We start from the raw sequence: 57671 nt of genomic DNA, 5'->3' as shown, positions 1-57671 counted from the left end.
TGTTCCCCCTGACCAGTCATCTATTTGTTGTCCGACCGCGGCGAGGGCTTCATCGACGTCCTTATATTTCATCTGTCTGGTGATGTTGTGTAATTCAGTACCAAAGGTGAAGCTATGGATACGGTCGCGAGCAGAACTAAGGCTGTGAATGAAATGGAGCAACATTCTGCTGTATTCACTCATAGAGCCAGAGATATCACAGAGAATGACCAGTGGTGCTCGCTGTACCTTTTTTGCTTTATATTTCAGCTCAATAATATCTGCCCCACGTCTCATTGATGCCTGCATCGTTTTGCGGGTATCAATACGTTGCTTCTGTACGGATGGAGAAAAGCGTCGAGTGGTGATTAGTTCAGCAGGTAGTTGCAAACGTTTAATGAGCTCCAATGCTTTTTGCTGTTCTTCGGTACTCATTTGTTCAAAATCTTTATGGCGAAGCACTTTCTCGCCAGAGCTGGTGAGTCTGGCGTCAAACTCGACCTCTAGTTCTTCATCCTCCTTTTCTTTTGGGGGCTGGTTCTTTTGTTCTGGCGCGAATGCCTGACTCACCCGCTTGAGAGCTTTGTCTTTTTCGTCTTGTGGCGCGTTTTCAAGAAATGTCGTTGGCAACAACAACGACATTGCCCGTTCCAAAAACTCGGGGTTGCGCCAAAAGATATGAAAGCATTGATCAAAAATCTCTTGTTGATCTCTGCAGGTAATAAAAAGGCATCGGAAGGTGTCATAGATATCGTCACGCCTTGTTAGCCCTGAAAACCGGATGGCCTCTATTGCTTCCAAAACACGCGTTGGCGGAAGGGAAATCCCTGCCTTTCTCAAGGTTCGGGCAAAATGGAGAATATTCTCTGCCAGATAACCTTTGTCATGGGGCGTGTTGCGTTGTGAGCTTTGTTGAACCATAAGGAGTTACCCTATCTAATCCATCTCTGTTTGTACTTTCCTTAAAATTTCAGCGGCTTCACTTCCTTGAACACGGTTTATATCATCTTGATATTTTAAGAGAACGCCTAAGGTATCACTGACGATTTCTGGTGCCAGAGAGACACGATCCAGTTGTGTTAATGCATTGGTCCAGTCAATGGTTTCTGCAATACCGGGCTGTTTGAAAATTTGAGGGTTTTTGCGTAACTCCTGAACGAAAAGAACAACTTCATTACTGAGCTGTTCGGCTGCATCCGGTGCTTTGAGTTTGAGGATCTCAAGCTCTCGTAGGGCATCAGGATAATCAACCCAATGATAAAGGCACCGACGTTTTAAGGCGTCGTGAATTTCCCGGGTTCTATTCGATGTGATGATGACAATTGGTGGCTCTTCTGCCTTGATTGTTCCAAGCTCTGGAATAGTAATCTGATAGTCAGAGAGAACTTCCAATAAATAAGCTTCAAAAGCTTCGTCTGCACGATCCAGCTCATCTATAAGCAAAACGGGACTTTTGCCATTGTGGCTTTCCAAAGCTTCCAGCAATGGACGCTTTATTAAAAACTCTGGACCAAAGATATCTTTGGACAGCCCGGATCGGTCGGTATCCCCTGCGGCTTCAGCAATGCGGATTTCAACCATTTGCCGGGTATAGTTCCATTCATAAACGGCAGTGTTTATATCAAGGCCTTCATAACATTGAAGACGTAACAAAGGCCGCTCCAGAGTTGCAGCGAGTACTTTTGCGATTTCAGTCTTTCCAACCCCGGCTTCGCCTTCGAGAAACAGCGGGCGTTGCATGTTCAAGGCAAGGTGAATCACCGTGGCAAGAGAACGGTCGGCTACGTATTTTCCGTTGGTTAGGTTTTGAAGGACGTCATCAATTGAAGCAGAGATTTGAGACGAATTAGGCATGACGTGCTCCGCAGGAAGATTATTAAAACGTAAAAAGGCCGCAGTTGATTAATGCAAAGCAACTGCGGCCAGATAGATTAGCCGTTTATTTGAGCAACGGCGCGTTTGGCAAGAACCTTAATCAGGTTGGCACGATATTCTGCAGATGCATGTATATCGCTATTCAGGCCATCTGCAGATACAGAAATTTTATCCAATGATTGTGGGGTGAAGCTTGCTGAAAGGGCAGCCTCCATTTCTGTTTGACGGAAGACGCAAGGACCAGCACCTGTAACTGCTACTCTGATGCCAGAGCTGGTTTTTGCGACCATCACGCCGACGATGGCATACCGTGACGCCGGGTTATCGAACTTTATGTAAGCAGCTGCTTCTGGTCTCGGAAAGGTCACATTGGTAATGATCTCGCCTTCTTCCAAAGCTGTTTCAAAAAGGTCGGTAAAGAAATCATCTGCGGCAATTGTCCGCCGATTGGTACTGACCACTGCGTTCAGTCCGACAACCGCAGCAGGATAGTCTGCTGCTGGGTCATTGTTGGCAATTGAGCCCCCAATGGTTCCTCTGTTGCGAACCTGGGCATCACCAATCCCGCTGGCAAGAGATGCTAGTACAGGGATTGTTGCTTTGGTTGCCACTTCGGCATGGGTTGTCATAGCCCCGATAGCCAGTTGATCACCATCGGGGCAAACCCCGCGAAGTGATTCAATGGCACTGAGGTCAACCAAAGCTTCCGGTTGGGCCAGACGTTGTTTGAGTGTCGGGATTAAGGTTTGTCCCCCGGCAAGCAAAACGGTGTCATCGTTCAGGAGGTTAGTAGCTTCGTCTATGGTACCCGGACGTTTGTAATCAAAATTATACATGATGCATTCCTCCCTTATAGTCCCTGTGCCGCACGCCATACCTTTTCAGGTGTGGCTGGCATGTCGATTTCCTTGCCCAGTGCGTTGGTGATGGCATTCATCAATGCCGCTGGTGCAGAGATCGCACCTGCTTCACCACAGCCCTTTACGCCAAGGGGATTTGTCGTACATGGGGTGTTGATGGTTTCGACCCGGAAGGTCGGTAAGTCATCAGCACGAGGCATGCAGTAGTCCATGTAAGAACCGGTCAAAAGCTGACCGCTTTCCTTGTCATAGACACAGTTTTCCAGAAGAGCCTGCCCGATACCTTGCGCAAGCCCACCGTGAACTTGTCCTTCGACAATCATGGGGTTAATCACATTACCAAAATCATCCACAGCAACCCAATCCAAGATTTCTGTTGTACCTGTCTCTGGATCAATCTCGACCTCGGCGATGTGAGTGCCAGCAGGGAAGGTAAAGTTTAGCGGATCATAGAACGCCGTTTCGTCCATGCCCGGTTCAACATCCGCCGGATAGTTATGGGGTACATAGGCAGAAAATGCGATCTCTGCCATTGTCATTTTTTTATCCGTACCCGCAACAGAGAAAACACCACCGGAATGTTCAATGTCCTCGACAGAAGCTTCCAGTGTATGGGCTGCAATTTTTTTACTTTTTTCGACAACTTTATCGATGGCTTTCATAATTGCAGACCCCCCGACAGCAAGGGACCGGGACCCATAGGTACCCATTCCAAAAGGTACCTTACCGGTATCGCCGTGGGATATTTCCACCTGATCAATCGGCACGCCGAGTTGGTCGGAGACGATCTGGGCAAAGGTTGTCTCGTGACCTTGGCCGTGTGAGTGGCTGCCTGTAAAGACAGTCACGCTGCCGGTTGGGTTGAAGCGAACCTGTGCAGATTCCCATAGTCCCACACCAGCACCAAGAGAACCAACCGCCGCTGACGGTGCAATGCCGCAAGCTTCGATAAAGGCGGAATAGCCAATACCGCGAAGCTTGCCGCGTTTTGCCGATTCAGCTTTTCGGGCTTCGAAACCACTGTAATCAATGGCGGCCTGCGCCTTATCCATGGCGAGGGCATAGTTGCCGCTATCGTAGGTCATAATAACGGGTGTCTCATAAGGATAAGCATCCGGTGAGATGAAGTTCCGTTTGCGCATTTCACCCGGATCTATACCCATTTCACGGGCCCCGATTTCGATCATCCGTTCGACAACATATGTTGCTTCCGGCCGACCGGCACCACGATAGGCATCGACGGGGGCTGTGTTTGTAAACCCAGCCTGAACCTCACAATAGATGGCTGGCATTGTATACTGACCATTAAGCAAGGTGCCGTAGAGATAGGTTGGCACGGCAGAGGCAAAGGTTGATAGATAACAGCCAACATTTGCTTTGGTCGATACCTTGAAACCAAGGATTTTACCATCAGCATCAAAGGCCATTTCTGCATGGGTTTCATGATCACGGCCATGAGCATCAGACAGGAATGATTCAGATCTTTCCGCTGTCCATTTGATGGGGCGATCAAGTTTCTTTGTTGCCCAGGCACAGACTGTTTCTTCGGAATAGATAAAGATCTTTGATCCAAATCCACCCCCGACATCCGGGGCGATAACCCGCAATTTATGTTCTGGTGCGACCGCATTAAAAGCCGATAGGACAAGTCTGTGTACATGAGGATTCTGACTGGTGGTATAGAGTGTTATTTCGTCTGTACCTGCATCATATTCCCCCAGTGCTGCACGGGGTTCCATTGCATTTGGAATCAGTCGATTATTCCGTAAGTCCATGCGCGTGACGTGGTGCGCTGTTGCGATGGCTTGCTCTGTGGCAGAACGGTCACCAAGCTCCCAATCAAAAGACAGGTTGCCGGGGATGTCGTCGTGGATTTGTGGTGCACCACTTGCTAATGCATCACCAACTTCGATGACATGGGGTAGTTCTTCGTAATCAATCTCTACAAGTTCGGATGCATCCCTCGCTTCTTGCAGTGTTTCTGCAACAACAAGTGCAACCTGATGTCCAACGTATTTAACATGACTTACGGCCAATGCGGGGTGGGCAGGGGCTTTGTGTGGAGTGCCGTCTTTAGAAGTAATTCCCCAACCGCAGATAATAGGGCCAATGCCATCCGCTTCCATATCTGGACCCGTTAAAATGTCAACAACACCGGGGGCTTTCAGGGCTTCGCTTGTGTCGATGCTGTTAATTTTTGCGTGGGCATAGGGTGATCGAATGAAGTATCCATAGGTCTGGCCGGACTTTGTGATATCGTCGAGATATCGCCCCTTGCCGATGATGAAACGCTTGTCTTCTTTGCGACGTACAGAGGCGCCGATTCCAGTTTCAGTAGTCATGATTTTACGCCTCCATTTCTTTTGCAGCGGCCTGAATAGATTTAATGATGTTCTGGTAGCCTGTGCAGCGACAAATGTTGCCTTCTAGTCCTTCGCGAATTGATGCGTCATCCAGATTGTCAGATTTATTAACCAGATCAACAGCACTCATTATCATACCTGTTGTACAAAATCCGCACTGCAGACCGTGATTTTCCTGAAAGGATTTTTGCATAGGATGAAGGTCATTTCCCTTCGCAAGGCCTTCAATTGTTGTCACGTTTGCTCCTTCAGCTTGAACAGCAAGCATGGTACAGGATTTTGCGCTATTACCATTGACGTGAACAACACAGGCACCACATTGGCTGGTATCACAGCCAACATGAGTGCCCGTAAGTTTTAGATTTTCGCGAATAAAAGTCACAAGCAGAGTATTCGACGATACATCCGCCGAAACTTGCTTGCCATTAACTGTCATAGATACCGTTGGCATCGGGTTTCTCCTGTTCGTGGTGTGACAGTCCAGATTATTTTTTTGTTCGTTAAGGGTTCTGGATCTGTTGCCCTAGGGGCGAATGGTGCACTGCATAGGCCTATTGAATCCGTGCAACGCGATCTGGAATTGATGGGTTCTTTGTCGAACTCTTTTGTGTTTAGAACGTGCTTAATCTCATTTCTATGCCCAAGAAGATTAACTTAGGGCATAGATCACAATGGCGGCTAATATGACGCCTGCAATGCCGAAGTAGAGGGCATTGTTGTTGGATGTACTTTTTGACGTTTCGGTGTCTAAATTTATTTGGGATGGTGTTTCATCTGGTAACTCATCGGTGGTTTCGCCGACAGGTGAGCCGATATTTTGGGAAAAGGCCTGAAAAAAATCATCCGCCATTTTTTTTGCGGCTGAATCAACTAAGCGAGACCCTATTTGGGCAAGTTTACCACCAACCTTTGCATTTACTGAATAGTTCAACAGAGTTTGCTCGTTTTGGCTTTCCAGCCAAACTTTAGCTTCTCCCTTTCCGAAACCAGCTGCGCCGCCCTTACCTTCGCCAGTTAAAGTGTAGCTATTAGGCGGATTAAGATCTGAAAGGGTTACTTGTCCATTGAATTTAGCTTTCACAGGGCCAAATTTTGCGGTCAAGCTTGCTTTAAATTCATTGTCAGATGTTTTTTCAACGGTCTCACATCCTGGAATTGAGAGCTTTAATATCTCTGGGTCATTCAAGGCTTCCCACACCTTATCCTGAGGGGCCGGGATCAGTTGTTGCCCTTCCATTTTCATAGCAATTTACCTTGTGCGATTTACCCTGTTCGTATCCGCCTTATTTTTTAGCGGTTCATTTCTTGGTGTTTGTTCTAATAACTATTGGTCCTTTAACTATCAGCTATGCGTGAGCAGCTTTCTAGTCCTCTTTTGTCATTACCCAAGTGAAGTGTTTCAACTTTGCGACAAACCAGATGTGATAACATAAAATGCTACTTTTCGGAGTCTCGTGAAGTAACCTTGCTACTTTTTAGTATGGGCGAGCCCTGGGGGGATATCAAGCTGCGTGAAGTGTTTCATCATGGCGAAAATGGGGAGGGAATATTGAAACCCCTTGGCCATATTTCGTTCAATTCGAACAAAACGGGATCTAGATCGCCCAAATGGGGCGACGGATATGTTCTTTCGTATAAGATGAAATTACAAAAAAAAGCCAATCGGCGGGGGACCGATTGGCGAAGTGTAGATACGAAGACATTTGGGGAGGGTGTGAAACGTCACATCGCTAATGTCTCGGCATCAGAGCATCGGGGTAGGATGCATCTTGCTAAAATCTGTTTATACAAGGATATATCCTTGTATAAGGGTCTGAATAAAACTGATACTGGGGTACGGTACTGACGCTAAAGGTACAGACTGGTTGTTCGGATTTAATTTATCTACGAATCAATTCATGATTGTAGTAGGCCTGATAAAAATTAAATAATAATTAAAATTATTCCGTAAGACGCAATAGTGTACGTCTTACGGTTGTTTTTTTGGAAGCTTACAAATATCTCGTTAAGCGGTTCTGGACAGGGCTAGAACATAACGGGTTTTCCAGCTGCTTACGGGTGAAGTCAACGTTTCCAATAATGTTCTGAAAAGTTTATGGGCTTCTGCAGATCTCATTTTGCGGGCATTCTGAAAGTGAACGCTCATATCAGCAGCGGTTAGATCAAAATCGTTCGTAGATTCGATTGTATTTCTCATCTTTCAGGTCCTTCATCTATCTATTTCTTAATCATAAGATATGCCTTTTTTAGGTAAATGATAATAGGTCTTGTTGGATAAGGATTATATAGTTTATTTTGATAATACTATGGATGTGATTAGCGATATGACAGTATTTGTCGAGGTTGTTGCTGCTGGCGGAATGACCGCGGCGGGACGAAACCTCAATTTATCCGCTGCTGTTGTCAGTAAGCGCATTGCTAACCTGGAAGAGCGCCTTGATGCACGCCTTCTGAATAGAACGACGAGACGCTTAAGCCTGACGGATGAAGGCGCAGGTTATTATGTCCGCTGTCAATCCATCCTTGAAGATATAGCCGATGCCGAGGCCGCACTTTCAGGATTGGCCGGGCATGTGAAGGGGACGCTGAAAATAACAGCACCGTCGTCTTTTGGGCGTAAGCATATATCTCGCTTGTTACCAGAGTTTCTCAAACAGTATCCGGACGTATCTATTCAAGTAAGCCTGACAGATCAAATCGTTGATATGGTTCAATCTGGTTTTGACGTTGCTATTCGGACTGGTGAGTTAAAAGACAGCAGCCTGATTGCGCGAAAGCTTAGCCCGGCAAGACGGGTGGTTTGTGCATCACGTGATTATTTGGCGAAAGAGGGTATGCCGAAACATCCGCAAGATCTTATTCATCATAATTGTTTGGTACTTGGATATCCGGGTGGTGTACATGATCATTGGCACTTCAAAGGCCCCGAAGGACAGATCGATGTTAAAGTTAAGGGTAATCTGGAAACAAATAATGGCGAGATCCTGAGGGATGCGACGAAGGCAGGAATTGGTATTGCCATCAAATCCACTTGGGATATTGGGGATGAACTGAAAGCGGGCGAACTGATTCCCATTCTTAAAGAATTTGAGCTGCCGAGTGCCGCTGTTTATGCGCTCTATCCCAATAGAGAACATTTGCCCGCCAAAACCAGATCTTTTATTGACTTCCTCGAAGGGAAATTTGGTAGCGAACCCTATTGGGATCGGGGTATCAGTTTAAAAGATATTTAGCGGCGTGGTTGTTTGTGATTGGTTTATTGCTGGCTTTGCGGTTTGAGGCGATAAAGCGCCCCGTTATTTTCATCTGTCAGGATATGAAGAAAGCCATTAGGGCCTTGTTCTATCGCCCGGATGCGACCGACCTCTTCTGTTAGCAATCGTTCCTCATGAACGACTTTATTGTCTTTTACTTCCTGTCTGACCAGAAGCTTGAATTTCAAGGCTGTGGTGAAAAGGTTACCTTTCCAGTTGCCGAAGACATCCGCTGAATAGAAAGTTATGCCAGCAGGTGCAATAGATGGTGTCCACTGATGAACAGGTTGTGCCATGTCAGGGTGATGTGTTCCCTCCCCGATTGACCCCAGTATGTATTCTTTACCATAGGTGATAACGGGCCAGCCGTAATTTACCCCAACTTGAAGGCGGTTTATTTCATCTCCCCCACGGGGGCCATGTTCACTTACCCACATTTCACCCGTCTTTGGGTGTCTTGTGAGGCCTTGTGGGTTGCGGTGTCCATAAGAAAAAATTTCAGGGAGGGCATTGTCTGTTTCCGAGAAGGGGGCGTTATTAGCGGGCTCACCCTGATCATTCAGCCGTAATACCTTGCCTGCATGTGAATTAAGTTTTTGTGCATTATCACGATTTCCTCGATCCCCGATTGTCATAAACAGATTGCCGTTGCTATCAAACTTGATGCGTGATCCATAATGCTTTGATGTGGTGGATCCGGTGTCTGCAATAAATATGGTTTTAGGATTGATAAGTTCGCCATTGATAAATTTGGCTTGGGCCAATGCAGTTGTTGATCCTTTTTTGAGCGCGTGGCTATAGGTGAAGTAGATCAACTGATTTTGTTCGAATTCAGGGTGAATTGTTATATCAAGTAATCCGCCTTGTCCTCTCGCTCTGACTTCGGGGAAATCGCTCAAAGAAACATCTTGCAGGACATTATCTTTATAGAGCTTCAATCCTTTTTCACGCTCTGTGATCAGTAAAGTCTCATCTGGTAAAAAGACCATACCCCATGGGTGATCTAGTCCATCAGCAAGTAGTTCAAGCTCAAAGGTTTCTTTTTCACTCTGGAACACGGTGGAAGAAGCCACAGCGGTTTGATGGGGGGTAAAGGCCGCCGCGATAAAGGAAAGCCAGATAGTCAAAAATGTCTTTTGTACCATGTCGCTCTCCATATAAAACCTGATGAGTGTATTGAGCAAGTTTACCGAACCACACGTATGATGGCCCAAGATTTAGGATAAAAACAAGTCGGCATGAATTTATTGTGATCAGCATTCTGCGTAGTAAATTTTCCTGAAAACATTTTCTCGCTTTATTAAATTGTTCTCAAAATCACTAACTCCTAGACCTATGGGACACCGAAAACATGTAATCGCAGGGCAAAAATAGGAGAAATGTTATGAGACTTAAACCAGAACAGAACCTAAATAATATTCAAAAAAGAGCGCTAAGTGTTTTTACCGCGGGTATATCTAATGGTGAATTTGGCTTTCCACCTGAAACGTTGATTGAGGTTAAAAAGGGAAAAGGTGCCAAACTCTGGGACAGCGGCGGGCAAGAATATCTCGATTTTTCGATAGGTTGGGGGTCTTGTCTGGTTGGTCATGCGCGAGAAGAAGTTGTTGAAGTAGTTCAAAAACAAGCAGAGTTAGGATCAAATTTTGCTTATTTGAATAATCATGCGCTTCAGCTAGCCGAAGAAATACAAAGAATTGCGCCGGCCATTGATCGATTAAGATTCTGTGCGTCTGGTACGGAAGCAACGATGTACTGCCAACGATTGGCGCGGGCATTTTCGGGTAAGAAAAAGATATTGAAGTTTGAAGGGGCTTATCATGGTGCGAATGAAGCGGGTGTTACATCCCTTTTCCCGCATCAAAATTTATCTTTCCCAACCCCGGAACTCACCTCTGCTGGCACCCCAATGGCGATAGAAAATCTTTTGGTTGCGCCTTATAATGATCTGGAAACAACAAAAGAAATTATAGATAGTTATGCTGATGACATCGCCGGGGTTCTAATGGAACCTTTACAGCGCTGTACGCCGCCAATCCCGGGATTTCTGGAAGGTGTTCGAGGGCTTTGCGATACACATGGTATCCCGCTTATTTTTGATGAAGTGGTCACAGGGTTTCGATTGGCCTATGGCGGTGCACAAGAAAAATACGGAGTGATCCCTGACCTTGTTGCCTATGGTAAAGCTCTAGGAGGTGGGTATCCCATCGGTGCTTTTGGCGGGCGTGCGGATATTATGGACCATGTAAATGAGCATTATATTGGTCAGGATAATTATGTTTGGATGGCCTCGACTCTGGGGGGGAACCCCATTTCTACAGCAGCAGCCAATGCTGCCCTTTCCGTTTATCGTATGCCGGGAATCTATGAAAATTTGTTTGAAAAGGGGGAGTATTTGCGTGCAAATCTAAGGCGTATTCTGAGTAGTTTGGGGGAGCCTGCGCAGGTAATCGGGGATGGCCCTTTAGCGCAGATCGTTTTTACAGATCAAGAGGTTCTCAATTATCGTTCAACGGCGCTGGGGGATAAGAAAAAAGGCCGTACGATGATGTTGGGGCTTTTTAAAAGGGGGGTTTTTCTGAATCCGATGGGAACCAAGCTCTATATCTCAATCGCTCATGACAAAAGTATTTGTGATGCTTTTTTGACGCGTTTTGAAGATTGCTTACGAGAAGATGTTCTCTAACAAAATCAGGCTTTGTTTAAGCTGTTACAGAAAATGAGAGGCGAAAGGATTAACAGCAGAGTGTTATTTTTGTGATTGTCTTAAAATGATCATATTGTTTGCATACTTTTCTTAATTATTCAGGTAACTCTGATGAATAAGTGTTCTTGGCTTGTTCTGGAATTGAGACTTTTCTGTTTTTTTAGATAAATTTTATCTTAACATTTGATCGATCGTGATCGGCAGAGTATCAATTCCTGAATAGATCCTGAAAGTAGTTTAAAGAATGGTTCATGAAAGAGTTCGATCATATGCCTGAGATTGGTGACATTTTTTCTAAAAGGCACGCATCGTACCAAGATTGGGAAGTTGTCGAGGTTTATAAGTCGACAATTGACGGGCTTGAATACGCCCGACTCCGCAATAAAAATATTGGGGATAAATCTGTAAGTGCTGTTGAATTGACGCGTCGTGGTTCTGATTGGTTGCGAAAAGCACCTGTTTGAAGCAAACGATAGATTTTTCGAATTTAAAGCCCGCTGTATAGCGGGTTTTTTATGTTCTGAAAATTTTCTCTAGATAAACAGATACTGCCTGAGTCTGATTTGTGTCCGTAGGGTGACAATTATATGTTAAGCCCCACTGCGCCCCGAGTTGACCTTGATGTGATCGTAGATCCTCCATAATTTCGAGCAACTGTCATAACTTCAATTTATATATTACAGAGGTGCTCTATGAAGGAAAAAAGTCCAGAAAAATTACCCGTTGTTGGTGATGTTTATTCAAAGCGAACTCGTTTTTTACAAGATTGGATTGTGACAGACATTTACAAATCCCATGTTGACGGGGTTATTTACGCACGACTTAAAAACCCATTGATGGGTGAAAAAAATGTCGGAGCTGCAGAACTGGTTCGAAAAAAATCTGATTGGACCAAGAAAACGGTTAATCAGTCTTCGGTTGATCCTGTACTGGATTTCTCTTTGGAGCAGCAAGGCGAGAAAAACCCTCTGAGAGTTTAAGAGCCCTTTTGCTTTCTGAAAAAATGCCAAGCCTATATATAACGCTTGAAATGGTGGGGCTGACCGATGGCTTTTGTCGTGGTTGCTGTTCTATGTGTGACCTTGGTACCGTTGTGACCCTACGAATATGGCTTTTGCGGCGCTTATCTCTGCAACGTTATTAATTCTTCCGTACCTTTTTGATTGTGAAATGACGCTCATCTCAATTCCAATCATTTTACTTGCGATGGATGTTGCACAAAAAGGCGGAGCTATATGGGAAAAAACTATTTTTGTCTGCGGGTTAGTGACGCCACTGATTCTTGCGGGCATAGGACAGAACTTTGATGTTCAAATAGGTTTTCCTGTCATTCTTGCTTTGTTTGTTTTGGTGATTTCACGTGCTGTTTCAGAACTGAGAGCAAAAAGAGCTTCTTAACCAGGCTTTCCATCCAGTCTTGGCTGGCCCATTAAGGGGATGAAATTAAGTAGGTAAAGGCCAAAAGCAAGAACCCAAAAGAGCGAGGATAGGTACAGTAATTGTTCCGAGAAATCGCCTTCAATAAAGGGCTGGATGACACGAAAAATTGCAGAGAAGGTCAGCGCACATAACGCCGTTGTCAGATACAGGTTCGTTTTAAGAACGCTACCCGTATGGCCTAGGCCGGCACGGACCGTGACCACAAGGATCATCGTGCCAATAGCCCCTGCGGTCAGTGCGTGAAGGGCACTTTCCCAGAAGTAGCCATAAGCAATAAAACCATAAGCTTTTAGCGTTAAGCCAATAGGGATCCATAAATAGGCGATGTGCATTGCCCATAGCAGCGGATCAGAAATGGTCATCCAACCTTTCCAGAAATAGAGGCGAACGAGATGTAATCCTGCAAGTAAGGCACAGAAGTATGCAAACAAATAGGGCCAATTATCAGCAACGAATAGATCGCCAATCATCATTATTGCTGTGCCGATGATGCACAGGATACTGAGCTTACTAGGAGCAGATATATCGACTGTTTTCCCTTGGGCGGCGAGGGCGTTACGGGTAAAGGCGGGAATAATACGCCCCCCGATAATAGTGATTAAAAGTATCAAAAGAGATATGGCTGCTTCTAGAACGGTTCTTGATGAATGCGGTACGACCCCTGTATCTGAGAGATAAAAACACAGATTGAAGATGGCAAGTATCATGAATATTCCGGGTAACATAAGGTTTCGTTTGTTCCCGGTTTTAATGAGTATTCTTGCTGTGTAGATCGCTAAAACAGGAAGAAAAAGGAGGTCAATGGTGGCAAGGAAGTTATACGGGAGAGATGTTCCGGCCCATAGAGATAGCCTGCCAAAGAGCCAGAGGCTAAAGAGAGCTATTAATGGTTTGCCAGCTAAAGGTGCTGTATTTGTCCAGTTTGGCATGGCTGTCAGTATGAAGCCAGCTATTGCAGCAACGCCAAAGCCATAGATCATTTCATGCCCGTGAATGAGTGACGGGGTTATGTGCGTTTCATAATCGATGATCCCTGCAAGTATCAGAACCCAGAGCGACAGGACAATCAGAGCATATAGTGCTCCGGCTGTGAAGAAGGGCCTAAACCCTGCGCGCCAAAAGGGTGAACTTGCTAAAATCATGATATCAATGTTCCTTATGGTTACTCTATATCATGTGTATTATATGCATCTATAATACTATGTGACAGAGCCGCGCAGTTTAATTTTCTTAAACAGGATCTACTTAATAAAAAAATGGCTAGTTAAACCGCTTGCGAGTAAGTCATTTCTCTTGACCCATGGTATTCGTCAAACAGGGCGCAGACGGATCTGACCAATGCCCTTGCATCATGTTCTACAATGATAACCCCATTTTGGTATCGGGCTATTTTATCATCGACAAAAGTCTGCAAGGCACTGATTTCGTAGTCGAACTCGTCAATTGAGCTTTGAAATTTATTGCAGATATCAATCAAATCTACCTCATGATAACACATAAGCTGTTCGATAATTGCGGCCCGTAATTTGTCCTGACCTTTGAAAGGAATAGATTTGGCGACGGCAAAATTTCCACTATCAATCGCGGCACGATAGTTTCTGATCGCGACGATATTTTGGACAAACCCGCTTGGAAGCGCACCGATAGAAGATGCGCCAAACCCGATCATCGCGTCTGCTTTATCTGTCGTATAACCTTGGAAGTTACGTCTTAGGGTTCCGTTCTTAAAAGCAATAGCCATGGGGTCATCAGGTTTTGCAAAGTGATCCAGACCAATCCGGACAAAACCATAACTTTGTAATAACTCCGCCGCGGCTTCCTGTTGCTCAAACCTTTCGTTGAAATCGGGGAGGACTTCTTCGGGGATGAGGCGCTGATGAGGTTTTAATGAAGGAATGTGCGCATAGCCAAAGAGGGCAATGCGTTCCGGGGCCATGGTCATGACTTGACGAATGGTTTCCAAAACTGATTCTACCGTTTGATAAGGAAGGCCATACATCAAATCCATGTTGATGCCGTGGACGCCTTCTTCATGCAGCCAATTAGCGACCTTTGCCGTTTGTTCAATTGGTTGAATACGGTTAATAGCTCTTTGTACCTTGTCTTGAATATCCTGGACTCCAAGGCTGGCACGGTTGACCCCACCCTGCGCCCAGGCTCTGATCGCCTCTTGGCTTATATCCCTAGGATCAATCTCGACTGCTATTTCTGCATCATCGGTAAAGGTGAAGGCTTCATGGAATGTCTGAAAGAGTTCTTTTACATCTTCCGGTACTAAAATGGTTGGGCTGCCACCACCAAAATGCATATGATTAACCGGCCGTCCCCGGCCCGTGACATCTGCGGTCATAAGGATCTCTTTTTGCAAAGATCCCATGTACTCTTTTATTGGTTTATATTTTTGGGTGATCTTGGTGTGGCACCCACAAAACCAGCAGAGGCTATCGCAATAAGGGATGTGAGAATACAGAGAGAGTGGCATCTCTTTTGGAATAGCCCGCAGCCAGTCAGTGTAGGTACTGGCCTCAAAGTCGGGCTTAAAAAGATGTGCCGTAGGGTAGCTCGTATAACGAGGAACCCCTTTGTCGTATTTTTGTATGATCTCTGTTTTCATAAACCATGGAATATCCGAACTGTGATTAGCGATCCTTGATTTATGTCAAGAATGAGGAGAGAGGCGTAATCAGAGATGTTTATTGGCTCAGGGATGCTTTGTCTTTGTTTGAGATATTTTTTTGATGCTGACGTATTTCTTTCGGCCATTTACTTTTAATGAAAGCCAGAACCTTGTTTATCTCTGCATCGCGGAGAGTTTTATTAAATGCAGGCATGTTGCTGTTGAAACCTTCTGGGGCGATGGATGTGCCGCCAAACTTTGTTGTATGAAAAAGTATGCGATCTGGGTGGTGCCAGGTATGCCCGTCTTTATTATGAGGTGGTGCACGTAGAGATCCATCTTCTTTCGGGCTACGCCAGTTGGCTTCTCCTTGGAGTTGGCTGCCGTGACAGGATGCACAATTTTGTTGGTAAAGTTTTTCGCCCTCAACAATATTTCCCTCATCAATATTTAATGTATTGATGTAGCCAGAAGCCGAAACCTTATTGTCTGTTTCCGATTTTTGAAAAAGATCTGGGGAGTAGAAAATAAAATAACTCCCCATTATAATACCTATTGCAACTAAGGGGATTATTTTGTGGTACGTTAAAAGTTGGCGTTGGAAATGTCCCCAAAAACGAAAGGCCATTGTAATAATCCCTGTTCAGCTTAACTGTAGTACGTAGAGAATATAATGACAGGATCATAAATGTTCCTCCCGCTGTAAGCTCAAGGGAAAAAAGACAAACCACACTATTAGTAAATGCTAATGATAAACTTAACTCGTTCTTATTTTGTGTCGCGGCATATATTGCTTTTTATCCCTAACGAGGTAACTTAACATTGCATAAGATAAGTAGATGAGAAGGCTTTGTTGGTTCCTCAGATCTAAAGTGATCTAGTTACTGTAAAACAGGAAAAAGCCCCATCTGGAGAGACGTACACCCGCAAGAGGAGATTAAATTGGCTCTTGGTAAGGACACCCTGAATACTCGCCGCCAGCTTAATGTAAATGGCAAGACATACGACTATTATAGTCTCGAGGAAGCTTCCAAGACACTCGGGGATATATCCCGTCTGCCTTTTTCTCTGAAAGTACTTTTGGAAAACCTGTTGCGGTTTGAAGACGATCGCAGTGTCAAGGTTGATGACATCAAAGCGATGGCTGAATGGCTGAAAGATCGTACGTCGGATAGCGAAATTGCCTATCGCCCTGCACGTGTTCTTATGCAGGATTTTACCGGGGTTCCAGCGGTTGTTGATTTGGCCGCTATGCGTCAGGCTATGGTGGAAATGGGTGGGGACCCCAAGAAGATCAACCCTCTTTCCCCTGTCGATCTTGTTATTGATCACTCCGTAATGGTTGATTCGTTCGGCGGCGCAGATTCATTCCAGAAAAACGTTGATCTGGAGTTTGAGCGTAACGGAGAACGGTATTCTTTCCTACGCTGGGGACAAACTGCTTTTGATAACTTCCGCGTTGTCCCCCCAGGAACAGGTATTTGCCATCAGGTGAACCTAGAAAATCTCGCACAGGTCGTGTGGACCAAAGAAGAGAATGGCTCTACGGTTGCCTACCCTGATACGTTGGTGGGGACTGATTCCCATACAACCATGGTAAATGGCCTTTCCGTACTCGGTTGGGGTGTCGGCGGTATCGAAGCAGAAGCGGCAATGCTTGGACAGCCTGTTTCCATGGTAATCCCTGAGGTTGTTGGTATGAAACTTACCGGCAAGATGAAAGAGGGAACAACCGCGACAGACTTGGTCTTGACCGTTACTGAAATTCTTCGCGCCCATGGTGTGGTTGGTAAGTTCGTTGAGTTCTTTGGTGCAGGTCTTGATAATCTGACCTTGGCGGACCAGGCGACAATCGCAAATATGGCCCCGGAATATGGGGCGACCTGTGGGTTTTTCCCAATTGACGCAGAGACTATCAGATACCTCAGCTTTACCTGTCGTGATGCTGACCGGGTTGCTTTGGTTGAAGCTTATGCTAAGGCGCAGGGGATGTGGCGGGAGACAAACACACCTGATCCGATCTTTACATCTTCACTAGAACTTGATCTTTCAACGGTTGAGCCAAGTCTTGCCGGACCAAAACGTCCACAAGATCGTATTTCTCTCAGCAATCTTGCACCAAAATCTATCGAGCTGATCGATGAAGCTTTGGGAGATAAGGCAGGTGATAAATCCTCTGTTGAAGGTAAAGATTACGAGCTGAGCAATGGTGATGTAATGATCGCAGCCATTACCAGCTGTACCAATACTTCGAACCCATCGGTACTTATCGGTGCTGGTCTTGTCGCGAAAAAAGCGGTTGAATTGGGCCTGACTTCGAAACCTTGGGTTAAAACATCTCTGGCACCCGGGTCACAGGTTGTGACTGATTACCTCGAAAAAGCGGGACTTCAGGATTACCTCAATCAAATTGGTTTTGATCTCGTTGGCTATGGTTGCACCACCTGTATCGGGAATTCTGGCCCGCTTGCCGACGAACATATCGTTGCCATTGATAATAAAGAATTACAGGTTGCTGCGGTTCTGTCCGGAAACCGTAATTTCGAAGGTCGTGTTAGCCCGCAGACACGTCTGAATTATTTAGCGTCGCCGCCGCTTGTCGTCGCCTATGCGCTGGCAGGTAATGTAACCATTGATCTTTTGAACGATCCGATTGGGCAGGGCAAAGATGGTCAGGATGTTTATCTAAAAGACATCTGGCCGACATCACAAGAGATACAGGAAATTTCTAACGTTGCGCTAACACCGGAAATGTTCAAAGAGCGTTATGACAACGTTTTTGAAGGTCCCCAGCAATGGAAAGAAATTGAAACGGCGACTGGGTTAACTTATGACTGGAATGACCAAAGTACATATGTTCAGTATCCGCCATTCTTTGAAGGTATGAGCAGGGAAGCTGGCGATCTCAGCGATATCGCTGGCGCGCGTCCCCTTCTGGTTCTTGCTGACAATATCACAACTGATCATATTTCGCCTGCGGGTGCGATCAAAGCTGATAGCCCGGGGGGTGAATATCTTACTAGCCACCAGGTACGTCCAATCGACTTTAACTCTTACGGGTCTCGTCGCGGTAACCACGAAGTTATGATGCGGGGCACCTTTGCTAACATTCGTATTAAAAACGAGATGGTACCGGGTACAGAAGGCGGCTTTTCTAAATACAAAGGCGAAGTTATGCCAGTGTACGATGCAGCCATGAAGTACATCGATGATGGCACGCCGCTTGTTGTCTTTGGGGGCAAGGAATACGGCATGGGGTCGTCACGTGACTGGGCCGCCAAGGGAACCCGTTTGTTAGGTGTTAAGGCAGTTATTGTTGAAAGTTTTGAGCGTATTCACCGTTCCAACCTTGTTTTCATGGGTGTCCTCCCTCTTGTCTTCAAAGATGGTGTAACCCGTGAAACGCTTGGTATTACTGGAGATGAAACGATTGATATTTCTGGTGTTGAAAATGGTATTACGCCGGGTATGGATGTTGACTGTCGTATCAGCCGTCCGGATGGTTCGGTCGAAGATATTAAGCTGAAGTGCCGTATTGATACCGCAGATGAAGTCGAATATTTCCGCCATGGTGGTATTCTTCACTATGTACTGCGTAACTTGATCAATGATGAGACTTAACCACTTGCATGAGTGACAGAAAGGCAGCCCATGGGGCTGCCTTTTTTTGTTGGTTAAGATGAGGTAAATTAGATATCGGGGGTAAACCTTGTTTTGCTCGTGCAGACGTTCCTTGCTCGCGTAAACTTGAATGTGAAGTGACTGGAGCTCTTGCTAAAAGAGGCATAGTCTTTGAATATGAAATATTTAAAGACTCTATTTAAGCGTCCGTTTGTGCAAGTTGCTTTTGTTGTGCTTGGCCTCTCGTCTGCTTGGGCTTATATGGCGATAAGCGGTACCACTAGCGAGGTTGTTCGGGCTGCGGAAAAACGTTTGGCTCAGGGAGAGTTAGTTGTCCAAGCCGCTAATGTTGCTGGGCTTTCCGAAACAGCACCTGTGGTTATTGAACTCTTTACGTCGCAGGGCTGTAGCTCCTGCCCGCCAGCCGATGCGCTTTTAACTGAGCTTGCTGATCAACCCGGAATTATTGCCCTGTCGTATCATGTTGATTATTGGGACTATATTGGGTGGAAAGATCCCTTTTCCAGCCCGGAAGCAACGCAACGTCAGCGTGATTACGGTTCTACCATGTCGTTACGATATGTCTATACACCGCAATTGGTTATTGATGGACGTAAAGAGCTGGTTGGATCCCGACGGGGCGACGTTTTGCTCGGGATAGAAGAAGCTGCCAGAACGGGTAAGGCTGTATCTCTGTCTGTTGCAGGTAATGCCTTTACTGAACAAACGGTAAATTTTAGCAAAGAGCTTCCGCTTGAGGGATCAGCTACCTTGTGGGTGGCCGTTTTTGATGAACAGCACGAGACGGAAATTCAACGGGGTGAGAATAAAGGACTATTTATGGTCAACAGGCACGTTGTTCGTGGGGTTGAGCGTGTAGCTGAATGGAATGGGACAGATAGCTCTGTCTCGTTTAGCTTTGCCTCACTTGGATTATCTCCGAAAGACGGTTATGCCCTGTTGTTGCAAGATGGCAGCGGCGGCGTAATTCTTGGGGCTGTTTTACATGAGAGCAATCCCAGTTAGTTTATAGCCAGAGAGTTGGTTTTCTTCTCCTGTATGAACAAAAAAAGACGGTTGAGCAAAATCAACCGCCTTTTTGATAACTATCCGATAAGAGAAGATCTTATGAAAGACCCTTGCCCATAACGCGGGACATGCGTTGTGCAAATGTCGCTGCATCAGATGGAATCTGTCCTTCGAGAATTCTCGCCTGATCCAGCAAGAGCCAGGCAATGTCTTCAAGCTCTTTGGCCGCGCCGTCTTCTTTGATCAGTGTAGAAAGCCGTTTGACCAGATCGTGTTTCGGGTTGACTTCAAGAACCCGTTTACTGGCTTCATCGACCTGCTTATGACTGCGTAGAATACGTTCCAGATGGATATCCATGTCGCCTTCATCGGCAACCAGACAAACAGCTGAGTCCGTCAAACGCTCTGAACTGCGGATATCTTTTACTTCCCCTTCGAGGGTTAGTTTCATATAGCCGAGCAGGGCGCCAAGTTCCGCTTTGTCTTCTTCTTTGTCTTTTGACGATTCATCTTCGTCATCAGCACCGTCAATTTTGTTCAAATCGGCACCGCCACGGGTAACAGATTTGAAGCCTTTACCTTCGTACTCGTTAATGGATGTTACCCAGAACTCATCAACAGGGTCGTGCAGAACAAGTACATCCACATCTTTGGCTTTGAAGCCTTCAATCTGTGGGCTACGACGCAGAGCCTGCTCATCTTCACCAGAGATATAGTAGATATGCTCTTGGCCTTCTTTCATGTTCTCGAGGTAGTCTGCGAGACTGATCCAACTATCGGTTTTGATGGATTTGAAACGACAGAGTTTCAAGAGAGCATCTTTTTGAGGCAGATCTTCATAGAGACCTTCTTTGAGGACAGAGCCAAAGTTTTCCCAGAATTTCAGATATTCTTCCTGCTCGTTCTCAGCTTTTTTCTCGAGAATGCCAAGGACACGTTTCACAATGCCGCCGCGAATTTTACGCAGCATTGGGTTATCCTGAAGCATTTCACGACTGATGTTGAGCGGTAGATCTTCTGAATCAATGACGCCTTTCAGGAACCGCATATAGGCGGGGATAAGTTCTTGGCAGTCATCGGTGATAAAGACGCGGCGAACATAAAGTTTTACGCCGTGTTTACGATCTGGATGGAAGAGATCAAAGGGTTTGCTGCCCGGTATGTAAAGAAGTCCAGAATATTCTAGGACACCTTCGACACGGAAGTGTTCGCGTAACCATGGGTCGTCATAGGCATGGGCAACGTGATGATAAAACTCTTTGTACTGTTCGTCTGTTACATCGGATTTGCTCCGTGTCCAGATGGCTGAAGCAGAATTCAGCGTTTCCCATTCGCTATCATTTTCTATGATGCCATCTTCGTTTTCTGCCAGTTCGTTTTCTGGGGACGCTTTTTTGAGTCGGATCGGAATTGGAATATGATCGGAATAGGTTTTTATGATGGTGCGAAGACGTAGTTCTTCACTAAACTCTTTTTGCTCTTCTTTTAGGTGCAGCGTGATAGAGGTTCCACGCACGGGTTTCTCAACTTCGGCAATGGTGAATTTGCCTTTGCCATCTGAATCCCATTGCCAACCCTGATCTTCGCCGGCACGACGACTGGTAACGCTGACTTTGTCGGCAACCATGTAGCTGGAATAGAAACCCACACCAAACTGACCAATCAGATTGCTGCCGTCTTTGCTGCTTTCCATCTGTTCCATAAAAGCGCTGGTTCCGGAGCGTGCGATGGTACCGAGATTATCAATAAGCTCCTGGCGGTTCATGCCAATGCCGTTATCGCTGATGGTAAGCGTGTTGGCATTTGAATCTATTTCCAAGTCGATCCTGAAGTCAGGATCGTCTTTCATCAAGTCGCCATCTGTTACTGCTAAATACCGAAGTTTATCACATGCGTCAGAGGCATTGGAAATGAGCTCGCGCAGGAAGATTTCTTTATTGGAATAAAGCGAATGGGCCACGATGTCCAAGAGCCGGGAAACCTCGGCCTGGAAGGAAAGTTGTTCCTCAGACATGATTGTATAATCCACCTTTTAACTATTCGAAATAATATTGCTAATCTCTTGGCCTTATTTATCAAGAGCAAAAGACATATGGCTTAATAAGATCAGTATTTCAAGTCATCTAACCGATGAAGAGGTGTTGGCTGCCTTCTAAGCTATTGCAGGAATTTTGTGTTCCTGTAAAAATGTATAGATAATTTGTTGTGATTGTACAGCCCGTGTGCTCGGGCAAAGGGTTTTATCATTATGTCTAATCGGTTTTCTAAATCGATGTTGGTGGCTTTTTTTTTGATGCTTGGTGGCTGTGCTGCTGGACCGAATTCTTCACCAAATATGGTGTTTGAACGCAAGGGGGTCGCCGTGCCAACCATGACACAATATCAGTATTGTCATGGGTATGGATGCGCGAGACAATTAAGTCTGACCGTGAGTGATGCAGATAAGCAAGGACTGATCAAAGCCTTTGGTGTACCACAAACCCCACAGCAAGAACGGGCTTCTATGGCAAAGGCGGTTGCTTATATGGAGCAAATGAATGCGCCAAAAGCGGGTACCGAAAATGATATTGGTGGCACCTTTACAGGGTATGGGCAGTCAGGGCAGCTTGATTGTGAAGATGAGGCTGTAAACACCACGACAACGCTGATGTTCCTCAATGAATTGGGGCTGATTAAACATCACAGACTACGGTCTCAGGTTACCCGAGGATTCTTTATTGGTGGATGGCCCCATACGTCTGCAGCTGTTGTTGATGTTTCTACGGGGAAAAGTTTTGCGATTGATTCCTGGTTTGAAAATAGCGGTGTAAAGCCGCATATTGTGCCATATGAAATGTGGTCTTCCGGGTGGGACCCTGGGAAAGACGGGCCTATCCCGACTGGGTTGCAATAACCAGTTCGGAAATGAATTGCTTTAAATTCAGATTGGCCCTGATAGGGCTTAACGAAGTCGATGGCCGAGATCTTCTGGCGGAATTATTGTTGTAATCGTTGCTGTAACGATCAGTATTACCAAAACGATTGCTATTTCTATCGTTATGGAACGCCTGAGCTTATCGACCGCTTGTGGATGACCTGTCCTGAATTGTGGCACCAGCCGCAGTTTGTTTAAGGCTGCAAAGCAAAGCAGCATAGCGACAAGATTCGCTTTTACTAAAAGCATCAAACCATAATCAGTTGTTAGTCCCTCTGTCCCCCCTGCAATAAACCAAGCCATGCCGATACCTGTGGCGAGTAATATAGGGACAAGAAAAATTGCAATAATGCCAAATCGTTCCAAGGCATCTGATGCGGTTTGTTTTTTCAGGTTAATAAGTGTGAGCAGGGGAATGAAGCTGCCGATCCAAAAGCAGGCAATAGACAGATGCGCAATAATGAAAATCTTTAACAGCCATACTGGCGAATAAAACCCGGTGTGACCCGATAAGGCATAGGTAACGGGGATCATTGCCAAAATGGCAAAGGCATAGATGGGATGCTCTATTTTTGTTGTCGAGATGATCCCAGCAAACCCTACACAAAGAAATAATTGTGTTTTCCCTGCTGAAGAAGAAAGTACAAGGGCGAGTATGTCGGGATCCTGAAGTGCGGTTAGATCTCCTGCAGAGAGCCAGACTACTTGTGTCCCCATATTTATAATGCTGAGCGTGATACCCAGTAAGCTTGAACCTGTGATGAAGGAGTAAAGCTTTGATCGAATGTCTCTGGTTTCTTTGGCAAATACACGAAGGAAAAGTAAAGTGCCACCAGAAAAGAGGCTACAGTTATAAATAACAGTCTTGAGAGCTGTTAAAAAATATTCCGTATTTTCGATCATATTTATGCTGCTGGCTAAGGAGAAATGGTAAAGGTAATCTCTCCTTTAATGGGGTGCCCGTCTGTGGATATCCCTCGCCATATAACGCGATAGGTTCCTGCGCCTAACGTTGGGGGGAATACGACTTTTTCCTTGATGGGCTTCAGGCTTTTATTTTGTTCGAGAGTGATCTCGTTTCCTTGACTGTCTAACAACTTGAAAGCTGTGATTTTGATGGCTTGAGGGAAGATAAGCTTTATTTCTGGTGGTGATTCTTTGAGTACGGTCTCGTTTGCAGGGATTGTGCGTGTAACATTTGTATGCGCCATACTTATCTCGGAAAAGGATACAATTAATAACAAGGCAAGTATGAACCTGATCGATTGGCGAATAGAAGTGTAGGCGTGCATAGGTCTGTCAATCTGATGCTGTATTTTAAAGAGGTAGTACATTCTTGTCCTTACACCAGCTGTAAGGTCAAGAGGGTTGGTTGAAGGAAAGACTGTTATTTCAAAGATTATATCCTCCTTGAATTGTAAAAAATATCCCTCATAAGCTGTGTGTTAATGTTTTTTAATACCCTTGGTTTAGTGTTAGTTCTAGCTATGTAAGATATTTGGTTGAAAATACCTTGCCTTTGAAACTCTTATCTTTTGAATTATTCGGAAAAAAGTAATGACGGAGGTCAATCAAGCTGATTCTATCGAGGCCGAGCAACGAAGTCAGTTGGTGCGTAAGGGGGCTTTGCACTGGGTTCATTGGCTGGTCGTTTTGCTCTCGATTATCTTGACCGTTGGTGCTTGGTATATTGCACGCGAGCAGGTTTCTCAAAAAAATCAGGAAAAGTTTCAGCGGCAGGTTGAACAAGCTATCGGCTTGGTCGAAGAGAGAATGCATCTTTACGAAAACGCACTTTGGGGTGGAGTTGCGTTTTTGGATGCAAATGGGGAGAAGACAAATTATGCACAGTGGCAGATCTATGCAAATAGCCTTGACTTGGACAAGGTTTATCCCAGTATTAACGGGATCGGTGTGATATATAATATCAAGCCGTCTCAGATGGAAGAGTACCTTGCGTCTGAGCGAAAAACGCGCCCGAACTATACGTTACATCCAAAACATCAAGAAAAAGAATATTGGCCGATTACCTATATTGAACCATCTGAATCAAACGACAAGGCGATTGGTCTTGATATGGCGTTTGAGAGTAACCGCTACACAGCAATCAAAAAAGCAAGGGATACAGGCGGTGCGCAGATTACAAGTCCCATTGTATTAGTTCAGGATGCAAAAAAAACACCTGGGTTCTTGTTTTATACCCCTTTTTATGAAGGAGGAAAAAAGCCAAGTACTGTTGATGCGCGTCGGGCAGATATCGTTGGTGTAACTTATGCTCCCTTTATCATGAGCAAACTGATGCTGGGAACGCTGGCGAGTGAAAATCGTCAGGTGCGAATTGCCATTAGTGATAATGAAACTCTGTTGTATGCAGATGATGAACAAGCTGCAGATGTTTTGAATCCTCGGGATGATAATCCGCTTTTTGTTAAAAATGTTGAGATAGAGATGTATGGCAGAACCTGGCTATTCAATATTGAATCCGGTTTAAGTTTCAGAGATGATCCATCAAACGATCAACCCTCTTGGATTTTGATTGGAGGGTTGATTATTGATAGCATGTTGCTCGGGTTGTTTGTCTTCCTGACACGAGTTAATCGTAGTGCCCTTGCCTATGCAGATAAAATGACTGAGGCTCTGAGAGATGAATCGCAACGTTTGATAAAAACAAATCATGATTTAGAGCAGTTCGCTTATATCGCGTCACATGACCTCAAAGCACCACTTAATTCTATAAATCAAGTTATTAGCTGGATTGAGGAAGATTGTGGTGATTTGCTCCCTGAAAAATCCAAAGAACATATCGACATGGTCAAAGGCCGCTGCCTGCGTATGATGACTTTGTTGAAAGATTTATTGGACTATTCAAAGATTGCGAGATTTGCCTATTCCAGTGAACCAGTCTCTTTGCGAAAAATGTCTAATGACGTTTTGGTTTTACATGGGAAAGATCAAGAATTTTCCTGCACAGCCCCTGATGTCATGATCAATATACCGCGTATACCATTGGATATTGTATTGCGTAATCTTATTTCGAATACAATTAAACACCATGATAAAGAGAACGGTATTATCACGATCAGCTACGATAAAGGAGAGCAGGGACATTTTATTCGGGTCGAGGACGATGGTCCGGGGATCCCGGATAAGATGCATGGCAAAGCCTTGGAAATGTTTCAAACCCTCCAGCCTCGGGATAAGATAGAAGGAAGTGGTATGGGGCTTGCCATGGTTAAGAAAATTGTTGAACACCACAAGGGGACATTTCAGTTACAAAAGGGCAGAGAGCGAGGGGCTTGCTGCATTATTTTTTGGCCTTTTGAGTAGGGGGTATTTTGATAAACGTAACGCTTGAATATATGGAGCTCTATGCATGAAAGCCGATACGAGTGAGATAACCTTATTGCTGGTTGAAGATGATGATATTGATGCCGCATCTATTGAACGCAGCTTTCTAAAGCAACGGATTGGGAATTCTATTGTCAGGGCTCACGATGGTGTTGAGGCTTTGGAGTTATTGAAGAGCGGGGCAGTTTCCTATCCTTTTATGGTTTTATTGGATCTTCAGATGCCAAGGATGAATGGGCTTGAATTTCTTGATAACCTACGTGCGGATCCCGAGCTTGTTGATACCTTGGTTTTCGTTTTGACGACGTCAAAATCCGATCAAGATATGGTTAAAAGTTATAACAGAAAAGTAGCTGGTTATTTTGTAAAAGAAGAAGCTGGGATCAACTTTATTGATGTTGTGAACATGTTTGAAAGTTATTGGCGGGTGTTGCATGTGCCAACCGAACCGCGTGCAATGTAATCGAGTAGGTTTATTGTCGTTGAATTGGATCACTAATAAATTGTTAGGCTTGTGAATGTTTGATGCCATGATTTGGAAAAAGCATAAGTTAAGCTGAAATATTGCTGTTTTATTAATGTGTTTGGCATCTTAATTACGTTTTCTTCTTTTTGTTTTCTGTGTATAAAATTATCTCATAATTTACGTTTTTTGATTTGGATTTTACGTGTTCTGTTATCACGGCCTCCTAATCGCAGGAGGGATAGATGGGCTTTCTCGCATCGACTAAAATCACAGCAGTTCTTGGTCCGACAAATACGGGTAAAACCTATCTGGCGATGGAACGGATGCTTGCTTATAGCTCAGGCATGATTGGTTTTCCTTTGCGGTTATTGGCCCGTGAGAACTATGACAAAGCCGTCGCCATAAAAGGTGCTGCCAAGTGTGCCTTGGTTACCGGTGAAGAAAAGATCCTGCCTAAAGCTGCCCGCTATTTCTTTTGTACTGTTGAATCCATGCCCGTGGACAAGCTGGTCGAGTTTCTTGCGATTGATGAAATCCAACTCGCTGCAGACGAGGAACGGGGGCATATCTTTACTGACAGGCTCTTAAATGCGCGGGGCACGGCAGAGACCATGTTTATGGGCTCGAATACAATCGCGCCGATCCTGAAGAAGCTTGTCAGGGATATCGAGTTTATTGAACGCCCTCGCTTTTCAAACCTGAGCTTTTCCGGCAACAAAAAAATTATCCGTTTACCTCCTCGATCAGCAGTGGTCGCGTTTTCGGCGACAGATGTCTATCAACTGGCTGAAACAATTCGACAACACCGTGGGGGAACGGCTGTGGTTCTTGGGGCTTTGAGCCCGCGTACGAGAAATGCACAGGTAGAACTGTTCGAAAACGGCGATGTTGATTATCTGGTTGCAACCGATGCAATCGGTATGGGGTTGAATCTGGATGTGAACCATGTCGCTTTTTCCCGAATGGAAAAGTTTGATGGCCGTATTTCCCGTTATCTCTATGCATCAGAAATTGGACAGATCGCCGGACGTGCAGGGCGCCATACCCGGGACGGAACCTTTGGGACCACAAATAATGTTGGGCCTTTAGACGAAGATTTGATCGCCCGAGTTGAAAATCACGATTACGATCCGTTACGTGTTATCTATTGGCGGAACAATGATTTAGACTATCGTTCGCCAGAGCTACTGATAAAGTCTTTGGAGCGGCGTGCGGACGACAAAATATTATCGCGGGTGCGAGATGCTGAAGATCATCAGGCATTAATGGCGTTGGCTCAGGAAAGTACAGTTCAGGACAGTGCAACAAATACTGCGCAGGTGAAGCTGCTTTGGGAAGTTTGTCAGGTTCCTGACTTTAGAAAAATTCTGACGGACCAACATATTCGGTTGCTTTCTCAGATATATCATTATTTGATAGGCAACCATGGGGTGCTTCCGGATGATTGGATTGCAACTCAAATTAAGCGTATTGATCGCATCGACGGCGACATTGATACTTTGGTCGCGCGCATTTCTCATATCAGGACCTGGACGTATATTAGTCATCGATCAGACTGGATTAAAGATAATGAGCATTGGCAAGGCGTCAGTCGTGCGATAGAAGATCGGTTATCGGACGCGCTTCACGAGCGTTTAACACAAAGGTTTGTCGATAGACGAGCAGCAAAATTGGTACGAAGCCTCCAGGCGGGAGAAAATATAGTGTCAGCGGTTAAAGCAAATGGTGACGTTATCGTCGAAGGAGAACTCCTTGGGCGTATCGTTGGGTTCTCTTTTGTTCTGGATGAAAGTCTTCAGGGATCGGATATCAAGCCGGGCCTGACAGCTGCACGCAAAACGCTGTTAAGCGAGATGCCTGCGCGGGTTTCTGTGCTTGAAGAAGATAACGACGGATCTTTCTTGTTGAATGATGCTGGCGAGTTGACCTGGCGGGGTATCCCTGTTGGTAAGTTGATCAAGGGTGAAAGTTCACTCAGCCCTGCTGTTGATGTCTATACGACCGAATTCATTGATAGTCCAATGCGCGAGAAAATCAGACTTCGTCTTGTAGGGTGGTTGGAGCGCCATTTGAGGGCTCAACTCAAGCCTTTGTTTTATTTATCTGATGCCAAGCTCGAGGGTACTGCCCGTGGTATTGCGTTCCAAGTTATCGAAGGCTTGGGACTCGTGCCGCGTTATCTGGTGCGAGATCAGATTAACGGCCTGAGCAAAGCAGACAGGAAAGCTTTGGCTGACCTTGGTTTACGCCTTGGCCGGGAAAGCGTTTTTCTACCGAATTTAAACCGTCCAAGACCAAGCCGGATTCGTGCTTTGTTGTGGGCGGCATGGAATGAAGCTTCTGTGCCGAAGCTCCCTGATTTTGAGAGCAAGTACTTTACGCCATCAGAAGCACAGAAAGATATTTTCTGTGCTTCTGTCGGGTATCGTCATCTTTCTAACCGCAAGGGCCGTGAACTCGTTCTTCGAGCTGATATTCTGGAGCGTGTTTCGCATGAAGCGTATAAGTTGCTTCGTCTGAGCAAGGATGACGGTGAAAAGAAATCGAACAAAAAAGACACTGATCCCAAAGCTAAAGTCGTTGAGATTGAGACGCCAGCCGTAGAGGCACCTGTCGTTGATGATACTGCGATAGTTACATCTGGTAACGATCAGGATGTTGCTGTTTCAGAATCCGAGGTGAAAGCCTTGGATAACGTAGCGGTTGAAGTGCAAGAGGATAAAAAAGCAGATGATGATCTGAAACTTCCTCCGGGATCTTTCATCATTAACGATGAAATGAGAAAAGTTTCTGGTCTTGATGATCAACAAATTGCTTTTGTTCTGAAATCTCTGCGATTCCATCCAAACAGACTAAAGGGCGGCGTGACGGTCTTTGGTCTGCGGGGGCCCAAAAAACAGGACCCCAAGAAAAAAGAAGCCCGGAAGAAGCAAGTTGAAGCTGAAAAGGCCAGAATGGCGGATTCACCTTTTGCCGTTCTTCAGGACATGTCTTTCAAACGCTAAAGGTCTTGCGATGGCTGGTGATGAAAAGGCAAGTCTTCGCATTGATAAGTGGCTTTGGTATGCCCGTTTTTTTAAAACGCGCTCAATCGCCAGTACAGCCTGTAATGGCGGGCGGGTGCGTGTTGGTGGCAAGGCGATCAGTAAAGCCAGTCAGTTGGTTAAGCCTGATGATGTCCTAACCTTTACGCAGGGGGCAAACATTCGTGTCATCAAAATTCTCGCCCTTGGAGGTCGCCGGGGGCCTGCACCTGAAGCGCGAGAACTTTATGAAGACCTCGCCCCTATAGATCATCGGAAATCGCATAAGACAAACCCCGTTGGGGATACTGCGATACGCGATATGGGAACGGGGCGGCCGACAAAAAAGGATCGTCGAGATATCGATAAACTTCGCCAAAATGATTAATATAACCTTTTCTATCTATTGAATGTTTTTATTTAACGTCAGCGGGGTGTTGGTCTTGTGACTGAGTTGATAACTGGATCTTGCCTTTGTGGAACTGTAGTGTTTGAGATTACAGGCGAATTTAGCCATTTCTTCCTTTGTCATTGTTCTCGTTGTCAAAAGGGAACTGGTTCTGCCCATGCTGCCAACTTATTCTCTACAACAGCTGTAATAAACTGGTGTTCAGGACAGGAGAAAATTAAGGTTTATCGAGTGCCGAAGACACAGCATTCAAGAAGTTTTTGTTCTGCGTGTGGTTCGGCGGTTCCCAATGTGCAAATGGGGGGAGGATTGCTCGTGGTACCTGCTGGCAGTCTTGATAGTAAGATATCTATTCGGCCTAATGCCCATATATGTACATCTAGCCGTGCCATGTGGGATAGCAATTTAGCGGCAATACCTGAAGTTGATAACCTTCCATAGAAGGTGGTGGATTGCTTTTTGATCGATATTTCTGTCATTTAGCTTTTGGTTGTGCTGATCTTCGTATCGAAGATATTTTTACACGGCGGCTGAGTTAGAACCGGGTAAGAAGAATCCCTGTGCCTATAGAAAAAGCGGCCAGCCATCTGATCATTCCTGCTTTTTCTTTGAGTAGGAATACGGCGATGAACATGGCGAAAAGCACACTACTTTCCCGCAGGCCAGAGACCAAAGCAATCGGCGCTTTGGTCATTGCCCAGATGGCAATCCAATATGACCCCAGAGAAAGAGCTCCGGCCACAAAGCCACTTTTCCATGCTGGCAATGTTTTTACTATAGCGCCTCTGCCCCTAAGGGCCAAAGCAGACAGCAACATAATCAAGCTGTCTCCGGCGAATAGCCACAGGGTAAAGCTTGAGGCATTAAAGGACATACGAGCCCCTATTCCATCAACGAGTGTATAGGCGGCGGTAAAAGAAGCAGTGGAGAAAGCGAAAACCAGCGCTTTTCTTGAAAGCGGCGGTGTGTTGGGGCCCTTGCTGAAAGCCATCGCCATAATCCCCAAGCCAATTGAGACAATACCCAAGGCACTGGTCAGGGTCAGAACTTCGCCCAGGTATAGGGCGCTAACGACTGAGACGATTAATGGGGCTGTTCCCCGAGCGAGGGGATATATCTGGCTTAAATCCCCCAAGGCATAGGCTTTAATCAAGAAAAATTTGTATCCGACATGTAGCAGGATAGAGGCAAGTAGCCATGGCCAGGCATCACTGGCGATGGTGGGGAAGAAGGGGATTAGAGCGAAAGAGATAGCGCCTTGAAAAAGAGAGAGGAGAAGGATGGCGGAAAAGCGATCCAGCCCGATCTTGATAACGGCGTTCCAACCAGCGTGCATAAGGGCGCCAGCCATTATGGCAAGAAAGACGATTGTGTCCATTGGGGGAGTTACTTTCTACGTGTTGTTTTTAACCCTAAGCAAAGGATTTTTTCTCACTATTAAAAATGTGTGTTGATTAAATCGTCTGATTTACAAAGAATAAATCGATCATTTCTCTGTTCTATGTGAGAAAAACTATTATGAATAGATCGTCGTTACCTCCGTTAAATGCAATCCGGGCCTTTGAAGTTACGGCCCGAAAAGGGCGTATGGTTGATGCCGCCGAAGAATTAAATGTTACTTATGGAGCCATCAGTAAGCAGATCCGGCATCTGGAAGATGTTATGGGGGTGCGACTGTTTGAAGGGCCGCGCAACAGGTTGCAACTCACAGAAGCAGGGGTAAAGCTACAGCCTCAATTGACGGCGATTTTTGATCAGCTTGAGGCTAGTATTGCAAGTGTGGTCGATAGTGAAGAGGGTGCACTGGATGTCGCCTGTATCGGAACCTTCATGATGCGATGGCTCTTGCCAAGGCTATACCGATTTTCGGCACACTATCCTAAAATTGATGTTCGCTTAAGCACTATAACAAACATGCCTAATCTTGCGAACGCCGCGTGTGATTTAGCAATTGTTGTTGGCGAAGATAATTGGCCCCCAAATGTTGAGGTGACACCCTTGTTCGCTGAGTTGGTGGGGCCAGTCATGACCCCTGAATTAGATGCACGATTTAATGTCTCAAAATCCGGAAGTTTGTTATCAAAAAAAGAGGTTCCGCTGTTGCACAGTCTGACACGAAAGTCGGCTTGGACAGACTGGTCAAAAGTTGCGGGAATAGAAGTGCCTGAGGCTGATAAAGGTACTGATCTCGAGCATATCTATTTTATGTTAGAAGCTGCTATGGGGGGATTGGGGGCTGCCATAGCGCCATGGGCACTGGTCAGTGAAGACATTAAAACCAAACGCTTGATCGCGCCGTTTGGGTTTGTGCCAAATGGACAGGTGTATTCAGTGATATCACGGGATTCTATGCGTAAGAAAAATAAGGCGTTTTTATCGTGGATCAAACAGGAAGCAATTTCTTCGCCGCTTTGGAGTGACGTGAGGCCAGAGTGAAGAGAGTTAAACTATATAAAGTCTAAGTAATGCAGGCTCTCGAGAGTATTCTCCTGAACTATTTTAGTTTTTTGAACTGTAGGAAAAGGTTGTTTGCCGGCATGGGATGAATTCTTTCAAGGGCAAAATTATAATCTTCGGCAAGTTTCTTAACATCATCGAGCTGTCGAATTCCCCAGGACGGATCGCGTTCTTTCAACCAGTTATCAAATTCAATGTTTGAGGGTGCGGTCGGTACATCGCTTTGAAAGAAAGGCCCGTAAACAAACAGGAGGCCATTTTTAATCAAAAGATTTGCTGCCCCTTGGAACAGGCCGATTGCGACGTCCCAAGGGGCGATATGAACCATATTTGCACAGGTGATGACGTTTGTTTTGTTTTGAAATTGCGACAGCTGTTCAACTTCAAGCCCCCAGTTGTTTCGGGTGACATCGATATGAAACGGTGGGAAGATATTTTTTGCTTCAGATGCTTGAATATGCGCTTGGATACTGGGAAAAAGATCTGTGTCATATTCACTGGTCTGCCATTTGATTGCGGGCAAACGTGATCCGATCCATGCGGCGTGTTCGCCTGTCCCGCTCGCGATTTCCAGCAATCGTCCTTTTACGGGAAGGTTGTTTTTTAAGACGTCATAGATAACTTGCCTGTTGCGTTCTGTTGCTGGAGCGTAACGTCTGGCATCAGGCGTAGGCGAGAATGTATTTGTTGTTTGGTTTTTTTTTATCTCGGACGGCATGGTTTGAGGTCCCGAAAAGTTGTTTAATGGCTGTGATGACACTAGATTATAGATATACATAATGGCTTCTGTCTTCAAAAGACTGGATGTCTAAAGACCTTAGTATCTTTAGCCCTTTTTTTGTAGAGACTTGTTGCTCGGTTTAATCATAATTGAGGAAAGTTGATTGTTCGGTCGTATAAAAGAGTTATTGGGTGAAATCTCACAAAAGCCCCAAGGGGCTTTGGTTAATCACAGTGATAAAAAAGTAGCCGCAGCTGCCTTGATGGTTGAAGCAGCAGGAATGGACGATGATTTTGATTCAGAAGAGCGGGATAAAATTATCGACCTTCTTCAAAGTCGTTTGGCCTTGAGCACTGAAGATGGTGAAGAGTTACTATCTCTGGCAGAAGAAAAGGCCGGGAGTTCAAGCCAGCTCTTTGCTTTTACCAGGGTGATTAATGACAGTCATAGCCCAGAAGAGCGTATAGAGTTTATTGAAATGATGTGGGAAGTTGTTTATGCGGATGGCGAGCTACATCACTACGAAGCTAATTTGATGCGACGAATTGCCGGGTTGCTCTATGTTTCTGATCGCGATAGCGGTGATGCTCGTAAAAAAGCTCTTGCTCGTTTGGGTTTGAAAGGGTAGGCCCTTTTTCATAAACCCAAAGTGGGAATGCCTAAAAGGTGACACAGGTAAATCCTGTAGTTGGTCAGGAGCCAAGTGGAGATTAGACGATGACATATGTCGTCCTGGAAAATTGCATTAAATGCAAATATATGGACTGCGTTGAAGTTTGCCCTGTAGATTGTTTCTACGAAGGGGAGAACATGCTCGTCATTCATCCGGATGAATGCATTGATTGCGGTGTTTGCGAGCCAGAATGTCCTGCGGAAGCGATTTTGCCTGATACTGATCCTGCTTCTGAGTCTGTAATGGACCTCAATAAGAAGTGGGCAGATATCTGGCCAAATATCACCCGTATGGGTGAAAAGCCAGCTGATGCAGATGAATGGAATGGTGTAGGTAATAAACTACAAGAGCATTTCAGCGAAAAGCCGGGCGATACTGGCTGAGTAGATATTGGCTGAATAAATGCGTGAGCACCTGTGACAGGGGTGCTCAACGAGGTAACGGATCTTTTTTGTTTGATTCGTTTAGCCAATATTAAAAGCGACGTGGTCTCGCTTCTCACAATAACTTCATAATTCAACAGTTTATTCTGGTGCATTGAACTATGCTTTAATCGCGTGGCTGGCATGTGCTAAGCGAATATTGAAATTTTACTGTAATTACTGTATAACATATCCCTAACGGATGGATAGCTGATTACGGTGTCGGATAAAAAATTACCTTCGCCTTTAGTAAGTTTCACTTAACAACGAACTTCTGCCCCTGCCAATTTTTTAAAATTGTGTGGGGATATTGTGTCCATGCGTTTTGGGTATGCTTTCAGATGCTCTTTCTGGCCAGATGCTTTTTTGCATGTCAGGTATAGCTAAATCTGAAAACATACCTATATGAATGTAGGGTCTGTATGAATTCAGGCTGTCAAAACGGAGAGATGAGATCTAATGGGTAAACAAGCAGAATATAGTGCCGGTGATTACGTGGTCTACCCAACCCATGGTGTTGGACGCGTACAGGGTATCGAAACCCAAGAAATTTCTGGCGTTACGCTTGAATTGCTTATTGTGACTTTTGAACAAGACAGAATGACGTTGCGTGTTCCTTTGGTGCGTGCTGAAAGCTCTGGTCTACGTAAATTGTCCAGCCGCAAGCTTATGGAAGATGCCCTTACAACCTTAAAAGGGCGTTCACGTGCAAAACGGACAATGTGGAGCCGCCGTGCTCAGGAATATGAAGCAAAGATCAACTCTGGTGATCCAGTTTCTATCGCCGAAGTTGTCCGTGATCTCCATCGTGGCCCCGAACAACCTGAACAATCCTTTAGTGAGCGCCAGATGTATCAGGCTGCTCTGGAACGATTAGCGCGTGAATTTGCTGCTGTTGAGGAAATCGACGAAGACTCAGCAGCTGTAAAACTAGAAGAAATGCTTGCAGCAGCCTAGTTTTACGGAGAACATGTGAAAACGCGGTTCCGTTAACGCGGAGCCGCGTTTATGTCTTCTTCGTTTTAATCGTCCGTTTGTCGGGCAATCAAGCGAGAGTTCAGCGCTTTTCTTATAAGCGCTCCTTCTCGCTATAGCTGTAACAGGGGTACCGTCCTTTCCCATGGGCGATGTGCAAAAATTCGCGATCTTGACTGCCACGCACCGTATTTGGGCTGTTAGCGCCATTCACGGTGAGGTCGATCCTTTGCGAAATATCCACGCCGCCCTTGAGTCCCGATTAAAACGTGGTGATCGCGTTATCTATCTCGGTAACTTTATGGGGCACGGAGCGCAGGTTGCTGAAACCTTGGATGAGCTTATTTCTTTCCGTCGTTTCTTTCTTGCCAGATATCAGAACTTTTCCCGCGATATTGTTTATCTAAGAGGCTCTCAGGAAGAAATGTGGCAAAAATTGCTACAGTTGCAATTTGCGACCGACCCAAGAGGCGTTCTTCAATGGATGCTGGATCAAGGGGTTGGCGCTTCGCTCCAAGCTTATGGCTTTAGCCCACAAGAAGGTTTCCGCGAGGCTACCGCAGGTGCCATGCAACTAACTCGTTGGACCAACAAGGTGCGTCGTGCTATGCAGGAAAAGCCGGGCCATTATCAAGTTCTTGGACAGTTGAAACGTGCTGCCTATCCTGATAATGGAACCACTCTTTTTGTGAACGCAGGGATTAATCCCAGTCGTCCGTTGGAAACTCAAAAAGATAGTTTTTGGTGGGCAAATAAAGGCTTTCAGCAGGTAAAAGGAAATTTTGGCCCCTTTACACGCCTGTTTAGAGGCTATGATCCAGAGCAAGCCGGACCGAAATATGACGAGTTTGCAGTTACTCTTGATGGCGGCTGTGGGTTTGGCGGTAAATTGATTGCTGCCTGTATAGGTCTGGATGGTGAGGTTCTCGAGGTGCTGGAAAGCTGATGAGACGGGCTGACCGCTTATTTCGCTTGGTTCAAATTCTACGTCGAGGCCGACTGATTACCGGGGATAAACTCGCCGAAGAATTAGAAGTTTCTACCCGAACAGTCTATCGCGACATTAAAGATCTAATTGGTTCAGGTGTCCCTGTAGAGGGAGAGGCCGGGGTTGGGTATCTTCTATACGAAGGCTATGACCTACCGCCGCTTATGTTCGATGCGGAAGAACTTGAAGCCCTTTCGTTTGGGATGACGATGGTACAAGCTTGGGCTGATCCAAAATTGGCACTTGCTGCGACAGATGTCCTTCAGAAAATTGACAGTGTGTTGCCGGATCTTTTGCGTCCGAGATTGGCAAAACCAAATCTGGTTGCGCATGGTGACGCTTTGCCCGAACCCATTACTATTGATGTGGGTGATCTGCGGCATGGCATTCGAAATCAGAACAAAGTTTTGATCAACTATAAAGATGGGAAGGGTGATAAAAGCCAACGCACTCTTTGGCCGTTGGGTTTGCAGCTTTATCGGGCAATCTGGATGCTGGGGGCGTGGTGTGAATTACGACAGGACTTTCGGGTCTTCAGGCTTGATCGTATAACACAAATGATTGTTCTGGACGAATTCTTCCCACACGAAAGAGGGAAGACCCATGATGATTTTCTCAAACACTTGGAAGAAACAACAAGCCCTTAAAGGCCAAGGTTTGTTAGCTCATATGCTTCTGTTTCAGCTTCCCGTCCACGCAAGGCAAAGAAACCTTTCTGTGTTGTTTTCATTTTAGTGTCATTTTTGATGTAATCCCAGGTCGTGGCTGAAATGAGTGTTTTGGCCGTTTCCGCACTGTTTGGTAAGACTTCTTTCGCCAGGCCTTCAAGACGCTGTGCTGTGTTTACAGTATCACCAATCAATGTGTAGTTGACCCGGCCTTTGGCCCCGATATTACCAGCAACGGCAAGGCCACTATGGATGCCTATTCGAATATAGATAGGAGGCTGCCCCATTTCTTTTCTTCGGTTATTATCTGCTCGTAGTGCTTTTTCTATGCGCAAGGCGGCAATACAAGCATGTTTGGCGTGATCATCCATTTGTGTTGGAGCCCCCCAGAATGCCATAACAGAATCACCGATGTATTTATCAATGGTTCCGCCTTCTTGCTCGATAATAGCACCTAACAGATCGAAGTGATGATTGAGAAGGCCTGCAAGCTCGGTGGCGGGCATTGATTCGCTCAAGGCTGTAAAGCTGACAATGTCGGTAAACATGACGGTAATTTCCCGCTCTTCCGAGATAATACCTTCACCATTGGTTTCCATAAGTTGTTTTACAAGTTTTTTGGGAACATAGTTCTCGAACCATTTTAGTCCACCCAGCATCGAATTATAAGCTGTTGCTGCCGTATCAAGTTCTCTGAACATACTTCCGGGGAGACGTTGCGTGTGGATTAGGTCTAGTTGACTAACCTGTTGAGATGTCTCGGCCAGACGCTGGAGCGGCATGGCAATGAACTTGCCTGCGAAAAATATAATAATGACTGTTATCAAAGCAATAACCAGAGCTGCAGCCCCGGTGAAATATAGCCGTTCGTAATAACCCTCAAGCTCTCCTTCCATGAAATAGATGCCGAGTGTCAGGTCTTCAAATCCATAAGCAGAAAAATTTGTGTGGAGAAAAGAAAGTTCCCCGGCAAAAGAATCAACGGCGTGGCCTTTGATATCTCCGTTGCCCAGTATGTTGGTGAAGTCATAGAGGGGTTCATCCCAAATCCGGCGTAAATTGCCATCAATCACTTGATTAAGGGTTGGGAGCGGGTTTTCTGCTGACAGACCTGATCGGCTCATGTCAATCAGGGATGGGTGGGCGAGTACTTTGTTTCGATTGAGAAGTAGATAGGTGTGATTGCCTGTCTCTTTATCAAGTTTATTGATGTAATCCGAAAGCGAGCTGATAGAGATAATTGCCCCCATTGCTCCGATATACCTATCGCCTTGATACACGGGATGAAAGACAGAAATATGGGGTTCTTTTAGTTCTTCTATCCAGATAATGCCGCCCCAATAAACCCCATCTTCTTTGCTCGCATCCTGTAATATGGACGCAAAGCGGTATTCGTTGTCGCTTTTTTGATTTCGGCTAAAAAAAGAGGTGTCGTCGAACCACCCTGCCTGTACGGCTGATCCGTCAATTCGCATGAATGACATGCCGCGTACTTGAGGGGTTGCGGCAAGTGCCCCTTTGATCGTTTGGGTGATAGCCTTTTCATCGTTTGGATCAAGTAACCCCTGATGAACCAATTCCGCCATATAGGTTACCTGACTTGCCGCTGCATTGAGATTGTTGTCCAGATGCGAGCGGATAGAGCCAAAGCTGACTTCGGTTACTTCTTGGGTAAGCGCGTATGTGTTGTCCTTGGCGGTATCAAAGGAAAGCCAGATGACAATTGCGAGCGCAATCATAGTCATGCCACCAAACCCAAATGATAAGGCCATTGCAATTGATGGACGCCAGTGTTTTTTGACAGCACAATCTATCGAGAGAGAGATCTCGTTTGGAATGGGCTTGTTGGTCGTATCTACCAAATTTAAAGTTCCGATTACTCTGTAACGAGTTTGATTTTTTGTCCGCGAGCAAGCTGACTGTTTTTATTTAATCCATTTAGGGCAAGTAACCGTTCCAGTTTGTAATCTGCAAAAGGCATTTTTCTGGCCAAGCTTGTTAGCGTATCACCAGAACGCACGGTGTAGATTTTGAGTCTGTAGGGCTTTAACTTGGCGACTTCGGTATTGGACAGTTTCTTAAATGAATATGTGGTGCGTCTAAAGTCTTCTGAAAAGCGATTTGTTTGGCTGGGATCCGTCCTGAAGGTCAAGCGGTATACTTTATTGCCAGAAAACCGAATTGCGATTAGCCGGTAGTCTTTTTTTCCGCTTTTCGTATTAACTTGTGTGGCGCGGCCAGTTACGGCTTCCATGCTGTTAATAGTAATTTTTTCTACATCTTGGAGGCGAACATTTTTTGCCCAAACATTTGTCAGATAATTTTTCAGGCTACCGCTGACGTCCCCTTTTGCACCATCGAAAATGACCAGTGAGTCTTCAGGGCCAACAGCAGCAACTTGTGTTTTGCTGTTGATTAGCCGAAAGCCGTCAGGCGCGGTAAAGGTAAGCTTGAGTTCGGGATGTGAGAACCTTTGCCCACGAATATACCCTTGTGAAGGATCATCCCCATAGAGCATGCCATCAATTTTTTTGAGATAAACATCCCGCCCGACAATGGGGTTGTTGACGGTTTTTGTTCCCGCCTGTTGAATCGCGCGTTGAATGCGATCAGCCGTTCTGGGGTGGGTTTGCATGATGTTGAACTGATCTGCGCGTCCTGGGTTTCCCGCGATTTCAGCATCCAGACGACTACTGGATTGTAGTTGAGTGAGAAAGTCACCCATGCCGTTGGGGTCAAATCCGCCGCGGGAGAGGTAACGTACTCCCAAAAGATCTGCTTCAAATTCCTGATCCCGAGAGAAGCTTTGAACCGCGACAGCCCCAGCTGTGCCCACAGCTTGAGCGGCTTGTCCGCTGCCTGTTAAAATACCAACACCAGCGGCAAGAATATTTGCCGTCATGGTTGAACCATACCGTTCAGCCGAATGTTTTGCAGTAACATGACCGATTTCGTGTGCGATCACACCGGCGATTTCTGCTTCATCATTTCCCAGAGCCAACAAGCCGCGCGTGGTATAGACGTACCCACCCGGTAAGGCAAAAGCGTTGACCACCGGACTGTCCAAAAGGGTAAAGGTAAACTTTTGGTCCGGCGTCTCAGATGTTTTGGCAAGAAAATTTCCAAGGCTGCTGATATACTTTGTCAGCGCGGGATCTTCGTCATAAGTACCACCAAATTGTTTGACGATTTTTACATGCTCTGTCGCCCCCAACTTTTGTTCCTGCGCAGGCGATAAACCACCATTAAAAAACGTGCGCCCTGTGGCTTCAGAGGTTGAGCAGCCAGATAGCAATGGCCCGGCTGAAAGAAGCGCGAGGGCCAGTAGAGGGGTTCTTAAACGGAAAAGAGTTGTCATCGTCATGAGTTCGCGCTGTTTCTTTAAATGATACCGTTGTGTCCTTTATGATGAATTTATAAAGGAATTATGTCTTTTCTTCGACTTCTAAGCCGCATTCTTTCCAGGCTTTAAAGCCGCCTGCCATATGACTTACTCTGGGAACCCCCATATCTTGCAGGGTTTTGGCTGCAAGGGCCGATCGTGAACCCAAGGCACAATGCAAAATAAAATGATGATCTGGTGACAGGGCTGGCTTGTAATAAGGGCTGTCAGGGGCAATCCAGAATTCAAGCATGCCACGGGGACAGTGATAGCTTCCGGGGATAATGCCTTCGCGCTTGAGCTCCCGTATGTCCCTGATATCAATCAGAATAACATCATCCTGTGCCAACAACCCCTTTATTTCTTTAGGGGAGTATTCTGTTATCTCTGTACTTGCCGCGTCGAGCAATTTTTGCACGCTCACTTCTGTTGTAGTTGTTTCTTGGCCAATATTTTCTGTGGCAGTTGTATTCTCAGTTTTATTATTTGGGGTGTTATGGGGCATTTTTATCTGATCCCGAAGATGTATTTGATCAAAAATTATTCGATTGAGAAGTATTCTAGCTGTTCTGGTGTGTAGACAGATATCATAGGGCCGTTTTCCCAGAACAGCCAGCCCCGTATTCGTACCTTGCGACCGACTGTTTGCAACAGGCCTTTGCCTTTGTTGGCAAAAGCTGCTCGATGGTTCTTTTCCAGTTTTATCGTGAAATCTGTCCGCCAGTCCTGACCAAAGTTCAGATAGATCGTGCCGCGGACTTCTGCTGTTTTCTGGATTGTGCCTTCAATAATTTGAAAGCGATCAGTTTTGTTGTTCAGATTGTCCGTTTGCAAAATCTGAAATGCCTTTAGACGCCATAGTCCTTTTTGGCTTTGCCGGGCCATATTTTCGAGAGGAAGCATTATTGTTAAATCGGTAGGACGTGCTGTTGTCGTGATTATTCTGCCGAGCCCCTGTTCCAATATTTCTTTTTGTACCCAAGTGCCTTCGTTGTTTTTGATCTGTGCTAATAATCGATCATCTCTATCGAAATATTGGGGAGTGTCGGAGATATAAATTATCTGGTTGAGGAGGGTTGTTTCCAGATAATGTGATAGTCGCTCAACAAGGGAGCAAACGACCTTTAGGCGATCACAGTCTTGTTGAGTTGGCAATAGCAAGCCAGCAAGCTTTATGGTCGTACTATCAGCAAGAATTAGCTGGTGATCGGCTGTTATTTCCGTGACCTGGACTGGTTTGGCCAAGGTTGGCTCCAAGTAAGCTGGGGCTTGTTGTGCAGACACGAACTCGCCGAAGGAAAGCCAGCTGTAATGAAACAGAAAGAAGAATAAAAATCGACTGATGAAAGCTTTTAATTTCGGCATAGTCTCGTCATAGTAGGGGAGCAATTGTATTACAATCTTTAATGGTATTTTGAGCGGCATTATGAACCCAAAAGAACTGTACCCAGAAATAGAACCTTATAACATGGGCTTTCTCTCTGTTGGGGATGGCCATGAAATTTACTGGGAGGTTTCGGGCAATCCACAGGGTAAACCAGTGCTGTTTGTTCATGGTGGTCCAGGGGCAGGCACCGGGGCCGCGCACCGTCGCTTCTTTGACCCTGCACATTATCGCATTGTGCTGTTTGACCAACGCGGTTGTGGGAAATCTCTGCCGTTGGGATCACTTGAAAATAATGATACGCCTCATCTTATTGCAGATATGGAACTTTTGCGCCAACAGTTGGCGATCGAAAGTTGGGTCATTTTTGGTGGGTCGTGGGGGTCAACACTGTCACTGGCCTATGCACAGGCCCATCCTGAACGCACGGACGGATTGGTCGTGCGCGGCATTTTCCTGTCCCGTCCCAAAGAACTGGAATGGTATTTAAGTGAAAAGGGCGTCGGGTCGATTTTCCCCGAAGCCTATGAGAATTTTATTTCTCTTTTAAGTGAAGAAGAGCGCGCTGATGTTCTTGGGTCATACTACAAGCGCCTGATAGATCCGGATCCGTCGATCCATTTGCCCGCCGCCAAGTCATGGAGCAGCTACGAAGCTAGCTGCGTAACACTTTTGCCGAACGCGGATATTATCAAGGCATCTCTGGATGATCAGCGGGCACTCCCCGTTGGCCGATTGATCGCGCACTATTTTGTGAATGGATGCTTTTTACCCAAAGGAGGATTGCTGGGCGGGATAGATCGCATCAGAAATATTCCTGCGGTTATTGTCCATGGTCGTTATGACATCGTCTGTCCGGCATCAACGGCTTATGATCTGCACAAAGCTTGGCCCGAAGCCGAGTTCAAATTCATCGATGACGCCGGGCATTCTGCCTTTGAGCCGGGGATAGCCAAGGCACTGGTTGAAGCGATGGATAAATTCCGTACCCTCGATTGATTTATAGGCGTAGGGTTCAAAAAGTTGCTAAAGCTGACAAGGCACCCTCTTGGCAGAAAAGAAACTGTCAACTATACAGTTCCCAGTGGTCCCGTAGCTCAGCAGGATAGAGCATCAGATTCCTAATCTGAGGGTCACGCGTTCGAATCGCGTCGGGATCACCATTTTTGTAGGGCGTCATGTAGGTTCGCACATAAAGTGTCAATTTTTTGATACCTAAGTCATTGATAAATAATAAATGGGATTAGGCATAAGTTGTCAATCGTAGCTAATGCTCGGATTATAGAGGAATAACCAAGGGCCAAAATAAGTATCTATGTAGATCGTTATTTTGACCGATTAATGGACCTTCCTTAAACTATTACCCCTGATACCGATCATGAAGGACACTTTGTTAGTGTTAGCTTGTACATTCTCAAATTTTATTATCCATATTCAGAAATAAGCTCAAGCACTCGCTCAAGATATTTACTTTCTTCAGGCGAAGTCCCTGTGCGTAAATATGCTGGTATGAATTCTAAAAACTCAGCTTTTGACCCTGGTAAATGTTCTAACAATGCATCGAGCATTGCGGGGCGTAAAAGTTGTTTATCGATAGGTGTATTTGGTAGCTCTGTACGTATTATTTTAGTATCAAATTTCTTTAAACGGGTCAGGAGCTTGTCATCGGCTATATCCTGCAGCGTGGCTTCTTGCTCGATTCGTAAAGATTTTGGGATTGAAGGGGATAAATCGTCTTCAATCAGGGCTGAATCATCATCGTCAGAAATCGAGTTCGAGGCCTCTATTACTGACGTTGGGATGGGTTGATCTTGTGAAATAGGTGTTTTTAACCGGTCTAATTCTTTAAATATTGGCTGCAATTGAGCCTGCGGATTTTTAAACCAGTCAGTGGACCAAATTCTTCTAATCGTCCATCCAAGGTTCTCAAGGATCTCTTGTCTTAACCGGTCTCGATCTCGGGTAGATTTTGCCGAATGATAACTTGCACCATCGCATTCTATACCCATTAGAAACCTTCCTGGCATTCCGGGGTCTTTAACTGCTAAATCGAGGAAATACCCCGCTACACCTAATTGAGGTTCGCAATCGTACCCCCTGTCAGCAAGGGCTCTCATTACCGATATTTCAAAATCACTGTCAGGAGCTTTGCCCGTAATGTTGGCGTGATGCAAATGCCCGACTTCGCAATATTCGATAAAAGCTTTTAGCGCTTTCAGACCTCGAGAACTGGTTTCTGAAACTCGAATATGTCCAGAATCCATTGAGGAATGAATATGCATGCGTTTTTTAGACCGTGTGAAGAGTACATTTAGACGCCTCCAACCCATCGGAGAATTAATCGGGCCAAACCTTTGAAACATTGAAGCTGAACCAGCAGTTTCAGGCCCATATGTCATTGATATAACAATGACGTCACGTTCATCACCCTGCACATTTTCAAGATTTTTGATAAATAGTGGTTCGTCTGTTTGTTGGTTTTTATCGTATGCAAGACGAAGCAATTCATCATCTTTAACATACTGATCAATTTGACGTTCGATTTCATCCCTTTGATCAGAGCTCATCGCCACTATGCCGATGGACTCTTTCGGATTATCTAATAGATGTAGCGCAGCCGAGCGGGCAACTTCCCGGGCTTCTTCGGTATTTTTTCTATTTATGAAGCGCCCCTTAGATACTTTTGAAAAGCGAATGCCGAGCTCATCAGATTTTTGAAAAGGTGATGGAAATAATATTAAGTTCGAGTCATAGAAATTCTGATTTGAGAAAGCGATTAGCGATTCATGCCTAGACCTGTAATGCCAACGTAAACGCCGATTCACGAACATTGGGATTACAGATTCAAGAATACTTTCAGATTCCTCAAGGGCGACAGAGTCTTCGCCTTCATCATTATTGAGAGTTTTTTGAAAAAAAGATGTTGGAGGTAATTGTTTTGGATCACCAACGACTACCAAATTCGTTCCCCGTGCTATCGCACCAAGCGCATCTTCTGGGCGAATTTGAGAAGCCTCGTCCATAACTACGAGATCAAAATTAAATTTTCCAGGCTCTAGATATTGCGCAACCGACATTGGGCTCATCATAAAGCATGGTTTTAAAGCTTGGAGAGATTGGCTGGCTCTTCGAATGAGGGACCGTACAGCAATTCTAGGCTTTTTTAGGCCGATGTTATGGCGAATTAGTGAAAGCTCAGTGTAATTTCCGACTTTGCCACTGGAAACACCAGTGGATGGATTTTTTCTTGATGCCTTATGAGCGACTTTTTCCCTTTGTAATTCTTTGAGTTTTTTGTCGTATTCTTGGAACTTTTCACGTACAGCCATTTGCTCCATGCCACTGAACTGCGATAAAGTCGGGTGCTCTTCGAGGACTTCATTGGCCAATTGATGGTACATCACCAATTGCACAATTTCATTCAAGTCCTTTGTTGAAATGCTATCCGTAACTAAATTATTTATAATCCTATCAAGCCCTTGAGAGGAAAGTTTATTTTTCAAACGAATATACTCCAACCACGTTGGAAGCCACAAAGGCTTCTCGAGAGCATATTTATTTCTAGTCAGTAAAAATTGTAGGGAACCGTCAGAATGTTCTGTCCACTCATCCATATTAATGTGGCCAATTTCGGAGAAAGCTATTTCGTCCCTATTTATTGACTTAATCAGCTCATCTATTGTCTTTAATTGTGCTTTAAGTGCTTTGTATTGGTTGTGATCAGCGGAAGAAGTAAAAACAGTTTTTAAAGATGGGACTTCAATAAGGATCTTAGCTACCTCAAGAGTATTTTTTGCAGAAGCTACAAGGTCGTTAGAAAATTCGCCTGGTGATAAGCTAAAGTTAAACAAAGAAGGAACCAATTTCTTTTTTATCGCTGTTGATTGCCACTCCGTAGATTTCGTCTGCAGCGTACCAAGCCTCTTACAAGCATAGCCAAGCTCACCAATTGAATGACTGCCATCGACACAAAAATTTTCGAGGTTGATTAATACTTCACTAACTTTTGTTGATAGGATAGGGATGGCGACATCAAGATGAGTATCTAGATCTTTCAAAGGACTGAAAAGTTTAAACTGATCCCTATAATTATTGGTACTCGTTAGTACGTCATTTGCCATTTCAGATAGTCCCTGATTGGCAGTATCTAAAATACCAATTACGAGATTTCTATCAATTGATAGCAATGCAGTGCCCAGTTTTACTCGATCTCCAAAACCAATGCCATACTCATTCCGAACCAGTCGATACCAATGCCTTAGCATCTCTATACGTTTTATTGGTGTTTCTACCCCCTTATAAAGGTCCTGCAAACTTGGGTCATCATTATTCAAGCGCTCTAGATCATCAATTCCATGAGAGTACTGAATTAATTCTGGAAGGCTTTGTATTAACTGCTTTGTCTTTGGCTTAGTAGTAACCGACAGCTTTATCAGGCTTTTCCTTGCTCGCCTCCATTCGGAGGAGAACCACCGGAAAATGCCCGCATTATCAAGAGTTAATTGGATTTGCTCTAAATCAAGGGTCCTAGGTAATCTATGAAGGCTGAAAATTTCAAGTAAACTTTTATGAATAGGGGTTAGCTGACCTAATTTTTTAGATACTTTATCGAGTAGCGGATCTAGGTCTGGATTGTCATAAAGCTCATTGCGATGCTGCCAAAGATCTGAAGGAAGTTTATCGATAAGGCTGATAAGGGTTGTAAATTCACGGAGACCATATTGACTTACTTTAAAGGAAACCTTCATGTCCTCTGGAATACTAGGAATGATCTGTGAAAATTGTTTAGCAATTTCTTTTGCCTCGTTGCCTGAAATTTCCATGGTTTTCTGGAGAGAAATCAGATCGTTTAAAGGCATTTCCTTTTTGCATCCAAGTGCGTCCATCGCCTTTAAGCACTTAGAGATAATTTCAAATGTTTCTTTATCAGTAATTTTCCCTGCTTTGATAGTTTTACTTAGAGATTTTCCCTCTTCATGAATACTCTGATACTCAGATAGTAGAAGTTCAAATTGGTTACTACTTTCAATAAGAATAGGTAAGGCCTCTAGGGGTTCATCTCCTTCTAGATCAGGAAGTTTTTCAGCACAGGATACGACATCTTCAATCAATTGGAATTGTGGATTTTCAGGTGCATCCAAATTCAAATCATCTAGAAGACCTTTCCAATCGCTTTGTAAGGTTTCGAGAGAATTAGTCCATTTTAATAGTTTCTCATTAAGATCATCGGCTTGAAAACCTATCAAGTCACAATTGGTGACACCATACCAGTAGTGATTAGAAATGATTCCGTTTTCTGTTTGTTGAGATACTTGGTCATAGATACTTCGCAGCATATCAGCGGAATCGCATAATTCCTGCTGCTTAACTGGTGTTAGGCTCTGACCATCAATGCCATCAATTTTTAGTTTATCAGGATTTATACTTAAATGTTCTCTATATCGAGTAGCCTTATTCAAAATTTGATGAAGGCTTAAATTTGTTGCACGCCAATGATTATTTATTAATTCTACATATTTAAGTAACTGAGATTTTAAAGCTTCGTATCGTTCAATATTGACTTTTATATCAGAGGGTGAACGATAATTTTCCTGATTGTTGATCCGTAGATGAAGGTCATTTAGAATTTTTTGTTTATTTGTTTTATGACTATGAAGTTCTAAACAAAAATCACCCAGACCAGCTCGATCCAGCCGGCTCTTGACCACATTAAGTGCAGCCATTTTCTCAGCAACAAATAACACTCTTTTACCATTCGCAATACTAGCGGCGATAAGGTTGGTAATAGTCTGGGATTTTCCTGACCCTGGCGGTCCTTCGATGACTAAATTTTCACCATCAATTGCATCTATTAATGCGCTGTGTTGAGAACTATCAGCATCATCAATAAGAGGATAGGCTTCATGTACCTCATCAATACTATCAATTGAATGCTCAACTTCGTAGCTAGGAGAGTTATTTTCCCGCTCGTCCTCTGTTGAAGTAAAAAATTGTTTTATGATTGGGTGGTCTTCAATTTTTGCCCCTGAAGGCCAATTATCAGGAGAAAGATCTTGGTACATGGCCTGCTTAGTGAAGTTTAGTAATGCGAGTGTCGCTTGACGTCGTATAGACCAACGTGGTTGCTGTCGAAGGATTGTTGAGGATATTTGCTCAAAATAATCTTCAGGAAGAGTATCTTCTTCAATGAACGGAAGGATTAAGCCAAAATCATTTGCTAGCTTCTCAAGTAAGGTTACGTTCGTGAGTAATCCATCATCTTTTGCCGTTATACTATATCTAAATGTCCCTGCTCCCTTATCAAATTTGGTGCGATCTAGTTTTACGGGCAGAGTGAATAGTGGGGCTAAACGTTTCTGATCGGAACCCCTGTTTTCATAGAACTCTAGAAATCCCACTGTAAGATACAGAATATTCGATCCATTTTCTTCAATAGCAATTTCTGATTTACTACGGAGACTCCGTAAGCGGGCCTCTAAGTCAGGTGCGTAAAGTAAAGATTGTATGAACGTGTCGTTATGCTTGTCCTCGCCTTCACTTGCAGCTTCTTTATCTGGAAGATCAAAAGATGTGTCGTAACCTAGATTTTTTGCCCATTTTTCGGCGGTTGGATAACTTGTTGATGTTTTTAGCTGGGTTATAGGGTCTATTGTTATATATCCAGCCTCTATTAATTGATTTTCGGTAGGCTCAGGGACCGGAATAAAAGTTAAGGCTTTTCCTGATTGTAAGACTGAAATAATTTGGTCTGGTAATTCATCAATCAAACGGATACAGCCAACTTTCGGGTGCTTATAGTTTAAGAGTGAGTTTCGAGCGGTTAGGTCGAGCAGTTTTTTTCTCAGAGTTTCCAGTGAAGAGTAAGCAAACTCATTTTTAAGAGATGTTTGTTGAATAGAGGCGCCACTCTCATCAATTGAGGAGGACGCTGTTTTTTTATCAGTGTTGTTATTTACCATTATCTTATCCTCAAGAGAACGATCACTAGGTAGGTGAAGAGCCAATTGTATTTAATTGGGTTAATTTTGTTTTTCTCTTTCGGGGAAAATTTCACCTTGGCTCATATCATTGTTATGTTTCTTTTGTATAATAGAAGGACGAATTGGATAGGATTATGTGGTCATGATAACTTTTTTAATCACCTTGCTCATCAACCTGAGCTTCCTGCCAATCAGCATAGGTTTGGTTTGAACCCTTAACCTTCCATGATGTGCGGCCGTTGTCGGCGCGTCCAAAGATTATTGCTGAAGCGGCGCTTGGGCTGCTGAAAGCGTAGTCTTCTTCAAATTGACTAAGCGGGCCATTAATTTTTAGTGTTCCTGTTTGGTGAAGTAGCTCGTGAAGCCTTGAATAACCTATATTATGCTCACTTTTTCCTTTCCACTCGCTTTGTGCTTTTGAACCCTTAAGGACAATGAAGTCACCGTCAACTTCGGTTGCGAGAGCGTTTAGATCCAATTTTTTGGAGTATATTTCAAACATAGAAGTCTGAGCTTTTATGCCAGCAGGTTTCGTATCGTTTGTCTCCGCTGTTGAAGTTGATCGCTCAATAGCTTCACTTATACGAGGCTTTTCTCTAAGAAACTCATATCCCAACACTGGGAGTGTGATCCTTATTTGCTCGATAAAGAACTCCATGTCGGCAATGTCGGCCTCGGGGAGGTAGCCGTATTCTGGGGCGTTGTTATTGATAACGCTCACTCGACCAGCTTCTTGAGTGATCGAAATGAGTCGGCTTTCAAGATAGCGCGCATGGGCTTTGGTGAGGTTTTGGTCTTTGCTGGTTATTAAACATGCTTTTTCCCAGAAGTCTTTGCCGCCTTGATCCTCGCTCCGGTTGTGTTGGGCTAGGCGTTTACCAACATTATCGCTCTCCCCGATATATACTTTAAGGCGAGACGGATTTTCTGGGTCGCTTCCAGTCAGAAAATAAATGCCGGTGCGTTTGGGCTCTTCACGTTTGACCAGATCAGCCAGGCGGGAACGCGGAGCCGCAATGACGTGGCCGGTCCAATTCATAATTTCTGCGGTGATAATGCCTGTTGGTGTTCCGTCTACGAGGAAAAGACGGATTGAGCGACCCTTCATGGATTAGTCCAGTGATAAAAAATACATAAAAATAACGTTGTTTAGAGAGGTTACTATAGCAATCGTTTGTGGGGTGGCAAATAGTTACTACCATTAAGTGTGAGAAACGTTTGTGGCTGCAAAGTAAATTCTCATTGTTATTGTTCGGGGGAATAACATAGAATTCGAGACGATCCTTACGGGCCTTTTCGGCAAATTTTCGGTACCCAGAAAGAACCTTCCTTTATGTCACAATTAACGTTAGACCAGCTTGAAACCCATCTGTGGGGCGCAGCCGATATACTTCGCGGCTCCATCGATAGCGGGGATTACAAGCATTACATCTTTGGCCTGCTGTTTTATAAGCGCCTGTGCGATGTATGGGAGGAAGAGTATGAAGAACGTTTAGCCGAATACCACGACGCCGAACTTGCTGCAGATCCAGACGAGCATCGCTTTCATATCCCCGAGGGACACTTCTGGAAAGATGTGCGCAAACATGCTTCCAACATTGGTGAGCACCTGAACGTCTCCTTCCACGCCATCGAAGACGCGAACTTTAGACTGAAGGATGTCTTTCAGGACGTGGATTTTAACAACAAGCAACGTTTCCCCGATGCGATGTTGGAAAAGCTGCTGCAGCACTTTGAAAAGCACCGTCTGCGCCGCTGTGATGTCGAACCCGATATGCTCGGCAATGCCTATGAATACTTGATTGCGCAGTTTGCCGATGATGCCGGGAAAAAGGGCGGCGAGTTCTACACCCCAAAGATGGTTGTGCGTTTACTGGTGGAGTGTTTGCAGCCTGAAGAAGGTATGTCTGTCTATGACCCAACCTGTGGCTCTGGCGGTATGCTGTTAGAAGCCTTCCACCATCTGGAACGGCAGAATAAAAATCCGCATTCACTTTCACTCTATGGGCAAGAGAAAAATCTCAACACTTGGGCCATTTGCCAGATGAATCTCTTCTTGCACGACATCGACGATTCCTTTGTTGAACGTGGCGACACTTTGCGAGATCCCAAACATCTTGTCGAAGGAGAGGTGAAAGCAATCAAGACTTTTGATCGTGTGCTGGCCAACCCACCCTTTTCGCTTAAAGCCTGGGGCCATGAAGATTGGAAAGACGGGGATAAATTTGGTCGATCTCTCTACGGTTGTCCGCCTAAATCATACGGCGATCTCGCTTTTGTTCAGCATATGCTGGCAAGCCTCAAAGATGGCGGAATACTGGGTGTCGTCCTGCCACATGGTATCCTCTTTCGCGGAGGTGCTGAAGGTAAAATCCGCAAAGGCCTGCTCGAAGATGATCTGATTGATACTGTTATCGGGTTAGGCCCCAATCTCTTTTATGGCGCGGGCATTCCCGCATGCATCCTGATTTTACGGAAAAACAAACCAGCCGTGCGCAAAGGCAAAGTCCTGATTATCAATGGTTCGGAAGAAATCATTGAGGGCAAAGCTCAGAACCACCTGTCAAAGGACAACATCAAACGCCTTTCGGAGGCTTTCCACGCCCATAGCGATCAGGACAAATTTGCTCGTGTGGTGGAGCTGGAGGAGATCGAGGCCAACGATCACAACCTGAATATCTCTCGTTACGTCTCCACCGAGGAGGAAGAGGAAGTCATCGATGTCGCCGCCGAGCTTTTAAAACTGAAACATTTACAAGCGCAACGGAATGTTGCCGAATCTAAGATGATGGGCTTCCTTAAGGAGCTTGGCTATGATGTATGAAGTACCTGAGGGGTGGACTACCTGTACTCTTGGCGATATTGCCTATAATGTGAAAGCGAAATGGCTGCCACAAAGTCTTGAACGGTACCGATATGTTGGTCTTGAGCATATCGGTCAGGGAACTGGAAAATTAGTTGGCGTAGGAAATTCGCTCAGGGTAACAAGCACAAAGACACAATTTTCTGCAACCGATGTCTTATTCGGAAAATTGCGACCTAATCTTCGGAAAACTGCGTTCCCCAAGTTTGAAGGAGTATGTTCGACTGACATTTTAGCAATTAGGCCTAAGAAAGCGATAGATGGGGAATATCTACATTATCTATTAGCTGCAGATACCACTATTACACATGCAGTAGATACTGCAGCGGGCACAAAAATGCCGAGAACATCGTGGAAATTATTAGCTGATTTAGCTGTCGGCTGTCCCCCATTACTTGAACAAAAGAAAATAGCTGAAGTCTTGACCAGCGTGGACGAGACCATCGCCGCCACCAAGGCCGTTATCGAGCAAAGCAAACAGATCAAAAAAGGCCTGCTGCAAACCCTCCTCACCAAAGGCATAGGTCACACCCAATTCAAACCCTCCCCCCTCGGCGACATCCCTGAAAGTTGGGAGGTGGTTGAGTTAGAAAGCATCGCGTCAGTTGAGAGAGGGAAGTTTTCTATACGGCCTCGTAACGATCCTCGGTATTTCGGGGGAGATATTCCGTTTGTCCAAACAGGTGATATTGTTGCTGCGAATGGTTTTTTGAGAAGACATAAGCAGACCTTAAATACTGAGGGATTGAAGGTTAGTAAACAGTTCCCCATAGATTCAATCCTTATCACTATTGCTGCAAATATTGGGGATACAGCAATCACAACCTATCCCATTTGCTGCCCTGATAGTGTGGTCGCGGTTCAGCCTAAAGTTGGCTTTAACGTTTGTTGGTTACAGCATGTGTTGAGCTCTAAGAAAACACACCTTGAATCTGTAGCGACACAGAATGCACAAAAAAATATAAATTTAACTCACTTAAAGCCATTATTGATTGCTGTGCCCCCTCAAGATGAACGAGAGCAGATTGCGATGTCCCTGAATTCCCTTCGTAATAGTATCGAAGCGAATAAAGAGAAGCTCGTCCAACTCCAAACCCTTAAATCCGGCCTTATGTCCGACCTTTTAACCGGCCGGGTACGGGTCTGATTTTGGCCCTCAGTTTATTTGGTTAGCGCTATGAATGAGAGTTATTTTATCAGTGAAAAACTGCTCGTTATAATTTTAAATGTAATGTGGAATTGAGTCTTGATAGATTTAAATAGAGTTACAAGCCTCCGAGCGAAAGTAGCATGAATGAGTGATAATTCCACCCAACCTCCTCTTGGTGATACCGAAGGAAATTGCATGTCGAGACTTGCTGCGAGTCTCCCCGGTGTGATTCCTGTCGTAGGGCCAATTATCCAAGCGGTTATTTCAGAAGTAATCCCCAATGTTCGTGCCGATAGAGTGGAAACGTATATCCACTACCTTCAAGATCAGATTGACGAACTTAAGTTAGAACGTGTCTTGAAAAAACCCGAAGGGCAGGACTTTTTTGAGGAAGGCTTATGGCAGTCCGCACGAGCTTTCACGGATGAGCGCCGTCAGTATATTGGGGAGTTGGTGGTGTCGGGTCTTAAGCATGAAAATACGGAACAGAACAGGATCCGTCACTATCTCCGTATATTGAACCAGATCGGCGACGAAGAAATAATCATTCTTTCGAGTTATCAATCTGAGTACCAGGTAATAAACAGTGAGATCGCTTCGGCTTTTTGGAAAAAACATTGTAGTGTTCTTGGGCCCTTTAGCCAAACAATGGATTCACCCGACCTTCCAAAAGCTGCGCACAAAGATTCACTTCTGGCACATCTGGCTTCCTTTGGTCTTCTAAAAGTCACAGAAGAAGACTGGCAAAAAAGCAATGTTAAGTATGCGCTGACGAATCAGGGAAAAACTTTGTTAGGATACATAGGTATCTTGCAAGAATAAGCGGCAAGTCCTCAGGTGTTTCTTTAGAACGTAGAAAAGAGCTGTAAGCCAAGTTATGAAGCAACAATAATGTGTTGATCGTCATAAACTTGCCCCTTAACTTATGGTAGAGAAAATAATCAATCAGAATCGTATGATTTGATGTGAACCACTGTTATCAGGGATTAGGTAAATATGGGCGGGGAGTGGGTACTTGCTGAAAAGCCAACAATCGAATGTCTTAGGACATTAGGCTATAAATACCTTGATCCTGAAAAACATAAAGAACAGCGTGATGGTCAAAATCATGTGTTGCTTCGGCCTGTCTTTATAAAGGCCATTCAAAAAATAAATGGTATCTCTGAAGAAGATGCGCAGGCTGCCTATTTGGAGCTAATTTCCAAGACAGATAACGAAGAATGGTCCCAACTTCTTCGCGGTAATTACAGTCGTACGGTACCGGGAAAAGCAACCAAGCAGACCATCAAGATCATTGATTTCTTAAACATCGATAATAATACCTTCACTGTCACCAGTCAGCTTTATGTGAAGTCAGAACAGTCCCGTAAACCTGATGTTGTGGTTTACGTTAATGGCATTCCTTTAGTCATTATAGAGGCCAAATCTCCGCTCAATTATAAAGATAAAACTGGCGAAGCGTTTGAGCAGATAAAACAGTATGAGCGAGATATTCCACGACTGTTTTATTCGAATGTTTTTAACATACTGACCGATGGCACGAATTGCCTCTATGGCTCGACGGGAAGTCCATCCAAGTTTTTTGCGAGTTGGAAAGATCCTTGGCCGAGGCAGAAAAGTAGTTTCGATGATGAATTGAGTAAGGGACTTTGGTGCTTATTAGAGCCCTCGCGACTATTGGATCTGCTGGCACATTTTGTGGTGTTCGAAAAAACTGAAGAAGGCGTTGTCAAAAAAATCTGCAGGTATCAACAATTTAGGGCGGTAAATAAAATCGTAGCACGGGTTGTCGATAATCAACATCGTCAAGGCTTGGTTTGGCATACTCAGGGTAGTGGTAAGTCTCTAACCATGGTCTTCGCAGCCTTAAAGTTGAAGATGCATTATACGATTGAGAGCGCAGAGCTGACCAACCCTAACATTCTTGTGCTGACGGATCGAATTGATCTTGATGATCAAATTAGCAAAACCTTTCAAGCCTGCGGTCTTCCAAATCCGGATCGCATGAATAAGGTTTCAGATCTACAAGATGCGATCCATGCCGGGGCAGATGGTTTGGTTGTATTGTCCACCATTTTCAAATTTCAGGGATCAGAGCAAGCAATTGATAATTCAGAAGATTGGATTGTCATGATTGATGAGTGTCACAGAACTCAGGAAAAGGATCTCGGTGCCTATTTGAGAGCCACATTGCCAAAGGCACGGTTCTTTGGCTTTACGGGAACTCCGATTAAAAAAGATGACAAGAATACCTATCAAAACTTTGGTGTTGAGGGCGAAGGGTACCTGGACAAGTATGGTATCGATGATGCCGTAGCTGATGGGGCCACGGTACCGATCTATTACACGGGCCGTAAAACCGATTGGCATATTGATGAAGCTAAGATTGATATTCTTTTTGATAACTGGTTTGCCGATCTGCCTGAAGACAAGCTTGAGGAGCTAAAAAGCCGAGGGGTAAGTCTTTCTGATTTGGTGAAGCATCCCAAACGGATCGAGCTGATAGCTTATGACATTTGGACCCACTTTAAAGCCTATGCTCGCCCTGATGGATATAAAGCTCAGATCGTCTGTTTCGATCGTGAAGCAATAATTCTCTATAAGCGTGCGCTGGATAAAGTCATTGCCGAAGATCTTGGTGATGCGAGTTTGGCAGCTTCTATGTCGGCTTGTGTTTTTTCGGCGAACCAGGAAGACAACAAACCATCTGAAGATAAAAGGGTTCAAGACATCCGCAAGGGGCTTGTGCTTTATTATCTGGATCGGGCTGCAGAAACTGATGTTAAGGCGCTTTTTGGTAAGAAGGGTGAACAACCAGAATTTCTTATAGTTTGTGACAAACTGCTAACCGGTTTTGATGCGCCAATTGAATCCGTAATGTATCTCGACAAACCTTTGAAAGAGCACACATTGTTACAGGCGATCGCCCGGACAAATCGTGTTGCTGATCCGCAAAAGAAAAGTGGGCTGATCGTGGACTATATCGGGGTGTCGAAGAATTTGGATGATGCCTTATCCAGCTATCGATCTGAAGATGTTCAGAACGCGATGCGAGACCTGGATGATCTGCGTTCAGAATTACGCGCTGCTCATGCGACGGTTATTGGGCTAATGAAAGGTCTTAAGCGCGGTAAAGGCAAGTTTATCAAGCCTGAATTTGATGCCTTTGTGAAAATTCTTCAAGCCGAGGATGATTGGTTTACCTTTCGACGGAAGGCGAGGGAGTTCATTGGTATTTATGAAGCCTTAAGCCCGGATCCAGCTGTTTTAAGTTATACGGCTGATTTGAAATGGATTGCTGCTTTCTTACAATACGCAACACAGGTGTTTGAGAAAAAAGAAGCTTTTGATCATAAATCCTATTCTGGCAAAATTCGGGAGATGCTGGATCAACATCTGGATGCCACGGGGATAAGTACAACAGTTAAGCTTCGACATATTACTGATCCGGAATTTTGGGATGATTTTGATGTCGAGGGAATGACCGAAGATGACCTGAAGACAGCAGCTATTCGTAAGACCACAGAGTTGCGTAAGATGGTATCAGAAAAGGTCTCTGATAATCCTCTACAATATCAGAAATTTTCTGATCGGTTGCTCGCCTTATTGGAAAAGCTTGATGGAAGTCAAATTTCTTGGGGTGATAAGCTCAAGATGGCAGAGGAACTTGCCAAAGACATAGACGCAGAGAGTTCCGCTCATGAAAATACGGGGATGTCAGAAAATACCTATGGTATTTATAAAATTCTGGAAGCTTTAAAATCAGATGATCAGATTGAAGTTTATTCTCTGGAAAATCTTGCGAGTGAAGTAACTGGTTTATATGAAGATGAAGGGACAGCACCGACCTTATGGCAAGATAAGCCAGAACTTCGTAAAGGCCTACGCCAGCAAGTTAGAAAGAAGGCGCATGGGTTTGGACTGACAGATTGGAAACAGGTGCCTGAACGAGTAGAGGAATTTGCGGTAAAACATATGAGTAAGCGTTCAGGTCAAGACCGAGGGAAAAGCTAGTCATGCCGATCCTCACTGTTGGTAATACAGATATTGCTTATAACATTAAGCGATCCAAAAGTGCTGCGCGCCGTCGGGTATACCTTAGCCTGGATGGCGTTGATGTCGTCGTACCAACAACTTGTAGCGATGATCAAATATCTGATTTCGTTCACCGCAAGCGGCGGTGGATTTTTGATGGTACTGAAATCCTCAAAGAGAAACAGGCCGAAAGAAGTAATGTATCGCGCTATGTATCCGGGGCAAAAATTCCCTTTCGAGGCCGTCGTATGAGACTTCGTGTTGAGGTTTACGCTGGGTCTTTTGTGGATGTTCAGTATAAAAATGGTTTTTTGGTCCAGGTCCCGGAAGACCTGCCCATATCATCACGAGACGCTTTGATCGAAGACAATTTACGATTATGGCTGAGGAAGCGTCTTCGCGAAGATGTCTCGGCCTTCGTCAAAAAATATAAACGCAGCCACGACCTCATCCCAAAAGGAATCCAAATAAAGGATCAAAAGCATTTATGGGGCAGTTGCGGTCAGGATCGCGTGATTAATATAAATTGGCATTTAATCTTTGCGCCAAAAACAGTTTTGGAATACGCCGTGGTGCATGAGCTTTGTCATCTGAAAGAAAGAAATCATGACAAAGCTTTTTGGTCTTTGGTCGGAAGTATTATTCCCGATTATGAAATCAGAAAAAAATGGCTCTCTCAGAACGAGCATTTATTAGCGATGGATAGAGTAATATCTCTATGAGTAAGAATTCGGGCATTTTTTTCGGAATTTAATTAATTAATTCCTCGAAATTATTTTATTTGAATAAATTAATTTATTTCTCATCGCTATCACCAGATTATTTTTTATAAAGTGAATTTGGTTATTCTTGAGAAAATTAATTCTATTCCTGCATTTAAATTATCGGTTAAATATCAAATTTCAGATAAATATTGGGGTGAATACTCATTTTATTTAATGGTATTCCTCACAATATTTATCTAAAATTTGATATTTAACAAATAATTTAAATGCAGGAATAGAATTATCGGTTAAATATCAAATTTCAGATAAATATTGGGGTGAATACCATTAAATAAAATGAGTA

47 protein-coding genes and 1 tRNA gene (1 of these 48 running past the window's edge) are annotated in these 57671 nt (G+C 44.7%); 26 read left to right on the top strand and 22 right to left on the bottom strand.

Features of this window, described 5'->3' with window-relative positions; genetic code table 11:
* The 7 genes from ACN0QW_RS09835 to ACN0QW_RS09805 all read right to left on the bottom strand — a co-directional run.
* Window positions 1-900: the 5' portion of a vWA domain-containing protein gene (locus ACN0QW_RS09835; protein ID WP_417431039.1), read on the bottom strand. 321 nt of this gene lie to the left of the window's left edge; only the first 900 of its 1221 coding nucleotides appear in the window; it begins with the start codon at window positions 898-900; its stop codon lies off the left edge, out of view.
* A 15-nt stretch (window positions 901-915) separates the two neighbouring features.
* Complete coding sequence (locus ACN0QW_RS09830; RefSeq protein ID WP_417431037.1) at window positions 916-1833, bottom strand: AAA family ATPase; 918 nt, start codon at window positions 1831-1833, stop codon at window positions 916-918.
* Between the two features lie 77 nt (window positions 1834-1910).
* The gene (locus tag ACN0QW_RS09825; protein WP_417431035.1) at window positions 1911-2690 is read right to left on the bottom strand and encodes an FAD binding domain-containing protein; all 780 of its coding nucleotides are present in this window, start codon (window positions 2688-2690) and stop codon (window positions 1911-1913) included.
* 14 nt (window positions 2691-2704) lie between these two features.
* Window positions 2705-5056, bottom strand: coding sequence for a xanthine dehydrogenase family protein molybdopterin-binding subunit (locus ACN0QW_RS09820; protein WP_417431033.1), 2352 nt, complete (start codon window positions 5054-5056; stop codon window positions 2705-2707).
* Window positions 5057-5060: 4 nt separating this feature from the next.
* Complete coding sequence (locus tag ACN0QW_RS09815) at window positions 5061-5528, bottom strand: (2Fe-2S)-binding protein (protein ID WP_417431031.1); 468 nt, start codon at window positions 5526-5528, stop codon at window positions 5061-5063.
* A gap of 198 nt (window positions 5529-5726) precedes the next feature.
* Window positions 5727-6320, bottom strand: a complete 594-nt coding sequence (locus ACN0QW_RS09810; protein WP_417431029.1) for an SRPBCC family protein — start codon at window positions 6318-6320, stop codon at window positions 5727-5729.
* Window positions 6321-7082: 762 nt separating this feature from the next.
* Window positions 7083-7274: a hypothetical protein gene (locus ACN0QW_RS09805; protein WP_417431027.1), complete on the bottom strand. Its 192-nt coding sequence runs from the start codon at window positions 7272-7274 to the stop codon at window positions 7083-7085.
* A 127-nt stretch (window positions 7275-7401) separates the two neighbouring features.
* Between ACN0QW_RS09805 and ACN0QW_RS09800 the strand changes: the two genes are divergently transcribed.
* Window positions 7402-8310, top strand: a complete 909-nt coding sequence (locus ACN0QW_RS09800; protein ID WP_417431025.1) for a LysR family transcriptional regulator — start codon at window positions 7402-7404, stop codon at window positions 8308-8310.
* A 23-nt stretch (window positions 8311-8333) separates the two neighbouring features.
* On the opposite strand, the gene ACN0QW_RS09795 is transcribed toward ACN0QW_RS09800, so the two are convergent.
* Complete coding sequence (locus tag ACN0QW_RS09795) at window positions 8334-9476, bottom strand: PQQ-dependent sugar dehydrogenase (RefSeq protein ID WP_417431023.1); 1143 nt, start codon at window positions 9474-9476, stop codon at window positions 8334-8336.
* Between the two features lie 239 nt (window positions 9477-9715).
* Here ACN0QW_RS09795 and ACN0QW_RS09790 point away from each other — a divergent pair, with 239 nt between their 5' ends.
* From ACN0QW_RS09790 to ACN0QW_RS09775, 4 genes are all read left to right on the top strand, one after another.
* Window positions 9716-11017 carry an aspartate aminotransferase family protein gene (locus ACN0QW_RS09790; RefSeq protein WP_417431021.1) on the top strand — a complete coding sequence of 434 codons (1302 nt, stop codon included), beginning with the start codon at window positions 9716-9718 and terminating at the stop codon, window positions 11015-11017.
* Between the two features lie 272 nt (window positions 11018-11289).
* Window positions 11290-11502: a hypothetical protein gene (locus tag ACN0QW_RS09785; protein WP_417431019.1), complete on the top strand. Its 213-nt coding sequence runs from the start codon at window positions 11290-11292 to the stop codon at window positions 11500-11502.
* Between the two features lie 228 nt (window positions 11503-11730).
* Window positions 11731-12018, top strand: a complete 288-nt coding sequence (locus ACN0QW_RS09780) for a hypothetical protein (RefSeq protein ID WP_417431017.1) — start codon at window positions 11731-11733, stop codon at window positions 12016-12018.
* A gap of 127 nt (window positions 12019-12145) precedes the next feature.
* Window positions 12146-12436, top strand: a complete 291-nt coding sequence (locus ACN0QW_RS09775; RefSeq protein ID WP_417431015.1) for a hypothetical protein — start codon at window positions 12146-12148, stop codon at window positions 12434-12436.
* Here the strand turns inward: ACN0QW_RS09775 and ACN0QW_RS09770 are convergent.
* The 3 genes from ACN0QW_RS09770 to ACN0QW_RS09760 all read right to left on the bottom strand — a co-directional run bounded on the left by ACN0QW_RS09770 (window position 12433) and on the right by ACN0QW_RS09760 (window position 15639).
* Entirely contained in the window at window positions 12433-13620 is a 1188-nt protein-coding gene (locus ACN0QW_RS09770) for an NnrS family protein (RefSeq protein ID WP_417431013.1), read from the bottom strand. The two genes, ACN0QW_RS09775 and ACN0QW_RS09770, sit on opposite strands and share 4 nt — an antisense overlap.
* Before the next feature lie 122 nt (window positions 13621-13742).
* The gene (gene hemN, locus ACN0QW_RS09765) at window positions 13743-15092 is read right to left on the bottom strand and encodes an oxygen-independent coproporphyrinogen III oxidase (RefSeq protein ID WP_417431011.1); all 1350 of its coding nucleotides are present in this window, start codon (window positions 15090-15092) and stop codon (window positions 13743-13745) included.
* A 79-nt stretch (window positions 15093-15171) separates the two neighbouring features.
* On the bottom strand, window positions 15172-15639 hold the full coding sequence (locus tag ACN0QW_RS09760) for a c-type cytochrome (protein ID WP_417431009.1): 468 nt from the start codon (window positions 15637-15639) through the stop codon (window positions 15172-15174).
* Between the two features lie 398 nt (window positions 15640-16037).
* Between ACN0QW_RS09760 and acnA the strand changes: the two genes are divergently transcribed.
* Together acnA and ACN0QW_RS09750 are read left to right on the top strand one after the other, a co-directional pair.
* Window positions 16038-18716, top strand: a complete 2679-nt coding sequence (acnA, locus tag ACN0QW_RS09755) for an aconitate hydratase AcnA (protein ID WP_417431007.1) — start codon at window positions 16038-16040, stop codon at window positions 18714-18716.
* A 177-nt stretch (window positions 18717-18893) separates the two neighbouring features.
* Window positions 18894-19742, top strand: a complete 849-nt coding sequence (locus tag ACN0QW_RS09750) for a DUF1223 domain-containing protein (RefSeq protein ID WP_417431005.1) — start codon at window positions 18894-18896, stop codon at window positions 19740-19742.
* A gap of 100 nt (window positions 19743-19842) precedes the next feature.
* Here ACN0QW_RS09750 and htpG read toward each other — a convergent pair whose 3' ends face one another.
* Window positions 19843-21759, bottom strand: coding sequence for a molecular chaperone HtpG (htpG, locus tag ACN0QW_RS09745; RefSeq protein WP_417431003.1), 1917 nt, complete (start codon window positions 21757-21759; stop codon window positions 19843-19845).
* Between the two features lie 234 nt (window positions 21760-21993).
* Between htpG and ACN0QW_RS09740 the strand changes: the two genes are divergently transcribed.
* Window positions 21994-22638 (top strand): hypothetical protein, encoded by a 645-nt coding sequence (locus ACN0QW_RS09740; protein ID WP_417431001.1) that lies wholly within the window; start codon window positions 21994-21996, stop codon window positions 22636-22638.
* Between the two features lie 48 nt (window positions 22639-22686).
* On the opposite strand, the gene ACN0QW_RS09735 is transcribed toward ACN0QW_RS09740, so the two are convergent.
* Both ACN0QW_RS09735 and ACN0QW_RS09730 read right to left on the bottom strand, forming a co-directional pair.
* On the bottom strand, window positions 22687-23562 hold the full coding sequence (locus ACN0QW_RS09735; protein ID WP_417430999.1) for a copper resistance D family protein: 876 nt from the start codon (window positions 23560-23562) through the stop codon (window positions 22687-22689).
* Window positions 23563-23576: 14 nt separating this feature from the next.
* Window positions 23577-23870, bottom strand: coding sequence for a copper resistance CopC family protein (locus tag ACN0QW_RS09730; protein ID WP_417430997.1), 294 nt, complete (start codon window positions 23868-23870; stop codon window positions 23577-23579).
* 346 nt (window positions 23871-24216) lie between these two features.
* On the opposite strand from ACN0QW_RS09730, the gene ACN0QW_RS09725 reads away from it, so the two are divergent.
* From ACN0QW_RS09725 to ACN0QW_RS09705, 5 genes are all read left to right on the top strand, one after another.
* On the top strand, window positions 24217-25986 hold the full coding sequence (locus ACN0QW_RS09725) for a CHASE domain-containing protein (protein ID WP_417430995.1): 1770 nt from the start codon (window positions 24217-24219) through the stop codon (window positions 25984-25986).
* Between the two features lie 46 nt (window positions 25987-26032).
* Window positions 26033-26470, top strand: a complete 438-nt coding sequence (locus ACN0QW_RS09720; protein ID WP_417430993.1) for a response regulator — start codon at window positions 26033-26035, stop codon at window positions 26468-26470.
* Between the two features lie 245 nt (window positions 26471-26715).
* Complete coding sequence (locus ACN0QW_RS09715) at window positions 26716-29478, top strand: helicase-related protein (protein WP_417430991.1); 2763 nt, start codon at window positions 26716-26718, stop codon at window positions 29476-29478.
* A 10-nt stretch (window positions 29479-29488) separates the two neighbouring features.
* Window positions 29489-29884 carry an RNA-binding S4 domain-containing protein gene (locus ACN0QW_RS09710; RefSeq protein WP_417430989.1) on the top strand — a complete coding sequence of 132 codons (396 nt, stop codon included), beginning with the start codon at window positions 29489-29491 and terminating at the stop codon, window positions 29882-29884.
* A gap of 57 nt (window positions 29885-29941) precedes the next feature.
* Window positions 29942-30346 (top strand): GFA family protein, encoded by a 405-nt coding sequence (locus tag ACN0QW_RS09705; protein ID WP_417430987.1) that lies wholly within the window; start codon window positions 29942-29944, stop codon window positions 30344-30346.
* 94 nt (window positions 30347-30440) lie between these two features.
* Here ACN0QW_RS09705 and ACN0QW_RS09700 read toward each other — a convergent pair whose 3' ends face one another.
* A complete protein-coding gene (locus ACN0QW_RS09700) occupies window positions 30441-31283 on the bottom strand; it encodes an EamA family transporter (RefSeq protein WP_417430985.1) in 843 nt (280 codons plus the stop codon).
* A 140-nt stretch (window positions 31284-31423) separates the two neighbouring features.
* On the opposite strand from ACN0QW_RS09700, the gene ACN0QW_RS09695 reads away from it, so the two are divergent.
* Window positions 31424-32341: a LysR substrate-binding domain-containing protein gene (locus ACN0QW_RS09695; RefSeq protein ID WP_417430983.1), complete on the top strand. Its 918-nt coding sequence runs from the start codon at window positions 31424-31426 to the stop codon at window positions 32339-32341.
* A 58-nt stretch (window positions 32342-32399) separates the two neighbouring features.
* Here the strand turns inward: ACN0QW_RS09695 and ACN0QW_RS09690 are convergent, their stop codons facing one another.
* A complete protein-coding gene (locus tag ACN0QW_RS09690; protein ID WP_417430981.1) occupies window positions 32400-33080 on the bottom strand; it encodes a DUF938 domain-containing protein in 681 nt (226 codons plus the stop codon).
* Window positions 33081-33246: 166 nt separating this feature from the next.
* Between ACN0QW_RS09690 and ACN0QW_RS09685 the strand changes: the two genes are divergently transcribed.
* The 5 genes from ACN0QW_RS09685 to ACN0QW_RS09665 all read left to right on the top strand — a co-directional run bounded on the left by ACN0QW_RS09685 (window position 33247) and on the right by ACN0QW_RS09665 (window position 36788).
* Window positions 33247-33711 (top strand): TerB family tellurite resistance protein, encoded by a 465-nt coding sequence (locus ACN0QW_RS09685; protein WP_417430979.1) that lies wholly within the window; start codon window positions 33247-33249, stop codon window positions 33709-33711.
* Between the two features lie 89 nt (window positions 33712-33800).
* Window positions 33801-34139, top strand: coding sequence for a ferredoxin FdxA (gene fdxA, locus ACN0QW_RS09680; protein ID WP_299377732.1), 339 nt, complete (start codon window positions 33801-33803; stop codon window positions 34137-34139).
* Window positions 34140-34637: 498 nt separating this feature from the next.
* Window positions 34638-35135: a CarD family transcriptional regulator gene (locus ACN0QW_RS09675; protein WP_299377734.1), complete on the top strand. Its 498-nt coding sequence runs from the start codon at window positions 34638-34640 to the stop codon at window positions 35133-35135.
* Window positions 35136-35298: 163 nt separating this feature from the next.
* Complete coding sequence (locus tag ACN0QW_RS09670; RefSeq protein WP_417430976.1) at window positions 35299-36099, top strand: hypothetical protein; 801 nt, start codon at window positions 35299-35301, stop codon at window positions 36097-36099.
* Window positions 36099-36788 carry a helix-turn-helix transcriptional regulator gene (locus ACN0QW_RS09665; RefSeq protein ID WP_417430974.1) on the top strand — a complete coding sequence of 230 codons (690 nt, stop codon included), beginning with the start codon at window positions 36099-36101 and terminating at the stop codon, window positions 36786-36788. The genes ACN0QW_RS09670 and ACN0QW_RS09665 overlap by 1 nt, the downstream gene beginning before the upstream one ends.
* Here ACN0QW_RS09665 and ACN0QW_RS09660 read toward each other — a convergent pair.
* The 4 genes from ACN0QW_RS09660 to ACN0QW_RS09645 all read right to left on the bottom strand — a co-directional run bounded on the left by ACN0QW_RS09660 (window position 36785) and on the right by ACN0QW_RS09645 (window position 41436).
* Entirely contained in the window at window positions 36785-38671 is a 1887-nt protein-coding gene (locus ACN0QW_RS09660) for an adenylate/guanylate cyclase domain-containing protein (RefSeq protein WP_417430972.1), read from the bottom strand. The two genes, ACN0QW_RS09665 and ACN0QW_RS09660, sit on opposite strands and share 4 nt — an antisense overlap.
* Before the next feature lie 14 nt (window positions 38672-38685).
* Window positions 38686-40173: a M48 family metalloprotease gene (locus ACN0QW_RS09655; protein WP_417430970.1), complete on the bottom strand. Its 1488-nt coding sequence runs from the start codon at window positions 40171-40173 to the stop codon at window positions 38686-38688.
* 61 nt (window positions 40174-40234) lie between these two features.
* Window positions 40235-40696, bottom strand: coding sequence for a rhodanese-like domain-containing protein (locus tag ACN0QW_RS09650; protein ID WP_299371904.1), 462 nt, complete (start codon window positions 40694-40696; stop codon window positions 40235-40237).
* A gap of 35 nt (window positions 40697-40731) precedes the next feature.
* On the bottom strand, window positions 40732-41436 hold the full coding sequence (locus ACN0QW_RS09645; protein WP_417430968.1) for a thermonuclease family protein: 705 nt from the start codon (window positions 41434-41436) through the stop codon (window positions 40732-40734).
* Between the two features lie 181 nt (window positions 41437-41617).
* Between ACN0QW_RS09645 and pip the strand changes: the two genes are divergently transcribed.
* On the top strand, window positions 41618-42574 hold the full coding sequence (gene pip / locus ACN0QW_RS09640) for a prolyl aminopeptidase (RefSeq protein WP_417430966.1): 957 nt from the start codon (window positions 41618-41620) through the stop codon (window positions 42572-42574).
* 87 nt (window positions 42575-42661) lie between these two features.
* Window positions 42662-42738 (top strand) — tRNA-Arg (locus ACN0QW_RS09635).
* Window positions 42739-42999: 261 nt separating this feature from the next.
* Here the strand turns inward: ACN0QW_RS09635 and hhe are convergent.
* Together hhe and ACN0QW_RS09625 are read right to left on the bottom strand one after the other, a co-directional pair.
* Window positions 43000-48534, bottom strand: a complete 5535-nt coding sequence (gene hhe / locus ACN0QW_RS09630; RefSeq protein WP_417430964.1) for a DUF4011 domain-containing anti-phage protein Hhe — start codon at window positions 48532-48534, stop codon at window positions 43000-43002.
* Between the two features lie 175 nt (window positions 48535-48709).
* Complete coding sequence (locus ACN0QW_RS09625; RefSeq protein ID WP_417430962.1) at window positions 48710-49663, bottom strand: GIY-YIG nuclease family protein; 954 nt, start codon at window positions 49661-49663, stop codon at window positions 48710-48712.
* A gap of 225 nt (window positions 49664-49888) precedes the next feature.
* Between ACN0QW_RS09625 and ACN0QW_RS09620 the strand changes: the two genes are divergently transcribed.
* The 5 genes from ACN0QW_RS09620 (at window position 49889) to ACN0QW_RS09600 (ending at window position 57325) form a co-directional block, all read left to right on the top strand.
* Entirely contained in the window at window positions 49889-51379 is a 1491-nt protein-coding gene (locus ACN0QW_RS09620; RefSeq protein ID WP_417430960.1) for a type I restriction-modification system subunit M, read from the top strand.
* Window positions 51369-52565, top strand: coding sequence for a restriction endonuclease subunit S (locus tag ACN0QW_RS09615; RefSeq protein ID WP_417430958.1), 1197 nt, complete (start codon window positions 51369-51371; stop codon window positions 52563-52565). Before ACN0QW_RS09620 ends, ACN0QW_RS09615 begins: the two co-directional genes overlap by 11 nt.
* Window positions 52566-52712: 147 nt before the next feature.
* Complete coding sequence (locus tag ACN0QW_RS09610) at window positions 52713-53390, top strand: hypothetical protein (protein ID WP_417430956.1); 678 nt, start codon at window positions 52713-52715, stop codon at window positions 53388-53390.
* 174 nt (window positions 53391-53564) lie between these two features.
* Window positions 53565-56582 carry a type I restriction endonuclease subunit R gene (locus tag ACN0QW_RS09605; protein WP_417430954.1) on the top strand — a complete coding sequence of 1006 codons (3018 nt, stop codon included), beginning with the start codon at window positions 53565-53567 and terminating at the stop codon, window positions 56580-56582.
* A 2-nt stretch (window positions 56583-56584) separates the two neighbouring features.
* Window positions 56585-57325 carry a M48 family metallopeptidase gene (locus tag ACN0QW_RS09600; protein WP_417430952.1) on the top strand — a complete coding sequence of 247 codons (741 nt, stop codon included), beginning with the start codon at window positions 56585-56587 and terminating at the stop codon, window positions 57323-57325.
* Window positions 57326-57671: the final 346 nt, after the last annotated feature.

It is taken from the genome of Kiloniella sp., from assembly GCF_048259265.1.
Lineage (GTDB): Bacteria > Pseudomonadota > Alphaproteobacteria > Kiloniellales > Kiloniellaceae > Kiloniella.
Note: the sequence above shows the minus strand (reverse complement) of the source record. Positions and strands in the feature narration are given on the sequence as shown.

Excerpts from the sequence above, each read along its gene's own strand:
- fdxA (WP_299377732.1), top strand. The coding sequence starts at position 33,801 with ATGACATATGTCGTCCTGGAAAATTGCATTAAATGCAAATATATGGAC.
- ACN0QW_RS09610 (WP_417430956.1), top strand. The coding sequence starts at position 52,713 with ATGAGTGATAATTCCACCCAACCTCCTCTTGGTGATACCGAAGGAAAT.
- ACN0QW_RS09665 (WP_417430974.1), top strand. The coding sequence starts at position 36,099 with ATGAGACGGGCTGACCGCTTATTTCGCTTGGTTCAAATTCTACGTCGA.
- ACN0QW_RS09725 (WP_417430995.1), top strand. The coding sequence starts at position 24,217 with ATGACGGAGGTCAATCAAGCTGATTCTATCGAGGCCGAGCAACGAAGT.
- ACN0QW_RS09785 (WP_417431019.1), top strand. The coding sequence starts at position 11,290 with ATGAAAGAGTTCGATCATATGCCTGAGATTGGTGACATTTTTTCTAAA.
- ACN0QW_RS09750 (WP_417431005.1), top strand. The coding sequence starts at position 18,894 with ATGAAATATTTAAAGACTCTATTTAAGCGTCCGTTTGTGCAAGTTGCT.
- ACN0QW_RS09650 (WP_299371904.1), bottom strand. The coding sequence starts at position 40,696 with ATGCCCCATAACACCCCAAATAATAAAACTGAGAATACAACTGCCACA.
- ACN0QW_RS09730 (WP_417430997.1), bottom strand. The coding sequence starts at position 23,870 with ATGGCGCATACAAATGTTACACGCACAATCCCTGCAAACGAGACCGTA.
- hemN (WP_417431011.1), bottom strand. The coding sequence starts at position 15,092 with ATGAAAACAGAGATCATACAAAAATACGACAAAGGGGTTCCTCGTTAT.
- ACN0QW_RS09825 (WP_417431035.1), bottom strand. The coding sequence starts at position 2,690 with ATGTATAATTTTGATTACAAACGTCCGGGTACCATAGACGAAGCTACT.
- ACN0QW_RS09690 (WP_417430981.1), bottom strand. The coding sequence starts at position 33,080 with ATGCCGTCCGAGATAAAAAAAAACCAAACAACAAATACATTCTCGCCT.
- ACN0QW_RS09735 (WP_417430999.1), bottom strand. The coding sequence starts at position 23,562 with ATGATCGAAAATACGGAATATTTTTTAACAGCTCTCAAGACTGTTATT.
- ACN0QW_RS09790 (WP_417431021.1), top strand. The coding sequence starts at position 9,716 with ATGAGACTTAAACCAGAACAGAACCTAAATAATATTCAAAAAAGAGCG.
- ACN0QW_RS09760 (WP_417431009.1), bottom strand. The coding sequence starts at position 15,639 with ATGGGGAGTTATTTTATTTTCTACTCCCCAGATCTTTTTCAAAAATCG.
- ACN0QW_RS09740 (WP_417431001.1), top strand. The coding sequence starts at position 21,994 with ATGTCTAATCGGTTTTCTAAATCGATGTTGGTGGCTTTTTTTTTGATG.
- ACN0QW_RS09615 (WP_417430958.1), top strand. The coding sequence starts at position 51,369 with ATGATGTATGAAGTACCTGAGGGGTGGACTACCTGTACTCTTGGCGAT.
- ACN0QW_RS09600 (WP_417430952.1), top strand. The coding sequence starts at position 56,585 with ATGCCGATCCTCACTGTTGGTAATACAGATATTGCTTATAACATTAAG.
- ACN0QW_RS09795 (WP_417431023.1), bottom strand. The coding sequence starts at position 9,476 with ATGGTACAAAAGACATTTTTGACTATCTGGCTTTCCTTTATCGCGGCG.
- ACN0QW_RS09805 (WP_417431027.1), bottom strand. The coding sequence starts at position 7,274 with ATGAGAAATACAATCGAATCTACGAACGATTTTGATCTAACCGCTGCT.
- ACN0QW_RS09830 (WP_417431037.1), bottom strand. The coding sequence starts at position 1,833 with ATGCCTAATTCGTCTCAAATCTCTGCTTCAATTGATGACGTCCTTCAA.
- ACN0QW_RS09625 (WP_417430962.1), bottom strand. The coding sequence starts at position 49,663 with ATGAAGGGTCGCTCAATCCGTCTTTTCCTCGTAGACGGAACACCAACA.
- ACN0QW_RS09715 (WP_417430991.1), top strand. The coding sequence starts at position 26,716 with ATGGGCTTTCTCGCATCGACTAAAATCACAGCAGTTCTTGGTCCGACA.
- ACN0QW_RS09710 (WP_417430989.1), top strand. The coding sequence starts at position 29,489 with ATGGCTGGTGATGAAAAGGCAAGTCTTCGCATTGATAAGTGGCTTTGG.
- ACN0QW_RS09670 (WP_417430976.1), top strand. The coding sequence starts at position 35,299 with ATGGGCGATGTGCAAAAATTCGCGATCTTGACTGCCACGCACCGTATT.
- htpG (WP_417431003.1), bottom strand. The coding sequence starts at position 21,759 with ATGTCTGAGGAACAACTTTCCTTCCAGGCCGAGGTTTCCCGGCTCTTG.
- ACN0QW_RS09775 (WP_417431015.1), top strand. The coding sequence starts at position 12,146 with ATGGCTTTTGCGGCGCTTATCTCTGCAACGTTATTAATTCTTCCGTAC.
- ACN0QW_RS09815 (WP_417431031.1), bottom strand. The coding sequence starts at position 5,528 with ATGCCAACGGTATCTATGACAGTTAATGGCAAGCAAGTTTCGGCGGAT.
- hhe (WP_417430964.1), bottom strand. The coding sequence starts at position 48,534 with ATGGTAAATAACAACACTGATAAAAAAACAGCGTCCTCCTCAATTGAT.
- ACN0QW_RS09620 (WP_417430960.1), top strand. The coding sequence starts at position 49,889 with ATGTCACAATTAACGTTAGACCAGCTTGAAACCCATCTGTGGGGCGCA.
- ACN0QW_RS09780 (WP_417431017.1), top strand. The coding sequence starts at position 11,731 with ATGAAGGAAAAAAGTCCAGAAAAATTACCCGTTGTTGGTGATGTTTAT.
- ACN0QW_RS09810 (WP_417431029.1), bottom strand. The coding sequence starts at position 6,320 with ATGAAAATGGAAGGGCAACAACTGATCCCGGCCCCTCAGGATAAGGTG.
- ACN0QW_RS09800 (WP_417431025.1), top strand. The coding sequence starts at position 7,402 with ATGACAGTATTTGTCGAGGTTGTTGCTGCTGGCGGAATGACCGCGGCG.
- ACN0QW_RS09820 (WP_417431033.1), bottom strand. The coding sequence starts at position 5,056 with ATGACTACTGAAACTGGAATCGGCGCCTCTGTACGTCGCAAAGAAGAC.
- ACN0QW_RS09655 (WP_417430970.1), bottom strand. The coding sequence starts at position 40,173 with ATGACGATGACAACTCTTTTCCGTTTAAGAACCCCTCTACTGGCCCTC.
- ACN0QW_RS09720 (WP_417430993.1), top strand. The coding sequence starts at position 26,033 with ATGAAAGCCGATACGAGTGAGATAACCTTATTGCTGGTTGAAGATGAT.
- ACN0QW_RS09700 (WP_417430985.1), bottom strand. The coding sequence starts at position 31,283 with ATGGACACAATCGTCTTTCTTGCCATAATGGCTGGCGCCCTTATGCAC.
- ACN0QW_RS09695 (WP_417430983.1), top strand. The coding sequence starts at position 31,424 with ATGAATAGATCGTCGTTACCTCCGTTAAATGCAATCCGGGCCTTTGAA.
- ACN0QW_RS09605 (WP_417430954.1), top strand. The coding sequence starts at position 53,565 with ATGGGCGGGGAGTGGGTACTTGCTGAAAAGCCAACAATCGAATGTCTT.
- ACN0QW_RS09770 (WP_417431013.1), bottom strand. The coding sequence starts at position 13,620 with ATGATTTTAGCAAGTTCACCCTTTTGGCGCGCAGGGTTTAGGCCCTTC.
- ACN0QW_RS09675 (WP_299377734.1), top strand. The coding sequence starts at position 34,638 with ATGGGTAAACAAGCAGAATATAGTGCCGGTGATTACGTGGTCTACCCA.
- pip (WP_417430966.1), top strand. The coding sequence starts at position 41,618 with ATGAACCCAAAAGAACTGTACCCAGAAATAGAACCTTATAACATGGGC.